This is a genomic window from Pseudomonas sp. NFACC24-1, from assembly GCF_900115235.1.
Lineage (GTDB): Bacteria > Pseudomonadota > Gammaproteobacteria > Pseudomonadales > Pseudomonadaceae > Aquipseudomonas > Aquipseudomonas fluorescens_AA.
Map to the genome: position 1 here is coordinate 1 of NZ_FOVS01000025.1, position 54,183 is coordinate 54,183.

Annotated in this window: 60 protein-coding genes and 1 pseudogene (1 of these 61 only partly in view); 43 read left to right on the forward strand and 18 right to left on the reverse strand. The window is 60.9% G+C overall.

The genetic code is table 11. From position 1 onward, the window contains the following. The 31 genes and pseudogenes from BM317_RS21235 to bfr form a co-directional block, all read left to right on the forward strand. Positions 1 to 378, forward strand: a pseudogene (locus BM317_RS21235) (elongation factor Tu); the annotation flags it as partial. Positions 379 to 532: 154 nt separating this feature from the next. Then, positions 533 to 844, forward strand: a complete 312-nt coding sequence (rpsJ, locus tag BM317_RS21240; protein ID WP_003186070.1) for a 30S ribosomal protein S10 — start codon at positions 533 to 535, stop codon at positions 842 to 844. A gap of 80 nt (positions 845 to 924) precedes the next feature. Next, positions 925 to 1,560: a 50S ribosomal protein L3 gene (gene rplC, locus BM317_RS21245; RefSeq protein WP_003186059.1), complete on the forward strand. Its 636-nt coding sequence runs from the start codon at positions 925 to 927 to the stop codon at positions 1,558 to 1,560. Positions 1,561 to 1,572: 12 nt separating this feature from the next. Further along, on the forward strand, positions 1,573 to 2,175 hold the full coding sequence (gene rplD, locus BM317_RS21250) for a 50S ribosomal protein L4 (protein WP_003186057.1): 603 nt from the start codon (positions 1,573 to 1,575) through the stop codon (positions 2,173 to 2,175). Next, positions 2,172 to 2,471, forward strand: a complete 300-nt coding sequence (gene rplW / locus BM317_RS21255; RefSeq protein ID WP_002555488.1) for a 50S ribosomal protein L23 — start codon at positions 2,172 to 2,174, stop codon at positions 2,469 to 2,471. Before rplD ends, rplW begins: the two co-directional genes overlap by 4 nt. A 14-nt stretch (positions 2,472 to 2,485) precedes the next feature. Next, complete coding sequence (gene rplB / locus BM317_RS21260; RefSeq protein ID WP_003186055.1) at positions 2,486 to 3,310, forward strand: 50S ribosomal protein L2; 825 nt, start codon at positions 2,486 to 2,488, stop codon at positions 3,308 to 3,310. Between the two features lie 16 nt (positions 3,311 to 3,326). After that, positions 3,327 to 3,602: a 30S ribosomal protein S19 gene (gene rpsS / locus BM317_RS21265; protein ID WP_002555486.1), complete on the forward strand. Its 276-nt coding sequence runs from the start codon at positions 3,327 to 3,329 to the stop codon at positions 3,600 to 3,602. 11 nt (positions 3,603 to 3,613) lie between these two features. Beyond that, positions 3,614 to 3,946 (forward strand): 50S ribosomal protein L22, encoded by a 333-nt coding sequence (gene rplV, locus BM317_RS21270; RefSeq protein WP_003103908.1) that lies wholly within the window; start codon positions 3,614 to 3,616, stop codon positions 3,944 to 3,946. Positions 3,947 to 3,959: 13 nt separating this feature from the next. Further along, positions 3,960 to 4,646: a 30S ribosomal protein S3 gene (gene rpsC / locus BM317_RS21275; protein WP_003176422.1), complete on the forward strand. Its 687-nt coding sequence runs from the start codon at positions 3,960 to 3,962 to the stop codon at positions 4,644 to 4,646. A gap of 12 nt (positions 4,647 to 4,658) precedes the next feature. After that, positions 4,659 to 5,072: a 50S ribosomal protein L16 gene (gene rplP, locus BM317_RS21280; RefSeq protein WP_025215754.1), complete on the forward strand. Its 414-nt coding sequence runs from the start codon at positions 4,659 to 4,661 to the stop codon at positions 5,070 to 5,072. After that, positions 5,072 to 5,263, forward strand: a complete 192-nt coding sequence (gene rpmC / locus BM317_RS21285) for a 50S ribosomal protein L29 (protein WP_002555481.1) — start codon at positions 5,072 to 5,074, stop codon at positions 5,261 to 5,263. Before rplP ends, rpmC begins: the two co-directional genes overlap by 1 nt. Positions 5,264 to 5,265: 2 nt before the next feature. Continuing rightward, positions 5,266 to 5,532: a 30S ribosomal protein S17 gene (gene rpsQ / locus BM317_RS21290; protein WP_003194644.1), complete on the forward strand. Its 267-nt coding sequence runs from the start codon at positions 5,266 to 5,268 to the stop codon at positions 5,530 to 5,532. 23 nt (positions 5,533 to 5,555) lie between these two features. Continuing rightward, positions 5,556 to 5,924: a 50S ribosomal protein L14 gene (gene rplN / locus BM317_RS21295; RefSeq protein WP_002555479.1), complete on the forward strand. Its 369-nt coding sequence runs from the start codon at positions 5,556 to 5,558 to the stop codon at positions 5,922 to 5,924. 11 nt (positions 5,925 to 5,935) lie between these two features. Next, complete coding sequence (rplX, locus tag BM317_RS21300) at positions 5,936 to 6,250, forward strand: 50S ribosomal protein L24 (RefSeq protein WP_003186046.1); 315 nt, start codon at positions 5,936 to 5,938, stop codon at positions 6,248 to 6,250. A 20-nt stretch (positions 6,251 to 6,270) separates the two neighbouring features. Further along, positions 6,271 to 6,810 carry a 50S ribosomal protein L5 gene (gene rplE / locus BM317_RS21305; protein WP_003186044.1) on the forward strand — a complete coding sequence of 180 codons (540 nt, stop codon included), beginning with the start codon at positions 6,271 to 6,273 and terminating at the stop codon, positions 6,808 to 6,810. A gap of 13 nt (positions 6,811 to 6,823) precedes the next feature. Then, the gene (rpsN, locus tag BM317_RS21310; protein WP_003186042.1) at positions 6,824 to 7,129 is read left to right on the forward strand and encodes a 30S ribosomal protein S14; all 306 of its coding nucleotides are present in this window, start codon (positions 6,824 to 6,826) and stop codon (positions 7,127 to 7,129) included. Between the two features lie 210 nt (positions 7,130 to 7,339). Further along, positions 7,340 to 7,732, forward strand: a complete 393-nt coding sequence (rpsH, locus tag BM317_RS21315; protein WP_017848802.1) for a 30S ribosomal protein S8 — start codon at positions 7,340 to 7,342, stop codon at positions 7,730 to 7,732. 12 nt (positions 7,733 to 7,744) lie between these two features. Beyond that, on the forward strand, positions 7,745 to 8,278 hold the full coding sequence (rplF, locus tag BM317_RS21320) for a 50S ribosomal protein L6 (RefSeq protein ID WP_003186039.1): 534 nt from the start codon (positions 7,745 to 7,747) through the stop codon (positions 8,276 to 8,278). Between the two features lie 10 nt (positions 8,279 to 8,288). Further along, on the forward strand, positions 8,289 to 8,639 hold the full coding sequence (rplR, locus tag BM317_RS21325) for a 50S ribosomal protein L18 (RefSeq protein ID WP_003186037.1): 351 nt from the start codon (positions 8,289 to 8,291) through the stop codon (positions 8,637 to 8,639). Positions 8,640 to 8,642: 3 nt separating this feature from the next. Then, entirely contained in the window at positions 8,643 to 9,143 is a 501-nt protein-coding gene (rpsE, locus tag BM317_RS21330) for a 30S ribosomal protein S5 (protein ID WP_003186035.1), read from the forward strand. Between the two features lie 2 nt (positions 9,144 to 9,145). After that, complete coding sequence (gene rpmD, locus BM317_RS21335; RefSeq protein ID WP_003176408.1) at positions 9,146 to 9,322, forward strand: 50S ribosomal protein L30; 177 nt, start codon at positions 9,146 to 9,148, stop codon at positions 9,320 to 9,322. Between the two features lie 3 nt (positions 9,323 to 9,325). Continuing rightward, positions 9,326 to 9,763: a 50S ribosomal protein L15 gene (gene rplO, locus BM317_RS21340; protein WP_003186032.1), complete on the forward strand. Its 438-nt coding sequence runs from the start codon at positions 9,326 to 9,328 to the stop codon at positions 9,761 to 9,763. Next, positions 9,764 to 11,092, forward strand: coding sequence for a preprotein translocase subunit SecY (gene secY / locus BM317_RS21345; RefSeq protein WP_003186029.1), 1,329 nt, complete (start codon positions 9,764 to 9,766; stop codon positions 11,090 to 11,092). Positions 11,093 to 11,122: 30 nt separating this feature from the next. After that, the gene (rpmJ, locus tag BM317_RS21350) at positions 11,123 to 11,239 is read left to right on the forward strand and encodes a 50S ribosomal protein L36 (protein ID WP_002555468.1); all 117 of its coding nucleotides are present in this window, start codon (positions 11,123 to 11,125) and stop codon (positions 11,237 to 11,239) included. A 130-nt stretch (positions 11,240 to 11,369) separates the two neighbouring features. After that, entirely contained in the window at positions 11,370 to 11,726 is a 357-nt protein-coding gene (gene rpsM, locus BM317_RS21355) for a 30S ribosomal protein S13 (protein WP_003186020.1), read from the forward strand. Positions 11,727 to 11,756: 30 nt separating this feature from the next. Continuing rightward, entirely contained in the window at positions 11,757 to 12,146 is a 390-nt protein-coding gene (rpsK, locus tag BM317_RS21360; protein WP_002555466.1) for a 30S ribosomal protein S11, read from the forward strand. A gap of 18 nt (positions 12,147 to 12,164) precedes the next feature. Continuing rightward, complete coding sequence (gene rpsD / locus BM317_RS21365; RefSeq protein ID WP_003176404.1) at positions 12,165 to 12,785, forward strand: 30S ribosomal protein S4; 621 nt, start codon at positions 12,165 to 12,167, stop codon at positions 12,783 to 12,785. A gap of 22 nt (positions 12,786 to 12,807) precedes the next feature. Continuing rightward, a complete protein-coding gene (rpoA, locus tag BM317_RS21370; RefSeq protein WP_003186012.1) occupies positions 12,808 to 13,809 on the forward strand; it encodes a DNA-directed RNA polymerase subunit alpha in 1,002 nt (333 codons plus the stop codon). Between the two features lie 42 nt (positions 13,810 to 13,851). Beyond that, on the forward strand, positions 13,852 to 14,238 hold the full coding sequence (rplQ, locus tag BM317_RS21375) for a 50S ribosomal protein L17 (protein ID WP_003186009.1): 387 nt from the start codon (positions 13,852 to 13,854) through the stop codon (positions 14,236 to 14,238). 223 nt (positions 14,239 to 14,461) lie between these two features. Beyond that, a complete protein-coding gene (locus tag BM317_RS21380; protein ID WP_092476086.1) occupies positions 14,462 to 15,910 on the forward strand; it encodes a catalase in 1,449 nt (482 codons plus the stop codon). A gap of 157 nt (positions 15,911 to 16,067) precedes the next feature. Continuing rightward, on the forward strand, positions 16,068 to 16,532 hold the full coding sequence (gene bfr, locus BM317_RS21385) for a bacterioferritin (protein WP_092172726.1): 465 nt from the start codon (positions 16,068 to 16,070) through the stop codon (positions 16,530 to 16,532). A 114-nt stretch (positions 16,533 to 16,646) separates the two neighbouring features. On the opposite strand, the gene uvrA is transcribed toward bfr, so the two are convergent. Next, the gene (gene uvrA / locus BM317_RS21390) at positions 16,647 to 19,481 is read right to left on the reverse strand and encodes an excinuclease ABC subunit UvrA (RefSeq protein WP_092476089.1); all 2,835 of its coding nucleotides are present in this window, start codon (positions 19,479 to 19,481) and stop codon (positions 16,647 to 16,649) included. A gap of 179 nt (positions 19,482 to 19,660) precedes the next feature. Here uvrA and BM317_RS21395 point away from each other — a divergent pair, with 179 nt between their 5' ends. Both BM317_RS21395 and BM317_RS21400 read left to right on the forward strand, forming a co-directional pair. After that, on the forward strand, positions 19,661 to 21,058 hold the full coding sequence (locus BM317_RS21395) for an MFS transporter (RefSeq protein WP_053125859.1): 1,398 nt from the start codon (positions 19,661 to 19,663) through the stop codon (positions 21,056 to 21,058). 9 nt (positions 21,059 to 21,067) lie between these two features. Further along, on the forward strand, positions 21,068 to 21,583 hold the full coding sequence (locus BM317_RS21400; protein ID WP_024778338.1) for a single-stranded DNA-binding protein: 516 nt from the start codon (positions 21,068 to 21,070) through the stop codon (positions 21,581 to 21,583). Between the two features lie 124 nt (positions 21,584 to 21,707). Here the strand turns inward: BM317_RS21400 and BM317_RS30765 are convergent, their stop codons facing one another. From BM317_RS30765 to BM317_RS21415, 3 genes are all read right to left on the reverse strand, one after another. Then, positions 21,708 to 22,007 carry a hypothetical protein gene (locus BM317_RS30765; protein ID WP_170866274.1) on the reverse strand — a complete coding sequence of 100 codons (300 nt, stop codon included), beginning with the start codon at positions 22,005 to 22,007 and terminating at the stop codon, positions 21,708 to 21,710. 453 nt (positions 22,008 to 22,460) lie between these two features. Then, a complete protein-coding gene (locus BM317_RS21410; RefSeq protein ID WP_092476091.1) occupies positions 22,461 to 23,315 on the reverse strand; it encodes a hypothetical protein in 855 nt (284 codons plus the stop codon). 170 nt (positions 23,316 to 23,485) lie between these two features. After that, positions 23,486 to 25,411, reverse strand: a complete 1,926-nt coding sequence (locus tag BM317_RS21415; protein WP_092172732.1) for an MAC/perforin domain-containing protein — start codon at positions 25,409 to 25,411, stop codon at positions 23,486 to 23,488. A 211-nt stretch (positions 25,412 to 25,622) separates the two neighbouring features. On the opposite strand from BM317_RS21415, the gene BM317_RS21420 reads away from it, so the two are divergent. Then, the gene (locus BM317_RS21420; protein WP_092476094.1) at positions 25,623 to 28,922 is read left to right on the forward strand and encodes an ATP-binding protein; all 3,300 of its coding nucleotides are present in this window, start codon (positions 25,623 to 25,625) and stop codon (positions 28,920 to 28,922) included. Positions 28,923 to 29,003: 81 nt separating this feature from the next. On the opposite strand, the gene BM317_RS21425 is transcribed toward BM317_RS21420, so the two are convergent. Next, positions 29,004 to 29,558: a cysteine hydrolase family protein gene (locus BM317_RS21425; protein WP_092172738.1), complete on the reverse strand. Its 555-nt coding sequence runs from the start codon at positions 29,556 to 29,558 to the stop codon at positions 29,004 to 29,006. A gap of 98 nt (positions 29,559 to 29,656) precedes the next feature. Between BM317_RS21425 and BM317_RS21430 the strand changes: the two genes are divergently transcribed. From BM317_RS21430 to BM317_RS21440, 3 genes are all read left to right on the forward strand, one after another. After that, the gene (locus tag BM317_RS21430) at positions 29,657 to 30,655 is read left to right on the forward strand and encodes a GlxA family transcriptional regulator (protein WP_092172741.1); all 999 of its coding nucleotides are present in this window, start codon (positions 29,657 to 29,659) and stop codon (positions 30,653 to 30,655) included. 332 nt (positions 30,656 to 30,987) lie between these two features. Continuing rightward, positions 30,988 to 32,091 carry a DUF3182 family protein gene (locus BM317_RS21435; protein WP_092172744.1) on the forward strand — a complete coding sequence of 368 codons (1,104 nt, stop codon included), beginning with the start codon at positions 30,988 to 30,990 and terminating at the stop codon, positions 32,089 to 32,091. Next, positions 32,081 to 32,839 (forward strand): alpha/beta hydrolase family protein, encoded by a 759-nt coding sequence (locus tag BM317_RS21440; protein ID WP_092172747.1) that lies wholly within the window; start codon positions 32,081 to 32,083, stop codon positions 32,837 to 32,839. Before BM317_RS21435 ends, BM317_RS21440 begins: the two co-directional genes overlap by 11 nt. A 153-nt stretch (positions 32,840 to 32,992) precedes the next feature. Here BM317_RS21440 and BM317_RS21445 read toward each other — a convergent pair whose 3' ends face one another. The 4 genes from BM317_RS21445 to BM317_RS21460 are packed head-to-tail and all read right to left on the reverse strand — an operon-like array spanning position 32,993 to position 37,011. Then, entirely contained in the window at positions 32,993 to 33,997 is a 1,005-nt protein-coding gene (locus BM317_RS21445; RefSeq protein ID WP_092476097.1) for a lysylphosphatidylglycerol synthase domain-containing protein, read from the reverse strand. Next, complete coding sequence (gene clsB, locus BM317_RS21450; RefSeq protein WP_092172753.1) at positions 33,984 to 35,282, reverse strand: cardiolipin synthase ClsB; 1,299 nt, start codon at positions 35,280 to 35,282, stop codon at positions 33,984 to 33,986. The genes BM317_RS21445 and clsB overlap by 14 nt, the downstream gene beginning before the upstream one ends. After that, complete coding sequence (locus tag BM317_RS21455; RefSeq protein ID WP_092172756.1) at positions 35,279 to 36,088, reverse strand: endonuclease/exonuclease/phosphatase family protein; 810 nt, start codon at positions 36,086 to 36,088, stop codon at positions 35,279 to 35,281. The genes clsB and BM317_RS21455 overlap by 4 nt, the downstream gene beginning before the upstream one ends. Further along, positions 36,085 to 37,011: a DUF72 domain-containing protein gene (locus BM317_RS21460; protein WP_092476100.1), complete on the reverse strand. Its 927-nt coding sequence runs from the start codon at positions 37,009 to 37,011 to the stop codon at positions 36,085 to 36,087. Before BM317_RS21460 ends, BM317_RS21455 begins: the two co-directional genes overlap by 4 nt. 325 nt (positions 37,012 to 37,336) lie before the next feature. Here BM317_RS21460 and BM317_RS21465 point away from each other — a divergent pair, with 325 nt between their 5' ends. Continuing rightward, positions 37,337 to 39,427: a mechanosensitive ion channel family protein gene (locus BM317_RS21465; protein WP_092172762.1), complete on the forward strand. Its 2,091-nt coding sequence runs from the start codon at positions 37,337 to 37,339 to the stop codon at positions 39,425 to 39,427. A 118-nt stretch (positions 39,428 to 39,545) separates the two neighbouring features. Here BM317_RS21465 and BM317_RS21470 read toward each other — a convergent pair whose 3' ends face one another. Beyond that, complete coding sequence (locus BM317_RS21470; protein ID WP_092476103.1) at positions 39,546 to 43,859, reverse strand: DEAD/DEAH box helicase; 4,314 nt, start codon at positions 43,857 to 43,859, stop codon at positions 39,546 to 39,548. A gap of 340 nt (positions 43,860 to 44,199) precedes the next feature. Here BM317_RS21470 and BM317_RS21475 point away from each other — a divergent pair, with 340 nt between their 5' ends. Together BM317_RS21475 and BM317_RS21480 are read left to right on the forward strand one after the other, a co-directional pair. Further along, positions 44,200 to 45,084, forward strand: a complete 885-nt coding sequence (locus BM317_RS21475) for a sugar nucleotide-binding protein (RefSeq protein ID WP_060740408.1) — start codon at positions 44,200 to 44,202, stop codon at positions 45,082 to 45,084. After that, a complete protein-coding gene (locus BM317_RS21480; protein ID WP_092476106.1) occupies positions 45,077 to 46,006 on the forward strand; it encodes an NAD-dependent epimerase/dehydratase family protein in 930 nt (309 codons plus the stop codon). Before BM317_RS21475 ends, BM317_RS21480 begins: the two co-directional genes overlap by 8 nt. Before the next feature lie 215 nt (positions 46,007 to 46,221). Here BM317_RS21480 and BM317_RS21485 read toward each other — a convergent pair whose 3' ends face one another. The 5 genes from BM317_RS21485 to BM317_RS21505 form a co-directional block, all read right to left on the reverse strand. Then, the gene (locus BM317_RS21485; protein WP_092172768.1) at positions 46,222 to 46,920 is read right to left on the reverse strand and encodes an OmpW/AlkL family protein; all 699 of its coding nucleotides are present in this window, start codon (positions 46,918 to 46,920) and stop codon (positions 46,222 to 46,224) included. A 248-nt stretch (positions 46,921 to 47,168) separates the two neighbouring features. Further along, entirely contained in the window at positions 47,169 to 47,687 is a 519-nt protein-coding gene (locus BM317_RS21490) for a DUF3299 domain-containing protein (RefSeq protein WP_025215734.1), read from the reverse strand. An 11-nt stretch (positions 47,688 to 47,698) separates the two neighbouring features. Next, complete coding sequence (locus BM317_RS21495; protein WP_092476109.1) at positions 47,699 to 48,964, reverse strand: ABC transporter permease; 1,266 nt, start codon at positions 48,962 to 48,964, stop codon at positions 47,699 to 47,701. 1 nt (position 48,965) lies between these two features. After that, positions 48,966 to 49,676, reverse strand: coding sequence for an ABC transporter ATP-binding protein (locus tag BM317_RS21500; protein ID WP_060740412.1), 711 nt, complete (start codon positions 49,674 to 49,676; stop codon positions 48,966 to 48,968). A 199-nt stretch (positions 49,677 to 49,875) separates the two neighbouring features. Then, a complete protein-coding gene (locus BM317_RS21505; protein ID WP_092476112.1) occupies positions 49,876 to 50,463 on the reverse strand; it encodes a DUF2796 domain-containing protein in 588 nt (195 codons plus the stop codon). Positions 50,464 to 50,583: 120 nt separating this feature from the next. On the opposite strand from BM317_RS21505, the gene BM317_RS21510 reads away from it, so the two are divergent. Beyond that, the gene (locus BM317_RS21510; RefSeq protein WP_092172780.1) at positions 50,584 to 50,931 is read left to right on the forward strand and encodes a hypothetical protein; all 348 of its coding nucleotides are present in this window, start codon (positions 50,584 to 50,586) and stop codon (positions 50,929 to 50,931) included. Here the strand turns inward: BM317_RS21510 and trxA are convergent. The 3 genes from trxA to BM317_RS21525 form a co-directional block, all read right to left on the reverse strand. Continuing rightward, positions 50,928 to 51,800, reverse strand: a complete 873-nt coding sequence (gene trxA, locus BM317_RS21515) for a thioredoxin (protein WP_092172783.1) — start codon at positions 51,798 to 51,800, stop codon at positions 50,928 to 50,930. The two genes, BM317_RS21510 and trxA, sit on opposite strands and share 4 nt — an antisense overlap. 197 nt (positions 51,801 to 51,997) lie before the next feature. Further along, positions 51,998 to 52,657, reverse strand: coding sequence for a class I SAM-dependent methyltransferase (locus tag BM317_RS21520; protein ID WP_092172786.1), 660 nt, complete (start codon positions 52,655 to 52,657; stop codon positions 51,998 to 52,000). Beyond that, on the reverse strand, positions 52,654 to 53,118 hold the full coding sequence (locus BM317_RS21525; protein ID WP_092476115.1) for a YbaY family lipoprotein: 465 nt from the start codon (positions 53,116 to 53,118) through the stop codon (positions 52,654 to 52,656). The genes BM317_RS21520 and BM317_RS21525 overlap by 4 nt, the downstream gene beginning before the upstream one ends. Before the next feature lie 127 nt (positions 53,119 to 53,245). Here BM317_RS21525 and nrdR point away from each other — a divergent pair, with 127 nt between their 5' ends. Then, entirely contained in the window at positions 53,246 to 53,710 is a 465-nt protein-coding gene (gene nrdR, locus BM317_RS21530; RefSeq protein WP_013694316.1) for a transcriptional regulator NrdR, read from the forward strand. After that, on the forward strand, positions 53,707 to 54,183 hold the start of the coding sequence (gene ribD / locus BM317_RS21535; protein ID WP_092476118.1) for a bifunctional diaminohydroxyphosphoribosylaminopyrimidine deaminase/5-amino-6-(5-phosphoribosylamino)uracil reductase RibD. Its footprint extends 657 nt past the window's final position; 477 of the gene's 1,134 nt are visible here — the first part of the coding sequence; its start codon is at positions 53,707 to 53,709; the stop codon falls past the right edge of the window. Before nrdR ends, ribD begins: the two co-directional genes overlap by 4 nt.

The window sequence follows — 54,183 nt, forward strand, 5'->3', positions numbered from 1 at the left end:
CGTGCTGGCGAGAACTGCGGCGTACTGCTGCGCGGCACCAAGCGTGACGACGTTGAGCGTGGCCAGGTTCTGGTCAAGCCAGGCACCGTCAAGCCGCACACCAAGTTCACCGCAGAAGTTTACGTTCTGAGCAAGGAAGAAGGCGGTCGTCACACTCCGTTCTTCAAAGGCTACCGTCCACAGTTCTACTTCCGTACAACTGACGTGACTGGTAACTGCGAGCTGCCAGAAGGCGTTGAAATGGTAATGCCAGGTGACAACATTCAGATGACTGTTACCCTGATCAAGACCATCGCGATGGAAGACGGCCTGCGTTTCGCTATCCGTGAAGGCGGTCGTACCGTCGGCGCCGGCGTCGTAGCCAAAGTCATCGAGTAAGTCTCTTTTAGAGTCAGCTTGATGAGTTGAAAGCCCCCGCTTAGCGGGGGCTTTTTTATTGGGTTGACACCTATCAGGGGCGTCTATAGAATTGCGCCTCCTTTTAACGGGCGTATTGCGCCCGGTGGGAATAGCAGCCGGAGTCTGAAATCCAATGCAAAATCAGCAAATCCGTATCAGGTTGAAGGCTTTTGACCATCGCCTGATCGACCAATCCACCCAGGAAATCGTGGAAACCGCGAAACGTACTGGTGCTCAAGTGCGTGGTCCAATTCCACTGCCTACCCGTAAAGAGCGGTTCACCGTTCTGGTCTCCCCGCACGTCAACAAAGACGCGCGTGACCAGTACGAGATCCGTACTCATAAGCGCGTTCTGGACATCGTCCAGCCAACGGATAAAACCGTTGATGCTCTTATGAAGCTCGATCTTGCGGCCGGTGTGGAAGTGCAGATCAGCCTCGGCTAAGACTCGGTCTTAGTCGTGTAACGCTCTGAAATGGGCGGCCATAGCGGGTGAAAGCCCCGTACACTCATGAGGTTTACAACATGACTATTGGTGTAGTCGGTCGTAAATGCGGTATGACCCGTATTTTCACCGAAGAAGGTGTCTCCATTCCGGTCACGGTCATTGAGATCGAGCCGAATCGCGTCACCCAGTTCAAAACTGAAGAGACCGATGGCTATCGTGCAGTGCAAGTCACTGTCGGCGAGCGTCGTGCTTCGCGTGTAACAGCAGCTCAGGCTGGCCACTTCGCCAAGGCGAACGTTGCCGCTGGTCGTACCGTAATGGAATTCCGCCTTGAAGAAGGCGAGTACCAGGCCGGCGATCTGATCAACGCTGAAATCTTCGCCGCTGGTCAACTGGTTGATGTAACCGGTCAGTCCAAGGGTAAAGGCTTCCAGGGTACGATCAAGCGTTGGAACTTCCGCGGGCAAGATAACACCCACGGTAACTCCGTATCCCACCGCGTTCCAGGCTCTATCGGCCAGTGCCAGACTCCTGGTCGTGTATTCAAGGGCAAAAAAATGTCCGGTCATATGGGCGCTGAGCGCGTGACCGTGCAGTCCCTCGAAGTAGTGCGCGTGGACGCTGAACGCAATCTGTTGTTGGTCAAGGGCGCTGTTCCTGGCGCTACTGGCGGCAACTTGGTTGTACGTCCAGCAGCCAAGGCTCGCGGTTAAGGGGAAGCTGACATGCAATTAAATGTAAATGACGCTCAAGCGATCGAAGTTTCCGAACTGACATTTGGCGGCGAATTCAACGAGACGCTGGTTCACCAAGCAGTCGTGGCCTACATGGCCGGCGGCCGTCAAGGTAGCAAGCAGCAAAAGACCCGTTCCGACGTTTCCGGTGGCGGCAAGCGCCCATGGCGTCAGAAAGGTACTGGCCGTGCTCGTGCCGGTACTATCCGTAGCCCAATCTGGCGTGGCGGCGGTACCACTTTCGCAGCTCGTCCTCAGGATCACTCCCAGAAGCTGAACAAGAAGATGTATCGCGCAGCAATGCGTTCCATCCTTGCTGAGCTGGTGCGTACTGATCGTCTGGTCGTGGTTCAGGACTTCGCTGTTGAAGCACCGAAAACCAAAGATCTGCTGAACAAGCTGAACGGCATGGGCCTGACTGACGTCCTGATCGTGTCTGACGCTGTTGATCAGAACCTGTACCTGGCTGCTCGCAACCTGCCACACGTCGACGTTCGTGACGTGCAGGGTTCCGATCCGGTCAGTCTGATCGCATACGACAAGGTGTTGATCACCGTGTCGGCCGTGAAGAAATTCGAGGAGCTGCTGGGATGAACCAGGAACGCGTATTTAAAGTTCTGCTTGGCCCGCACGTTTCCGAGAAGGCTACGGTTCTGGCAGACAAGAAAGGCCAGTTCGTTTTCAAGGTTGCTACCGACGCAACCAAGCTGGAAATCAAGAAGGCCGTCGAAAGCCTGTTCAGCGTGAAAGTAGAGCGCGTGACTACCCTGAATGTTCTGGGTAAAAGCAAGCGCACTGCTCGCGGTCTGGGCAAGCGTAATGACTGGAAGAAGGCAGTTATCTCCCTTCAGCCAGGCCAAGATCTCGATTTCAGCAGCAGTGCTGAGTAAGGAAGGGGTGCATCATGGCAATCGTTAAATGCAAACCGACTTCCCCTGGCCGCCGTTTTGTGGTCAAGGTGGTCAACCAGGAGCTGCATAAAGGCGCTCCTCACGCACCGCTGCTCGAGAAAAAATCGAAGTCTGGTGGTCGTAACAACAATGGCCGTATTACCACTCGTCACATCGGTGGTGGTCATAAGCAGCATTATCGTCTGGTCGACTTCCGTCGCAACGACAAGGATGGCATCGCTGCCACCGTCGAGCGTATCGAATACGATCCAAACCGTACTGCTCACATCGCTCTGCTGCTGTACGCAGATGGCGAGCGTCGCTACATCATCGCCCCTAAAGGCGTGAGTGCTGGCGACCAGCTGATCGCAGGTGCCCTGGCACCGATCAAGCCGGGCAACGCTCTGCAACTGCGTAACATTCCAGTTGGTAGCACCGTACACGGCATCGAATTGAAGCCAGGTAAAGGCGCACAGATCGCTCGTTCCGCTGGTGCTTCGGCTCAGCTGATCGCTCGTGAAGGTGTCTACGTGACCCTGCGTCTGCGTTCTGGTGAGATGCGTAAAGTACTGGCTGAATGCCGTGCGACCCTGGGCGAAGTCTCGAACTCCGAGCACAGCCTGCGTTCGTTGGGTAAAGCTGGTGCCAAGCGCTGGCGTGGCGTTCGCCCAACCGTTCGTGGTGTTGCCATGAACCCGGTTGACCACCCACATGGTGGTGGTGAAGGTCGTACCTCTGGTGGTCGTCATCCGGTATCGCCATGGGGCTTCCCGACTAAGGGCGCGAAGACTCGTGGTAATAAGCGTACCGACAAAATGATCGTCCGTCGTCGCAAGTAAATAGAGGGATACGACAGTGCCACGTTCTCTGAAAAAAGGTCCTTTTATTGATCTTCACCTACTGAAGAAGATCGAAGTGGCGGCGGAAAAGAACGATCGCAAACCAGTTAAGACCTGGTCGCGTCGTTCGATGATCCTGCCACAAATGGTCGGTCTGACCATCGCAGTACACAACGGTCGCCAACACGTCCCAGTTCTCGTGAACGAAGACATGGTCGGCCACAAACTGGGCGAGTTCGCCGGTACCCGCACATACCGTGGGCACGTGGCTGACAAGAAAGCCAAGCGTTAAGGGGTAAGGAAATGGAAGTAGCCGCTAAGTTGTCGGGCGCTCGAATCTCCGCCCAGAAAGCCCGCTTGGTCGCCGACCAGATCCGCGGGAAGAAGGTGGGCGAAGCGCTCAACCTGTTGGCTTTCAGCAGTAAGAAAGCCGCCGAGATCATGAAGAAAGTGCTGGAGTCGGCCGTAGCCAACGCCGAGCATAACGAAGGCGCAGACGTTGATGACCTGAAGGTCAGCACCGTTTTCGTCAACGAAGGGCGTTCGCTGAAGCGCATCATGCCACGTGCCAAAGGCCGTGCTGATCGCATCGTCAAGCGGTCTTGCCATATCACTGTCAAGGTTGCTGACAAGTAACGGAGTCGAAGAGATGGGTCAGAAAGTACATCCCATTGGCATTCGCCTGGGAATCGTCAAGGAGCACACCTCCGTCTGGTACGCAGACGGTCGGACTTATGCGGACTACTTGTTCGCTGATCTGAAGGTGCGTGAGTATCTCCAAGACAAACTAAAAAGCGCGTCCGTAAGCCGTATCGATATCCATCGTCCGGCGCAGACTGCACGTATCACCATCCACACCGCTCGTCCAGGTATCGTTATCGGGAAGAAAGGTGAAGATGTTGAGAAACTGCGTCAGGACCTGACCAAGCAAATGGGTGTGCCTGTGCACATCAATATCGAAGAGATCCGCAAGCCGGAGCTCGACGGTATGCTGGTTGCGCAGAGCGTAGCTCAGCAGCTGGAGCGTCGCGTAATGTTCCGTCGCGCTATGAAGCGCGCTGTACAGAACGCCATGCGCATTGGTGCCAAAGGCATCAAAATCCAAGTGAGCGGTCGTCTCGGCGGTGCTGAAATCGCACGTACTGAATGGTATCGCGAAGGTCGTGTGCCACTGCACACCCTGCGTGCCGACATCGACTATGCCAACTACGAAGCTCACACCACCTACGGTGTGATCGGTGTAAAGGTTTGGATCTTCAAAGGCGAAGTAATTGGTGGTCGCCAAGAAGAGCTGAAGCCACAAGCACCAGCGCCTCGTAAAAAAGCTGCTAAGTAAGGGGTACGCCAAATGTTGCAACCAAAGCGTACGAAGTTCCGCAAGCAAATGACCGGTCACAACCGTGGCCTGGCATTGCGCGGTAGCAAAGTCAGCTTCGGCGAGTTCGCGCTGAAGTCTGTTGCTCGTGGTCGTCTCACCGCTCGTCAGATCGAGTCAGCGCGTCGTGCTCTGACCCGTCACGTAAAACGTGGTGGCAAGATCTGGATCCGTGTATTCCCGGACAAGCCTATTTCCAAGAAGCCACTCGAAGTTCGGATGGGTAAAGGTAAGGGTAACGTCGAATACTGGGTTGCCCAGATTCAGCCAGGCAAAGTCCTGTATGAAATCGAGGGTGTAACTGAAGAGCTGGCGCGTGAGGCTTTTGCCCTGGCTGCTGCAAAGCTGCCGCTCGCCACCGCCTTTGTTAAACGGACGGTGATGTGATGAAAGCGAATGAACTTCGTGAAAAATCAGCACAGCAGCTGAACGAGCAACTGCTCGGCCTGCTGCGCGACCAGTTCAATCTGCGTATGCAGAAAGCAACTGGCCAGTTGGGGCAGTCTCATCTGCTCTCGCAAGTTAAGCGTGATATCGCTCGCGTGAAAACTGTGCTCAACCAGCAGGCAGGTAAGTAATCATGGCTGAAGCCGAAAAAACTGTCCGTACGCTGACTGGCCGTGTTGTCAGCGACAAGATGGACAAAACCATCACCGTTCTGATCGAGCGTCGCGTTAAGCACCCGATCTACGGTAAATACGTTAAGCGTTCGACTAAGCTGCACGCGCACGACGAAACCAATCAGTGCCACATCGGCGACAAAGTCACTATTCGTGAAACTCGTCCGATGGCCAAGACCAAGTCTTGGGCGCTGGTTGATGTTCTCGAACGCGCTGTGGAAGTCTAAGGGCTAGGGGTCGGAGAAATTATATGATTCAGACTCAATCCATGCTCGATGTGGCCGATAACAGCGGCGCTCGCCGTGTTATGTGCATCAAGGTGCTGGGTGGCTCCCATCGTCGTTACGCTGGTATCGGTGACATCATCAAAGTTACCGTCAAGGAAGCAATTCCTCGCGGTAAGGTGAAAAAAGGCCAAGTGATGACTGCTGTCGTAGTCCGCACTCGCCATGGCGTTCGTCGTGCTGACGGCTCCATCATCCGCTTTGATGGCAACGCTGCTGTTCTGTTGAACAACAAGCAAGAGCCGATCGGCACCCGTATCTTTGGGCCAGTGACCCGTGAACTTCGTACTGAGAAGTTCATGAAGATCGTCTCGCTCGCCCCAGAAGTGCTGTAAGGAGATCCGACATGCAAAAGATTCGTCGTGACGACGAGATCATCGTGATCGCCGGCAAAGACAAAGGTAAGCGCGGTAAGGTGCTGAAGGTTCTTGCTGACAACCGTCTGGTTGTTGGTGGTCTGAACCTGGTCAAGCGTCATACCAAGCCTAACCCGATGTCGGGCGTACAGGGCGGTATCGTCGAGAAAGAAGCGCCACTGCACGCTTCCAACGTCGCCATCTTCAACGGCGAAACCAACAAGGCTGACCGCGTTGGTTTCAAAGTAGAAGACGGTAAGAAAATTCGTGTCTTCAAGTCGACCCAAAAAGCGGTTGATGCTTGAACACTGCTAGGTAGAAGACCATGGCACGACTAAAAGAGATTTACCGGAAGGAAATCGCACCGAAACTTAAGGAAGAACTTAAGCTTTCGAACGTGATGGAAGTTCCGCGCGTTACCAAAATCACCCTGAACATGGGTCTGGGCGAAGCGATCGGCGACAAAAAAGTCATCGAGCACGCTGTTGCTGACCTGGAAAAGATCACCGGTCAGAAAGTCGTCGTGACTTACGCTCGGAAATCCATCGCTGGCTTTAAAGTCCGTGAAGGTTGGCCGATCGGCGTCAAAGTGACCCTGCGCCGTGAGCGTATGTACGAGTTCCTGGATCGTCTGCTGTCGATCTCCCTGCCTCGGGTTCGCGACTTCCGCGGCCTGAATGCCAAGTCCTTCGATGGTCGTGGCAACTACAGCATGGGCGTTAAAGAGCAGATCATTTTCCCGGAAATCGATTACGACAAGATCGACGCTCTCCGCGGTCTGGACATTACCCTGACCACCACTGCTCGGACGGATGACGAAGGTCGCGCACTGCTGCGCGCTTTCAAATTCCCGTTCCGCAACTGATTGGAGTAGGAAAATGGCCAAGAAGAGCATGAAAAACCGTGAGCTGAAGCGTCAGCTCACCGTTGCCAAGTACGCCACCAAGCGTGCAGCGCTGAAAGCTATCATCGTTGATCTGAACGCAAGTCCAGAAGCACGTTGGGAAGCTACCGTAGCCCTGCAGAAGCAGCCACGTGACGCAAGCGCCTCGCGCATGCGTAACCGCTGCCGCCTGACTGGTCGTCCGCACGGCGTATACCGCAAGTTCGGCCTCGGCCGTAACATGTTGCGTCAAGCTGCAATGCGTGGTGACGTTCCAGGTCTGGTTAAAGCCAGCTGGTAAGCACTGTCAAAGTCGCGGCGTTCGGGTTCGCAAGATCCTGACCGTCGGTGACCTTGAACTTGAATCAAGCCCCTATTGGGGCTTGATTCATTTGTGGGGTATGTCTAGAATACCCGGCTCGCCTGAGCCCGTGTTTTTATTGCGCGGATGTGCTCGGCGACACGTACTAGCCGAAAGGCTAATTTTTTGTGTATTAGGAGCGTCTAGCCCATGAGTATGCAGGACCCGTTAGCGGACATGCTAACTCGTATCCGTAATGCCCAGATGGCTGAAAAGTCCGTCGTAAGCATGCCATCTTCTACGTTGAAGGTAGCTGTTGCCAAAGTCCTGAAGGACGAAGGTTACATTGCGGGTTATCAGATCAGCAGCGAAATCAAGCCTCTGCTGTCCATCGAGCTGAAGTACTTCGAAGGCCGTCCGGTCATCGAGGAAGTGAAGCGCGTTAGCCGTCCTGGCCTGCGTCAGTACAAGTCCGTCGAGGATCTGCCAAAAGTTCGTGGCGGCCTGGGCGTGTCTATCGTCTCCACCAACAAGGGTGTGATGACGGATCGTGCTGCGCGCGCTGCCGGTGTCGGCGGCGAAGTTCTTTGCACTGTGTTCTAAGGGGGGATAAGCATGTCACGCGTCGCTAAGAACCCCGTTAAGCTGCCAGCCGGTGTCGAAGTCAAATTCGCAGGCCAACAGCTTTCGGTGAAGGGTGCCAAGGGCACTCTGCAACTGAACATCCATTCGTCCGTTGAGATCGTTGAAGAAGCTGGTGAGCTGCGTTTCGCTGCTCGCAATGGCGATCAACAGACTCGCGCAATGGCTGGTACCACTCGTGCGTTGGTAAACAACATGGTCCAAGGCGTAAGCCAAGGCTTCGAGCGCAAGCTCCAGCTGGTCGGTGTTGGTTACAAAGCGCAAGCAAAAGGCACAGTGCTGAACCTGGCTCTTGGCTTCTCGCACCCAGTGGATTATGAACTGCCGGAAGGCATCACCGCTGAGACTCCTAGCCAGACCGATATCCTGATCAAGGGCATCGACAAGCAGCTGGTAGGTCAAGTGGCCGCCGAGATCCGCGACTTCCGTCCACCAGAGCCGTACAAAGGCAAAGGTGTGCGCTACGCGGACGAAGTCGTCCGTCGTAAAGAAGCCAAGAAGAAGTAGGGCATAGCAAATGACCGACAAAAAAGTTACTCGACTGCGTCGCGCTCGCAAAGCACGCCTGAAAATGCACGAACTCGAAGTCGTGCGTCTCTGCGTGTTCCGCTCGTCGCAGCACATCTACGCCCAGGTCATTTCGGCCGACGGCAACAAAGTCCTGGCAAGTGCCTCGACTTTGGATAAAGAACTGCGTGATGGCGCCACTGGCAACATCGACGCGGCCACTAAGGTTGGCCAGCTGGTCGCTACGCGTGCTAAAGCCGCTGGCGTCTCGCAGGTGGCTTTCGACCGCTCTGGCTTCAAGTACCACGGCCGCGTCAAGGCGCTGGCTGATGCTGCTCGTGAAGCTGGGCTGGAGTTCTAAGTTATGTCAAATAACGACCAAAAGCGCGACGAAGGCTACATCGAGAAGCTGGTTCAAGTTAACCGCGTAGCCAAAACCGTTAAAGGCGGCCGTATCTTCACTTTCACTGCGTTGACCGTAGTGGGTGATGGTAAAGGCCGTGTTGGCTTCGGCCGTGGCAAGTCGCGTGAAGTGCCTGCTGCGATCCAGAAGGCAATGGAAGCTGCTCGCCGCAACATGATCCAGGTTGATCTGAACGGCACCACCCTGCAGTACGCAATGAAGTCCGCCCACGGCGCTTCGAAGGTGTACATGCAGCCTGCTTCTGAAGGTACCGGTATCATCGCTGGCGGCGCTATGCGTGCTGTCCTCGAAGTTGCTGGCGTTCAGAACGTTCTGGCCAAGTGCTACGGCTCGACTAACCCGGTAAACGTGGTTCACGCCACTTTCAAGGGTTTGAAAGCAATGCAGTCTCCTGAATCCATTGCCGCCAAGCGTGGCAAAAGCGTCAAGGAGATCTTCTGATCATGGCTACCGTAAAAGTAACGCTGATCAAAAGCATGACCGGCCGCATCCCTAACCACAAACTGTGCGTTAAGGGTCTGGGTCTGCGTCGCATCGGTCACACTGTAGAAGTCCAGGATACTCCCGAGAATCGCGGGATGATCAACAAGGCTTACTACATGCTGCGTGTCGAGGGTTAATCGATGAAACTCAATGATCTGAGTCCAGCGCCGGGTTCCCGTCGCGAAAAGCATCGTCCGGGCCGTGGTATCGGTAGTGGTTTGGGCAAGACCGGTGGCCGTGGCCACAAAGGTCAGACCTCCCGCTCCGGTGGCACCATTGCTCCAGGCTTTGAAGGCGGTCAACAGCCGCTGCATCGTCGCCTGCCGAAGTTCGGTTTCGTTTCCCTGAAAGCCATGGATCGCGCAGAAGTGCGTCTGTCCGAGCTGGCCAAAGTGGACGGCGACATCGTCACCGTGCAGTCCCTGAAGGATGCCAACGTGATCAACCAGAACGTACAGCGTGTGAAAATCATGCTGTCGGGCGAAGTTGCTCGTGCTGTCACCATCGGAAAGGGAATCGGCGCCACCAAAGGTGCGCGTGCGGCTATCGAAGCAGCTGGCGGCAAGTTCGAGGAATAAATGGCTAAGCAAGGTGCTCTCTCTGCGCTCGGCAAAGGCGGTATGTCTGAACTCTGGGCTCGTCTGCGTTTTCTGTTCCTGGCGATTATCGTCTACCGAATAGGCGCACACATCCCGGTTCCAGGTATCAACCCGGACCGACTCGCGGACCTGTTTCGACAGAATGAGGGGACCATTCTTAGCTTGTTCAACATGTTTTCCGGTGGCGCGCTGGAGCGGATGAGCATCTTTGCACTGGGGATCATGCCGTACATTTCGGCATCGATCATCATGCAACTGATGAGCGCCGTCAGCCCGCAGCTGGAGCAGTTGAAGAAGGAAGGTGAAGCTGGCCGTCGCAAGATCAGCCAGTACACCCGCTACGGCACTGTCGTCCTCGCTCTCGTTCAGGCCATTGGCATGTCCATTGGCCTGGCGGGGCAGGGCGTTTCGTTCACTGCTGACTTCAGCTTTCATTTCGTTGCGGTAACCACGTTTGTGGCGGGCGCGATGTTCATGATGTGGCTGGGTGAGCAGATTACTGAGCGTGGTGTTGGCAACGGTATCTCGATGTTGATCTTCGCAGGTATCGTCGCCGGTCTTCCGAGAGCGATCGGGCAGTCTTTCGAGTCTGCGCGTCAGGGTGATATCAACATTTTCGCCCTGGTTGCCATCGGTCTGCTGGCAGTAGCGATTATCGGTTTCGTGGTGTTCATCGAGCGTGGTCAGCGGCGTATTGCCGTTCACTACGCCAAGCGTCAGCAGGGCCGCAAGGTGTTTGCTGCGCAGACCAGCCACTTGCCGTTGAAGGTGAACATGGCCGGCGTCATTCCGGCTATTTTCGCGAGCAGCATCCTGCTGTTCCCGGCTTCGTTGGGTGCCTGGTTCGGCCAGTCTGAAGGTATGGGCTGGTTGCAGGACATCTCGCAGTCGATCGCTCCTGGTCAGCCGTTGAATATTCTGCTGTTTAGTGCAGGGATTATTTTCTTCTGCTTCTTCTATACGGCGTTGATGTTCAATCCGAAAGACGTAGCGGAAAACCTGAAGAAGTCCGGTGCCTTTATTCCGGGCATCCGTCCAGGTGAGCAGTCTGCGCGCTACATTGATGGCGTTCTGACTCGCTTGACCATGTTCGGTGCTCTTTACATGACGGCCGTCTGTCTGTTGCCCCAGTTCCTGGTGGTTGCGGCAAACGTACCGTTCTACCTTGGCGGGACCTCGTTGCTGATCGTGGTCGTGGTTGTGATGGACTTCATGTCCCAAGTACAATCGCACCTCGTTTCGCACCAGTACGAATCCCTGATGAAGAAAGCCAACCTGAAGGGCTACGGCAGCGGCATGTTGCGCTGAGTAGCGTCCATAAGGTTCGAGGAGTTGGTGATGAAAGTTCGTGCATCGGTGAAAAAGCTGTGCCGCAACTGCAAGATTATTCGCCGCGAAGGTGTTGTTCGGGTAATTTGCAGCGCGGAACCGCGTCACAAACAGCGCCAAGGCTGAGTGTGATTGTGCTTTAAGCCCGGCAGCTAGTGCGCTGCCGGGTTGATTATTTGTTATTACAGCGATATTATCTCGCGCCCTATTTCTTGGCTTCCGGGGCGTAGGTAGCTGTCAATTGGAGTCCCACTGAATGGCCCGTATTGCAGGCGTCAACATTCCAGATAACAAGCATACTGTTATCTCGCTGACCTACATCTATGGTGTTGGTCGCACTACTGCACAGAAAATTTGTGCAGTGACTGGGGTCAACCCAGCGGCAAAGATCAAAGATCTGAGCGACGAGCAGATTGAACAGCTGCGTGGCGAAGTGGCGAAGTTCACCACTGAAGGTGACCTGCGTCGCGAAATCAACATGAAAATCAAGCGCTTGATGGACCTCGGTTGCTATCGCGGTCTGCGTCATCGTCGTGGTCTGCCAGTACGCGGTCAGCGTACCAAGACCAACGCGCGTACCCGTAAAGGTCCGCGTAAGCCGATCCGCAAGTAATCGCCCCAGCGAATCGACAGGAATTTAATCATGGCAAAACCTGCTGCTCGTCCTCGTAAAAAAGTTAAAAAGACAGTGGTTGATGGCATCGCCCACATCCATGCTTCTTTTAACAACACCATCGTGACCATTACCGACCGTCAAGGTAACGCTCTTTCCTGGGCTACCTCCGGTGGTTCGGGTTTCCGCGGTTCCCGCAAGTCCACCCCGTTCGCTGCTCAAGTAGCTGCTGAGCGTGCTGGTCAAGCTGCGCTGGAATACGGCCTGAAAAACCTCGACGTCAACGTCAAGGGTCCAGGTCCAGGTCGTGAATCCGCAGTCCGCGCTTTGAACGGCTGTGGCTACAAGATCGCCAGCATCACCGACGTGACGCCAATCCCGCACAACGGGTGCCGTCCGCCGAAGAAGCGCCGCGTGTAATCCAGGAGATTGTAAAGAATGGCTCGTTACATTGGTCCAAAATGCAAACTCGCTCGTCGCGAAGGCACCGATCTTTTTCTGAAGAGCGGCGTGCGCGCGATCGAATCGAAGTGCAACATTGAAGCAGCACCTGGTATCCACGGCCAACGCCGCGGTCGCCAGTCCGATTACGGCACCCAACTGCGTGAAAAGCAGAAGGTCCGTCGTATCTACGGCGTTCTCGAGCGTCAATTCAGCGGCTACTACAAAGAAGCAGCTGGCAAGAAAGGCGCAACCGGCGAAAACCTGTTGCAACTGCTCGAATGCCGTCTGGACAACGTTGTATACCGTATGGGCTTCGGTTCTACTCGTGCCGAATCCCGTCAGCTGGTATCGCACAAGTCGATCAGCGTTAACGGTCAGACCGTAAACGTTCCGTCCTACCAGGTTCGTGCTGGTGACGTGGTTGCTGTTCGCGAGAAAGCAAAGAACCAACTTCGCATTGTCCAAGCTCTCGATCTGTGTGCCCAACGTGGCCGCGTAGAATGGGTAGAAGTAGACACTGAGAAGAAGTCGGGCGTTTTCAAGAACGTTCCTGCTCGCAGTGATCTGTCCGCCGACATCAACGAAAGCCTGATTGTCGAGCTCTACTCCAAGTAAGGGCTAGAAAATAGGTGCATCCATGCAGATTTCGGTAAATGAGTTCCTGACACCCCGCCATATTGATGTGCAGGTTGTCAGTCCAACCCGCGCCAAGATCACACTCGAGCCTCTCGAGCGTGGTTTCGGCCACACCCTGGGCAACGCGCTGCGCCGCATCCTGTTGTCCTCAATGCCCGGCTGTGCAGTAGTCGAGGCCGAGATTGACGGTGTGCTCCACGAGTACAGCGCCATCGAAGGTGTACAGGAAGACGTAATTGAAATCCTGTTGAACCTGAAAGGTCTGGCTATCAAGCTGCACGGTCGTGACGAAGTTACGCTGACCTTGTCGAAGAAGGGTTCGGGGGTGGTTACCGCTGCCGATATTCAGCTGGATCATGATGTCGAGATCGTTAACCCCGATCACGTAATCGCTAACCTGGCGTCTAACGGCGCCCTGAACATGAAGCTCACCGTAGCTCGTGGTCGTGGTTATGAACCGGCAGACTCGCGTCAGAGCGATGAAGACGAAAGCCGCAGCATCGGTCGCTTGCAGCTTGACTCTTCGTTCAGCCCAGTTCGCCGTATCGCATACGTGGTGGAAAACGCCCGTGTCGAACAGCGTACCAACCTGGACAAGCTGGTTATTGATCTGGAAACCAACGGTACCCTGGATCCTGAAGAGGCTATCCGCCGTGCTGCAACCATCCTGCAACAGCAGTTGGCTGCGTTCGTCGACCTCAAGGGTGACAGTGAGCCAGTGGTTGTCGAGCAGGAAGACGAGATCGATCCGATCCTGCTTCGCCCGGTTGACGATCTGGAACTGACTGTACGTTCGGCTAACTGCCTTAAGGCGGAAAACATCTACTACATCGGCGACCTGATTCAGCGTACCGAAGTAGAGCTGTTGAAGACTCCGAACCTTGGCAAGAAATCCTTGACTGAAATCAAGGACGTTCTGGCCTCCCGCGGTCTGTCCCTCGGCATGCGCCTCGACAACTGGCCGCCTGCAAGTCTTAAGAAGGACGACAAGGCGACTGCCTGATCGTCGTAATCACCGAACGTTGTGTTTGGTAAGGAATGAACCATGCGTCATCGTAAAAGTGGTCGTCATCTGAGCCGCACCAGCTCGCACCGCAAGGCCATGTTCCAAAACATGGCGGTGTCGCTGTTCGAGCACGAGCTGATCAAAACTACACTGCCGAAAGCCAAAGAACTGCGTCGCGTTGCTGAGCCGCTGATCACTCTGGCCAAGACAGATAGCCTGGCTAACCGCCGTCTGGCTTTCGACCGTACTCGTTCGAAAGCTATCGTTGGTAAGCTCTTCAACGACCTGGGCAAGCGTTACGCTACCCGTGAGGGTGGCTACCTGCGCATCCTCAAGTGCGGTTTCCGCGCTGGCGACAATGCGCCTATGGCGTACGTCGAGTTGGTTGATCGTGCTACCAGCGGTGAAGCTGTATCCGCTGAGTAAGTCGGCAACAAACGAAAAACCGGGCCTTGTGCCCGGTTTTTTGTTGCCTGCTGAAAAGTGCCAGGACCGTTTCGCCTGGTTGGGCTATCGGCAAGTCTTCAGCATTAGATAATGACTATCGATGTCCATGATTTAATGAATTTGGATACTGTCACTAACATGATCAATACTCCTTTCCAGCCGATTAGCCGGCAGTTTGAAGACCGACCTAGGAAGATTGAGCATGAGCCAGATCAAAACGCTTACGACCGCCAGCGGCGCTCCTGTCGCCGATAACCAGAACTCTCGTTCCGCCGGCCCGCGCGGCCCGCTGCTGCTCGACGATTTTCACCTGATCGAAAAGCTCGCTCACTTCAACCGCGAGAACATTCCCGAGCGTCGCGTGCACGCCAAAGGGTCGGGGGCCTACGGTACCTTTACCGTCACCCAGGACATCACCCAGTACACCAGCGCCAAGTTGTTCGAGTCGATCGGCAAGCAGACGCCCACCTTCCTGCGATTCTCCACTGTGGGTGGCGAGCGTGGTTCCGCCGACACTGAACGCGATCCGCGGGGTTTCGCCCTGAAGTTCTACACCGAGGAAGGCAACTGGGACATCGTTGGCAACAACACGCCGGTCTTCTTTATCCGTGATCCGTTGAAATTTCCGGATTTTATCCACACCCAAAAGCGTCTGCCGCAAAGCAACCTGAAAAGTGCCCAGGCGATGTGGGATTTCTGGTCGCATTCGCCTGAGGCGCTGCACCAGGTCACCATCCTGTTTTCCGACCGCGGCATTCCGGATGGCTACCGCCACATGCACGGCTTCGGCAGCCACACCTACAGCCTGATCAACGCACAGGGTGAGCGGCACTGGGTGAAGTGGCACTACAAGACCCTGCAAGGCATCAAGAACCTCGCGCCGGCAGAAGCCGCACGCCTGGCGGGTACCGACCCGGATTATGCCCAACGCGACTTGTTCGAGGCCATTGAGCGCGGTGACTTCCCGAAATGGCGCGTCTGCATCCAGATCATGAGCGAGGCCCAGGCTGCGGCCCATTACGAGAATCCGTTCGACGTGACCAAGACCTGGTCGCAGAAAGAGTTTCCATTGATCGAAGTGGGTGTGCTCGAACTCAACCGCAACCCGCTGAATTACTTCGCTGAAGTCGAGCAGGCGGCGTTTGGCCCGAGCAACATGGTGCCAGGGGTTGGTCTCTCGCCGGATCGCATGCTGCAGGGCCGGGTCTTCGCCTACGCCGATGCGCACCGCTACCGTGTGGGCACCAATCACCAGCAATTGCCGGTGAATGCGCCACGTAGCCCGGTCAACACCTACCAGCGCGACGGTGCCATGGCGTTTGGCAGCAACGGCGGGGCGGCACCGAACTACGAGCCGAACAGCTATGTGGAGGCACCGAAGCAGGCGCCGCGTTATGCGGAGCCGGCACTGGCCCTCAGTGGCGCGGCGGGTCGTTACGATCATCGCGAAGATACGGACTACTACAGCCACGCCGGTGCGTTGTTCCGTTTGATGAGCGACGAGCAGAAAGCGTTGCTGATCAACAATATCGCCGGCGCGATGACCGGTGTATCGGCGGATGTCGTTGATCGTCAGCTCCAGCATTTCTTCAGGGCGGACGCCGCTTATGGAGAAGGTATCGCAAAGGCGTTGGGCGTACAGCTTAACTAAGTCTAAACGAGAAGCAGAACCGCCCTCATTTGGGCGGTTTTTGCGTTATTTAGCCCGGTTTTCTCGGATTTTCTTCGCTTTTATTGCGATGAGCGAGTGACCTCTCCGTCAGGTTGGTTCAAACTAGAGCCTTCAATGCTTGTGGAGATACAGGGCGATGCAAGGTCACCCAGATGTAATCGATTACCTCAACACGTTGCTGACCGGCGAGCTGGCGGCCCGTGATCAATATTTCATCCATTCGCGGATGTACGAGGACTGGGGTTTCACCGAGCTCTACGAACGTATCAACCATGAGATGGAAGAAGAGACCCAGCACGCCGATGCGCTGATGCGCCGGATCCTGATGCTCGAAGGCACGCCGCGGATGCGTCCGGATGACTTGGATGTCGGGACCACCGTGCCCGATATGTTGGCCGCTGACCTGCGCCTGGAATACAAAGTCCGCGCCGCGCTGTGCAAAGGCATCGAGCTTTGCGAGCAACACAACGACTACGTGACCCGAGAGATCCTGCGGATCCAGCTTAACGACACCGAAGAAGACCATACCTACTGGCTCGAGAAGCAGTTGGGTCTGATCAAGTTGATTGGCCTGGAAAACTACCTGCAATCACAGTTCTGATTGCTGGGAAAGGGAACGCAGAGCGTCCCAAGCGGCATTCCCACGCAGAGCGTGGGAACGATCAAGCCCCTGCCATCGATGAGATGACAGGGGCTTTTTCGTGCCCGGGTGAAATCAGTCCCGATCACGCTCCAGCAACGGCTTGAGGTAGTAACCGGTGTAGGACTGCTTCATTTCGGCCACTTGTTCGGGCGTGCCCACGGCAATGATCTGGCCGCCCTTGGAGCCGCCTTCCGGCCCCAGGTCCACCAGCCAGTCAGCCGTCTTGATCACGTCCAGGTTGTGTTCGATCACCACCACGGTGTTGCCGTGATCGCGAAGGCGATGCAGCACGTCGAGCAATTGCTGGATATCGGCGAAGTGCAGACCGGTGGTCGGCTCGTCGAGGATATACAGGGTCTTGCCGGTGTCGCGCTTGGACAGCTCGCGAGACAACTTGACCCGTTGGGCTTCACCGCCGGACAGCGTCGTTGCCGACTGCCCCAGCTTGATGTACGACAGGCCGACATCCATCAGCGTCTGGAGCTTGCGCGCCAGGGCCGGCACCGCATCGAAGAACACCCGGGCCTCTTCGATGGTCATCTCCAGGGTTTCGTGGATGTTCTTGCCCTTGTATTTGATCTCCAGGGTTTCGCGGTTGTAGCGCTTGCTCTTGCACACATCGCACGGCACGTAGATGTCGGGCAGGAAGTGCATTTCCACCTTGATCAGGCCATCGCCCTGGCAGGCCTCGCAGCGCCCGCCCTTGACGTTGAACGAGAAGCGCCCCGGGCCGTAGCCTCGGGAGCGGGACTCCGGCACGCCGGCGAACAGCTCGCGGATCGGCGTGAACAACCCGGTGTAGGTCGCCGGGTTGGAGCGCGGTGTGCGGCCGATCGGGCTCTGGTCGATGTCGACCACCTTGTCCAGGTGCTCCAGGCCCTTGATGCTGTCGTGGACGGCCGCTTCCAGGGTGGTGGCGCCGTTCAGGGCCGTGGCGCTGAGGGGGAACAGGGTGTTGTTGATCAGCGTCGATTTGCCGGAGCCGGACACGCCGGTCACGCAGGTTAGCAAGCCGATCGGGATTTCCAGGTCGACGTTGCGCAAGTTGTTGCCACGGGCGCCCTTGAGGGTCAGGGACAACTTCTTGTTGCGCGGCGTACGTTTGGCCGGAACCTTGATCTTCACCCGGCCCGACAGGTACTTGCCCGTCAGCGAGTCAGGGTGCGCCATGACTTCTGCAGCCGTGCCTTGGGCAACGATATGCCCGCCATGGACCCCTGCGCCCGGGCCGATGTCCACCACGTAGTCCGCCAGGCGGATGGCGTCCTCGTCGTGCTCGACCACGATCACCGTGTTGCCGATGTCCCGCAGGTGTTTCAGGGTCCCGAGCAACCGGTCGTTATCCCGCTGGTGCAGGCCGATGGACGGCTCGTCGAGGATGTACATCACCCCCACCAGGCCGGCGCCGATCTGGCTGGCGAGGCGGATACGCTGGGCTTCGCCGCCGGACAAGGTGTCTGCGCTGCGATCGAGGGTCAGGTAGTCCAGGCCGACGTTCACCAGAAACTGCAGGCGTTCGCGGATTTCCTTGAGGATCTTGTCGGCGATTTCGCCACGACGACCGGTGAGCTTCAAGCCGCCGAAGTAATCGGTGGCGTCGCCAATCGGCAGGTTGGTCACCGCCGGCAGCGTCTTCTCGCCGACCCACACATGCCGCGCTTCGCGACGCAGACGGGTGCCACGGCAATCGGGGCAGGGCTGGGTGCTGAGGAACTTGGCCAGTTCTTCGCGCACGCTGGCCGACTCGGTCTCGCGGTAGCGTCGTTCCAGGTTCGGCACGATGCCTTCGAACGGGTGGGAACGCTTGACGATGTCGCCACGGTCGTTGAGGTATTTGAAGTCGACATTCTGCGAGCCGCTGCCGTGCAGGATGAATTTCTGCTGGTCGGCGGGCAACTCGTTGAACGGCTTGTCCAGGCTGAATTTGTAGTGGGCCGCCAGCGAGCCGAGCATCTGGAAGTAATAGACGTTGCGCCTGTCCCAGCCGCGAATCGCCCCTTCGGCCAGGGTCAGCTCGCCGTTGACCAGGCGTTTGGTGTCGAAGAACTGCTTGACCCCCAGGCCGTCGCACGTCGGGCAGGCGCCCGCCGGGTTGTTGAAGGAGAACAGCTTGGGTTCCAGCTCGCTGATGGCATGGCCGCAGATCGGGCAGGCGAAGCGTGCGGAGAAAATGATCTCCTCGCCGGGCTCGTCGTCCATCGGTGCGACCAGGGCGATGCCGTCGGCCAGTTTCAGCGCGGTCTCGAAGGACTCGGCCAACCGCTGCTGCAAGTCGGCACGGACCTTGAAACGATCGACCACCACATCGATCGAGTGCTTCTTCTGTTTATCCAGCTTCGGCAGTTCGTCCAGTTCGCACAGCTTGCCGTTGACCCGGGCCCGCACGAAGCCTTGGGCGCGCAGTTCTTCGAACACCATCAGGTGTTCGCCCTTGCGCTCGCGAACCACCGGGGCCAGCAGCATCAGCTTGCTGCCTTCGGGCTGGGCCAGCACCAGGTCGACCATCTGGCTGACGGTCTGGGCTTCCAGGGGAATGTCGTGGTCGGGGCAGCGGGGAATGCCGACCCGCGCATACAGCAAGCGCAGGTAGTCGTAGATCTCGGTGATGGTGCCGACCGTCGACCGGGGGTTATGGGAGGTCGACTTCTGTTCGATGGAAATGGCCGGCGACAGGCCTTCGATGGTGTCGACGTCGGGTTTTTCCATCATCGACAGGAACTGCCGGGCATAGGCCGACAGCGATTCGACATAGCGTCGCTGGCCTTCGGCGTACAACGTGTCGAAGGCCAGGGATGATTTGCCGGATCCGGACAGGCCGGTGATGACGATCAGCTTGTCCCGTGGCAGGGTCAGGTCGATATTCTTCAGGTTGTGGGTACGGGCCCCACGAATCAGGATCTTGTCCAAAGTGGCCTCGCTCGGCGGGCGTCGAAAACGTAGGAGTATACGGGCAAATACTGGATGGATGCACACTATTGAAGGCGCGATTGCAGCCATACATGAAGACTGCGCGGCAAACGGTCGCCATATACCCTCTCAATCGATGGGACTGGTAGAATCGCCGCCGGTTCACATGAGGTTTTTCCATGCAAGATCCCCACAGCGAACGCATGAGTCGTGGCGAGACACGCGCAGCAAGCGGTCTGGCCCTGGTGTTCGCCTTCCGTATGCTGGGCATGTTCATGGTGTTGCCGGTGCTGGCGACCTATGGCATGGACCTGGCAGGCGCCACCCCGGCCCTCATCGGCCTGGCGATTGGCGCTTATGGCCTGACCCAGGCGATCTTCCAGATCCCGTTCGGGATCATTTCCGACCGCATCGGCCGGCGTCCGGTTATCTACCTGGGGCTGATCGTCTTCGCCCTCGGCAGCGTGCTGGCGGCCAATGCCGACTCGATCTGGGGCGTGATCGCCGGACGCATCCTGCAGGGGGCCGGGGCCATTTCCGCGGCCGTCATGGCGCTGCTGTCGGACCTGACCCGCGAACAGCATCGGACCAAGGCCATGGCCATGATCGGCATGACCATCGGTCTGTCGTTCGCCGTGGCCATGGTGGTCGGTCCCTTGCTGACCCGGGCCTTTGGCTTGTCGGGCCTGTTCCTGGCGACCGGTGCCATGGCCCTGGTGGGGATCCTGATCGTGGCGTTCATGGTGCCGCGCGCCACCGGGCCGTTGCAGCACCGGGAATCCGGGGTGGCGCGCCAGGCATTGATCCCGACGCTCAAGCACCCGGACCTGCTGCGCCTGGACCTGGGCATTTTCGTGCTCCACGCCATGCTGATGTCCAGCTTCGTGGCTTTGCCGCTGGCCCTGGTCGAGAAGGCCGGCCTGCCCAAGGAACAGCACTGGTGGGTCTACCTGACCGCGTTGCTGATCTCGTTCTTCGCCATGATCCCGTTCATCATCTATGGCGAAAAACGACGCAAAATGAAACGAGTTTTGCTCGGTGCCGTCGTGACGCTGATGCTCACTGAGCTATTCTTCTGGCAGTTCGGCGATAGCTTGCGGGCCCTGGTGATCGGTACGGTGGTGTTCTTCACCGCGTTCAATCTGCTGGAAGCCTCGCTGCCGTCGCTGATCAGCAAGGTTTCGCCGGCGGGCGGCAAGGGCACGGCGATGGGGGTCTACTCCACCAGCCAGTTCCTGGGTTCGGCGTTGGGCGGGATCCTCGGCGGCTGGCTGTTCCAGCATGGCGGTTTGTCGGTTGTGTTCCTGGGATGCGCCGCGCTGGCTGCACTTTGGTTAGCCTTTGCTGTTACCATGCGCGAACCTCCCTATGTGACGAGCCTGCGCTTGCCCTTATCGCCCGAGGCGATTCGTGAGGCTGGCCTGACCGAGCGTCTGAAGGCCGTCGTTGGAGTAACCGATGCAGTGGTGGTCGCCGACGAGGCGGCCGTGTATATCAAACTCGACACCGAATTATTGGATCGCGCGACGCTCGAGCGCCTGGTGAACAACCCGGCCCCGACCACGTGCGAAGCCTAGGAGAACGTTATGGCCCGTGGGGTTAACAAAGTCATATTGGTCGGTACTTGCGGCCAGGATCCCGAAGTTCGCTACCTGCCGAACGGCAACGCCGTGACCAACCTGAGTCTGGCGACCAGCGAACAGTGGACCGACAAGCAAACCGGCCAGAAGGTCGAGAAGACCGAATGGCACCGCGTGTCGATGTTCGGCAAGGTGGCCGAGATCGCCGGCGAATACCTGCGCAAGGGTTCGCAGGTGTACATCGAAGGCAAGCTTCAGACCCGCGAGTGGGAAAAAGACGGCATCAAGCGCTACACCACCGAAATCGTGGTGGACATGCAAGGCACCATGCAATTGCTGGGTGGCCGTCCACAGGGCGACCAGCAACAAGGTGGCAACAACTACCAGCAGTCGGCCCCACGTCAGCAGGCACCTCGTCCACAGTCGGCGCCACAGCCGCAACGTGAGCGTCCGGCCCCACAACAGGCCGCGCCGCAACCGGCTCCGGATTTCGACAGCTTCGATGACGATATTCCGTTCTGATCCTTGCCTGAGAGCCTTACGCAGGTAGGTCACGAAAGCCCCAAGCGCTCAGCACTTGGGGCTTTTTATTTGTCTGGCGCAAACCGATTCGTGACTTTGGGGACACGGGTAAGCCTAGCCTCGCTCACAGATCCAGATCCAATACCTCCTGCATCCTCTCGCCAATCGACTGACTCAACCACGCGGCATGAAACGCCATGTCCTGATCCGTCAGATCCACCCCTACCCGAAGTGCGATGGCTTTGCCATTGCCCCCGGCGAAGCCCACCACAAAGTGACAGATGTTGGCGGAAGCGGTCGTTTTGTAAGGCTTGATGTAATGGATGTCGCTGTACGGCACGTATTCTTCGGTGGTTTGCCGGGCAGGGCGGCGTTGGGTGAAGGTGAGGCGTTGCTGGCGTTCGTCGAAGCAGAAACCGAGCACCCTAGGCAGTTGAGCAGGCAGACGGCCGCGAATGCGCTGATTAACATGAGCGCTATGAACAGAGGATCCTCGATCACTCTTGTGTGGATGGGCGACAGGTTTTGTCCGACATGAAACAGCTCCGTCGATAGCACTGCCAGCCCGTAGACCGGCAAGGCCAGCAGTATCACCACGGCATACACCATCGTGCCCAGGTATCCCGGCCTGGATACGTCGCTTGAGCAATCCCACGTGGGCGGGTGCAGTAGCGCTGTTGCAGTGGTCGGGAACGGGGATTCGACCAGGCGCGGCGGGCGTTTGCGTTTCATACGGCTGGCTCTTGGGAAAATGCCCGGCCATTCTTATCGTTATTCTTCAAGTACGCCTAGTAAAAAACGGTTCGCCCAAGGTTGGGTTCTTCCTGGCCCCCGCCAATCCAGGTTTTTTCTGTCTGACTTGCCGTGCTATCAACCCTCACGGCCGATAGTCCGTCGGTAACTCATGCCGCGTCGGCGCTTTTTCTTCGTGATAGTGCGGTTTGCCCTGGGGAGAGCTCATCAAGGTCGAGTTGGCCAGGATTGTCTCCGTCAGCAAACAGTCTTCACCTTCTCCGAACCAGCAGGCCAGCGCCGAGTTTCGATTGCCATGCAGGTCCACGACGGCCGGCCAGTTTTCGACGCCGTGGGCGTCACTGGGGGCGATGTCGGGGTAGTGCTTGGGCGGCAGGACCAGCGCATCGCCGGGCCGCAGCCACAGGTCGGCCAAATGGATTTCCCTCGACGCAGGCCGCCAGCGGGCGACGCTGATCACCAGCGGCAAGCGGCCATAACGGGAGAAGAACGCGTGGGGGAAGTTGTGGTATTCGAGGTCGGTCGGGTTGTAGGTCAGCAGCTCGCGCTGGCGCGCCGGGCCCAGGTAGGGCGACTGGTGGCCGGCCCATTTGCCGTAGGTGTATTGGCCCAGGATCAGTTGGTCGTACTCGAAACGCAGGCATTCGCCGTTGCCGAGCAGGGTCATGCCAAAGGCCTGCGCCGTTTCCTTGGTTGCCCAGATCGGTGCGTAGTGCACTTCGCTGGCGTGGAAGTCGAACGTCTTGATCCAATAGGAACCGCTGTTCGTTGCAACCTCACGGTCCCGCCAACTGATGCCCGAGTAGCGAGTACCCAGGGACAGGGCCGGGTTCTCGGGGCTGAGCTGGATCAGGTGGCCGCGCTCCTGGACACTCGGTCGTGCCAGGCCATGGTCGTTGAACAGGTAGGGGAACCGGCTGGGATCGAGGGCCGTTTCCACGCCATCGCCGATAAAGGGAACACTGTTGAAGACTTGCATCGTATGGGGACCACGCACGCAAGAAGGCTAGAGAAAGGGCGCTCAATCGCCCGACGAACCTGTGGGAGCGAGCTTGCTCGCGATGGCGGCGGCACATTCAACATTGAAGCAAGCTGAACCAGCGCTATCGCGAGCAAGCTCGCTCCCACAGGGGATGTCACTATTGGGTGTCAACTGTACGGACGATGCTGTTCACGCAACCAGTCCATGCCGTGAGGTAGGCGCCAAGGCCGGACGGCGGCGCGTTTTTCAATCTGGGTCAGGCACAGGGCGTCCATCCAGTAGTAGACCATCAACAGGTGAAATACCTCATCGCCGCGGCGGTCCCAGATGACGTCGTCCTGCTGGCGACCCGGTTCGATGGGCTTGAGCCGGCAGTCGCCCTGGTCGTGCATGCCCTGCAGGCAGGTTCCCGTCTCGTAGTTGATCAGCAGCACCGGGTGGTTGATTTCCGGATAAGGTTTTTCCAGCTCGGGCATGTACCAGTATTGCCCTGGATTGTGCCTGTCCGGCGTCTGCATGGCGATACGGGTCCGGTTTTGCGGGTCGACCGCCAGGGCCGGTTTGGCGTCGGTATTGTTGCGCACGATGTACAGCGCGGTGCGAGGGTCTTCCTCGGTCGTTGCGGTTTTTACCAACTTGACCTTGCCGAACGAGTCGTGGGAAAACCGAGCCTTGATCTTCACCGTTGGGTTGAGGTCCTTGCCTGCCTGGCCAAAACCGGCAATGAGTCCATCGACACCGGGCACCTCGAAGTCATTTCCCGCCAGTACATAGGTCAGGCCGGACAACGGGTTGGGCTGCATGTGCTTGGTCAGCGTGTCCCAGCGCATCAGCGACACTTCGCTGGCGCCGTTGGACAGCAGGGCCTCACGCATGGCATACGTCGGGTAGTAGCGCGCGTCGCGTGGCCAGCGCTCAGTGGCCATCAGCAATTTTTGCCCGTTTTTTTGTCTCAGCAGCAGGGCCAGCGCATCCCAGAACTGTTCAAATTCCGTGGTCGATGCATTCGCGGCGGGTGGGTAGTGGAAGCTTTCGCTGGTTTCCTTGCTTTTGTTGTCGACGAACACCATTCGCAAGGCAGGGCGGGTTGTTTCGGCCTTGGAGCTGGCTTGCCGCCCGGAGCGGCCGAGGACAACCACCGAGTCTTGCCAAGTGGCTTCGATTTCCGCCTTGTAGCTGGTGTACCACTGGTAGGCCTGCTCCAGTGCCGTACGGGTCTCGCCTTCCTTGACGAAGCGATAGACCGGCGCGATTGCCAATTCCACGACGGTCGGGTCGTCGGGCAGCGACTCGCGCCATTTGCCGAACTCCGCATTGCAATTGTTCGGGTCCACTGAGTTGAAAGCGATGGCGTGCGTGCCACCCCGGGTGGTCAGGTTGGCGTTGCGATGGGCGATGTTTTTCTTGACCGTTTCCGAGACCGAGGTGGTCGCGCTGCCGCTGACAAAGGTGCCGTATTCGGCCTTGACCATGGCATCGAGGGTGTTGGTCTTGCTGAGGAAACTCTTGAGTGCGGTCATCGCATAGTTCAGCGAGCCACCGACAGTCACTTCGCTGACGATATCGGCACCAAAGTCGACCAGGAAATTAAAGAATGGCGCCGGATTGCTCGGGTCGAAGGCCTTGGGCAACTCATCGATGCGCTTCTTGAACGCTTCCGTCGCATTGGCGGGGCTGACCTCGAGGGTCAGTTTCCATAACCGCACCGTGTGACTGTAGAGCGCGGCTTCGCGCTCTTCGAGCGTCTTGATGTCGCTGCCGAAGGTGGCTTTGAAACCGGCGGAAAAGGCGCCGTATTTGCCGGAGGCTTCGACACTCGTCTGGGTATGTCTTTCGAACTCATCGCGGGAGGCAAACGTCTCGGTGGAGAAGTTGTCGTTGGCCACGACCGTGGACATGGTGACGTTTTTCCCCACGTTGTAAGACGTTTTCCGGTACGGCACCGCACGTTTGCCCGACTCGGTATCGCCGACCTTCAGGCACTCCTTGCTGTCGCCGGCCCAATCGAGCCGGTTCAGTCCGCGCCCCAGTAATTGCGAGCCGCCGATATCCCGCACGTCATCGCCTGCGTTGCCCTTCAGTCCATCGCTCATCGCCTTTCTCCCATCGCTCAGGTTGTATCAACTGGGTGTCAATTGATGGGAGTGAGTATCGGGAGGGCGGTGATAGGCGGACAGTCCAGAGCGGTGTCAGTCCGGTATCAGTTTGGTATCAGGCCAAATGCCATCTTTTCATTAACCCGGGCGAGGCGCAGGAGTACACTCGATCGGCTGCCGTTGTCCCAGGGTAGAAAGGGCTATCGACATGGACTCCCGACCAAACACCTTTGCTGCCCTGCCCAAGCGTGATGCCTCGATATCCGACGGCCGTGTCCTGCTGGACGCCGTGTCGTTGAAAGGCCTGCGCAAACAGCATGGCCTGAGCCAGGAAACCCTGGCCGAGGCCTGCCTGAACCGGCATTTGTGCGTCTCGATCGCCTCCATCAAGCGGGCCGAAACCGGCAAGCCGGTGCTTTACCGCACGGCTCGGCACTTGGCGACGGCCTTCGGGGTCGATGTGAGTGAGCTGCTGAGCACTCCCGCCTCAGTGGCTTTGGCGCACATCCAACAGACGATGAGTGCGGTGCACCAGACGGCCTTTGCGCAACAGGCGCTGAAACAGGTCGATGACAGCGTCATCCGCTACGTGCTGGAGCTGTCCTTTCGGATCGATGGGCTGCCCGCGATGACGTTCATGGAAGAAGTCGAGCGCCTGGTACGTCAGTTCGGTGGCGTTCCACTGGGGATGACGCAGGATGTGGTGATCGCCCAGTTCGGTTCGCCACAGGCCTATCGCAGCGATAGCGAGCGGGGCCTGCTCTGCGCGCTGGCCCTGAGTCGGGAGCAATTCGTTACGTCCGGGCATGCCCTGTTACTGCGGCTTGTGCGCCTGAGTGCCGACACCATGGAGCCTGCGGTCGAGCCTGTCTTGCTCGCGCAAAAGCCGCTGTTGGAGCGTCATGGGCACGCGCCGGTGTATGTTGCGCAAAACCTGCTGGAACAGCTCGCTGCACGGTTTGAGTTTTCGTCCAGCGACGATGAGTTTCAGGCCTATCGCAAATGCCTGCGCCCGCGCAGCCTCGACGAAAACGCGCCGCGCCCGTTGGTGGGGCGGGCCATCGAGCTCTTGCAGTTCAAGGCGGTGATCGAGGCCACCCAGGAATGCCAGGACGGGCACATCGTCTATGTGCGCGGCATGGCGGGCATCGGCAAGACCCGCCTGGTCAGCGAGTTTTTCGAAATGGCCCGGCAGCGGGGCTTTGCCTGCCATCGCGGCGATGTGCTGGATTTCGGCATGGACAACAGCCTTTGGCCCCTGGGGCAACTGCTGGCCAGCCTGCTCAACCTGGGGGGCGCGGCGTCTGTCAGCGCCTCGCTGTTGGACGCCGCTTTGTCCCGCCTGAAAGTGGCCGCCGAACATCGCATGTTCTTGCAAGTGCTGACGGGGGTGTCGTCTGCCGAGCCTCCGGCCCTGTATGCCGCGATGAGCAACCAGGCCCGTACCCAGGGGCTGTTCCAGGCCTTGCTCGACGTGTTGCTGCGCAGCGCGGTGCAACGGCCCTTGCTGATTTGCGTCGAAGACCTGCACTGGGGCGATGCCAGGCTGTTTATGCTGCTGGGCAGGCTGCTCGATGCCACTGACGAAGCGCCGGTGGTCTGGCTGCTGACGTCCCGTCCCGAAGGCGATCCGCTGGAAAGCGAAATCCGTACGCATTCCTCCAGCCCCATGAGTCTGCTCGACATCGCGCCGATCCGGGCGCGGGAGGCCACGGTCCTGGCGGAGCAGTTCACTGAGGTCGATCCGCGCTACCGGGCCGAATGTGTCGCCCGTGCCCAGGGCAACCCGCTGTATCTGACACAACTGCTGTCGAGCCAGCAAGGGGTTTTCCCTGACAGCCTGCGGCATCTGGTCCAGACCCGCTTTGACAAATTGGCCCCCGAGCAACGTCGCGCCCTGCACTACGCCGCGGTGCTGGGCAATCGCTTCGAGCTGACGCTGTGGCGCGAAGCACTGGGGCAGCCCGGATATCTGCCGACTGCGGATATGCGCCAAGGGCTGTTGCGGGAGGTCGAGCCAGGCAGCTATCTGTTTGTCCACGACCTGGTCATGCACTGCCTCTACGATTCAATGCCCACGTTGCTGCGCGAGCAGTTGCACGGTGAGGTGGCGAATCTCTATCGCGCGCGCGACCGGGTGCTTTATGCCCAGCATTTGCTGCGGGCCAACGATTCGGCGGCGTTCGACGCACTGTTGGTGGCCATGGGCGAAAAACGGCTGGCCTGCCAGTACGACAGTGTCCTTGCGCTGGCGCGGCAATGCTCGGCGTTTGCCGAACGTGCGCAGGGCAATTTCCCCTTCGCGTTGCTGTGCGGCCAGGCGTGTTCGGGCCTGGGCAAGACCGTGGAGGCCCGGGTGCATTTCCAGCGCGCCTTGGCATTGGCCGAGCGGCCGCAGGATCGGATCGAGGCCGCGTTGGGGCTGGCGGCAGTCCTCAATACCCTCGATTGCCTGGACGAGGAGGAGCGCCTGATCGAAGACATGCTGCCCATCGCCCGATCCATGCAGGCCTATGCGGCGCTTGCCCGGTTGAATCACTTGCGCGGGAATATCTATTTCCCACGGGGTGACTACGCCGAGTGTCGCCGCCTTCACGAAGAAGCTTTGTCTTCTGCTCGCATTGGCCGGGACCTGGAAACCGAGGCCAAGGCCTTGAGTGGCATTGGCGACTCCTACTACGCACAAGGGCGCATGCAGACTGCCTACGAGGTCTTCGATCAATGCGTACGCCTGTGCGAGCGCAATGGGTGGACACACGTGGAGGCGGCCAATCGCAGTGCCCGTGGATCGGCGCAGTTGTACCTGGGTCAGCCAGAGCCCGCCTTGCGTGACGCCATGGAGGCCATCGAATGCAGCGCCCGGCTGGGCAATCATCGAGCGCAGGTTTTCTCGCGGCTCACTGCGGCCTGGGTGCTGGTGGCGGGGGGCCAGGATGCCTTGGCGGAACAAGAGCTGAGCAGTGCCCTGGCGCTGGCACGCAGCCTTGGCGCCAGCCGTTTCGAAGCGATCCTGCTGGAAGGGTTGGCGCGGGTGGCGTTGCGCCAGGGCGAGCGCGGGCTGGCGCAGACCTTGATCATGGAGGCGGCGAGCCTGGTGGAGCGTTTCGAGCTGCAGCGCTATATCGGGCCTTGGGTCTACGGCAGCCTGGCAATGATCAGCGACGATGGACCGTTCAGCCAGCAGGCCTTGGCGAAGGGCGAAGCCCAGCTCACCCAAGCCTGCCTGGCCCACAACGCCTTGCGCTTTCGCGTGGCTGCCGCTGAAACCTGCCTGTTGGCGGGCAATACCGAAAAGGCTATCTGGCATGGGCAACAGATGGCGGCATTGCCCGAGTCGGCGTCGTGCGCCTGGATCAACCATCATGTGCGGTTGATCGATGTGGCGGGGCAGTGGCTGCGCAACGCCGATCAAGCCAGCGGCGAGAAGCTGAAGGGGATGGCGCGCGAAGCGCAGCAGATGGGGTTCGTGGCGACGATGCCGCGGTTGTTGCTCGTGCTGGAGACTTGATCGCCTCCAGACACGCCGTTGATGCCTGAGACAAAACCGCACTTGGGTGATTAAGCGCGGTTTTTTAGCTGTGCCGTGGGTTTATTGATGGTCAGCCAGGAATTGCTCGGTACTCACCACGCTCGCGTAGGCAAACCCCAGCGCTGCCATGAACGCCGCATGCACCTGGGCAGCCGGCACGACGACGCCGTTGAATTCCAGGTCGAGGGTCGCGCAGGCGTCGTGAATCACCGTGACGCCGTAGCCCAGGTCCGCCGCCGCCCGCACCACGCCATCGACGCACATGTGGCTCATGCTGCCGACCACCACCAATTGTTCGATGCCCTGCTGGTCGAGGAGTGCTTGAAGTTCGGTTTCGCGAAACGAATTGACGAAGTGCTTGAGGACCACCGGTTCATCGGCGCGGTTGAGCACCTTGGGGTGCAACTGTGCGCCTTCGGAGCCTGGGGTGAAGAAGGGCGCGTCGGCGGAGGTGAATTCGTGGCGGATGTGCACCACGCTGTCGCCGGCCTGGCGAAAGGCTTCGATCAACCGTGCGGCGTTATCGGCGGCGGCATGGGCACCGACCAACGGCCATTTTCCCTGGGGGAAGTAGTCGTTCTGGATATCGACTACGATGAGCGCTTGCTTGGACATGAGGGCTTCCTTGATCAGGTGGGGTAGGGCGCCAGTATTGGCCTTTACCGCCGGTTCGAGGATTGGCCGCAACGACAATAAGCGAGGGAAAACTGACAATGGCGCAGCAAAGGGCAGTCGCCGAGCTTGGCGTGCTCATCTACCCCGGCGCGCAAATGGCGGCGGTGCATGGCTTGACCGATCTGTTCGCCGTGGCCCAGCGGATCGCGGCCGAGCACGCCAGTGCACCATTGCCACGGTTGCGGGTCAGTCACTGGCAGACCGACGACGGCGAGACGCCGCGGCGGGTGTTCGACAGCGAAACCGGCCCGGCAGGCCATTTGGTGGCGCTGCTGATCCCGCCGTCCCTCGCCGGCTTCGATGACGACCTGGCCTCGCCGACGCTGATGGATTGGCTGCGTGCGCAGCATGCGGGCGGCACCGTGTTGGGCGGTGTGTGTGTTGGCTCGATCCTGTTGGCCGAAAGCGGCCTGCTCGATGGGCGCAGCGCCACCACCCATTGGACCTCGGCCAAGGATTTCGCCGCCCGTTACCCGAAGATCAAGCTCAACGCCGACAAACCGATTGTCGACGACGGCGACCTGATCACCACCGCCGGGCTGATGGCTTGGTCGGAACTGGGCCTGCGCCTGGTGGACCGCCTGCTCGGGCCCAGCATCGCCACACGCACCGCGCAATTTCTGGTGATCGAACACAGCGACAGCGCGAGCCAGTGCGGCAGTAACTTCGCCCCCATCCTCGGCCATGGCGATGCGGCGATTCTCAAGGTCCAGCATTGGTTGCAAAGCAACGGCGCGGTGGAAGTTTCCCTCGGTGCGATGGCCGAACGGGCCGGGCTGGAAGAACGCACCTTCCTGCGCCGGTTCCGTGCCGCCACCGGGCTCAAGCCCACCGAATACTGCCAGCACCTGCGGGTCGGCAAGGCCCGGGAAATGTTGGAGTTCACCAATGGCACCATCGACCACATTGCCTGGACCGTCGGCTACCAGGACCCCAGTGCCTTTCGCGCGACGTTCAAGAAAATCACCGGGTTGGCGCCGAGCGATTATCGGGCGCGGTTTGGGGTGAGCCCGGTGGGTGTTTCAAGGCCGCAGTAATGCTTTTTGTGGCTAGGGGATTTATCCCCGTTGGGCTGCGAAGCAGCCCTGGCATTTTGCGGTGTGTCAGGCGTGTGGGTATTGATTGCGTTTGGGGCTGTTGCGCAGCCCAGCGGGGATAAATCCCCTCGCCATAGGGTGGCGTTTAGCTTGAGGCATCGTGCAATTTGCGGGATGCCAAGCGAGTGTCGTGCAGAATGAAACAGGCCCGTTGCTATCAACTGCACACAAGGCGCCCGCTTGGCTGACCCATCCTTGCCGATGACATCATTGGCCTGATCTCTGCACCTATCCTTACCTAAAGCCATCGAGCGCAGGAGGAAGGGCATCGCATGACATCAGTCAATCGCAACAAACGGGTCGTGGCCTATTCGGTCAATCCACAAGCGCCGCGCCATGAAGTCGAGACCAACCGTGCCCTGGCCCAGTGGCTGGCGCAGATACTGGGTTGGGAGTACGGCGACAGCCATGACTCCCAGGCCGGTCAGGATCTTTATCTGTTGCCCACGCAAACCCTGATCGGCCCCGAAACCTTGATGCGCCTGGGGGTGAAGGGGCCGGAGGATGTGTGGGGTGGGTATGTCGAGCATGATTTTATCTGCACCAAGGCGATTACCCACGGTCTGTTGAATAAGGACGCGGTGGCGCCCAAAGGCTGGTCGCCGCTGTTTGCCAAGCTCACCCGGGGCGCGGTGCTGGACGGCGTGACGGTCTTTTCGCTCAAGGACGCCCGCCCGGCCGCCGAACATTTGCTCTACACCGGGCCGATCCGCATCAAGCCGATCCATGCCTGTGCCGGACGTGGTCAACGGTTGATCAAGAGCCTGGCGCAGTTCGATGAAATCGCCGCCGGGCCCGACGCCCAGGCGCTGTTTGGTGAAGGCGTGGTGCTGGAACAGCACCTCAACGAGGTCAAGACCCAGAGCGTCGGCCAGAGCTTCATCGACGGCCAGATGCTGAGCTATTGCGGCGTGCAACACCTGACCCACGACAGCGAAGGGCTGGAGGTGTACGGCGGGTCGGACCTGCTGGTGGTGCAGGGCGGCTACATCGAGTTGCTCAGGCTCGAACTGCCCGACGACGTGCGCGAGGCGGTGCGGCTGGCGCAAGTGTTCGATGACGCCGCCAACCAGGCCTACCCGAGCTTTTTCGCGTCGCGGCGCAATTACGACATTGCCCAGGGCCTGGATGCCGCCGGCCAGCCCCGTGGCGGCGTGTTGGAACAGTCGTGGCGCATGGGCGGGGCCAGCAGCGCCGAACTGGCGGCGTTGCAGGTGTTCGTCGAAACGCCTGAGACCAACGCGGTGCGGGTGTCTTCGGTGGAAACCTACCTCGACCAACCGCTGCCAGCCGGGGCCAGGGAGGTTTATCGCGGCGAGGCCCACAACAGCGACTTTCTTCTCAAATACGTAACGGTTCAATCCTATGACGGCTAGAAGTGAAACCATTCAAATCGAAATCGACAATGAACGCATGGACGGAACATTCCTGAGCCCCAAATCGAAGGTCCCCGGTGTGTTGTTCGTACACGGCTGGGGTGGCAGCCAGGAGCGTGACCTGGAACGGGCCAAAGGTATCGCCGGCCTCGGTTGCGTGTGCCTGACCTTCGACTTGCGCGGGCACACCGGCGGGGCGGGCATTCCGTTGTCCCGAGTGACCCGCGAGGACAACCTGCGTGACCTGTTGGCGGCATACGACCGCTTGCTCGCCCACCCCGCCTTGGATACCTCGGCGATTGCCGTGGTGGGCACCAGCTATGGCGGTTACCTGGCCTCGATCCTGACGTCGCTGCGCCCGGTGCGCTGGCTGGCCCTGCGGGTGCCGGCGTTGTACCGCGACGAGCAATGGCACACGCCCAAGCGCGACCTGGACAAGACTGACCTGCTGGATTACCGCAGCACCCTGGTGCACGCCAGCACCAATCGCGCGCTGCATGCGTGCTCGCAGTTCACCGGCGATGTGTTGCTGGTGGAGTCCGAGACCGATGCCTATGTGCCCCATGCCACCATCATGAGCTACCGGGCGGCGTGCCAGCAGACCCATTCGCTGACCCACCGCATCATCGATGGCGCCGACCATGCCTTGAGCGACCCTGTGTCACAACAGGCCTACACCTCGATCCTGGTGGACTGGATCACGGAAATGGTGGTGGGAGAGCGGTTGAGCATCATCCAGGAACGCTGATCTGGATTTTGTTTCGTCTGCGCGGGCCTCTTCGCGAGCAAGCCCGCTCCCACATTGATCGATTGTGAATACAGACTCATGGCACGACACAACCTCTGTGGGAGCGGGCTTGCCCGCGAAGAGGCCAGTCCAGGCAACTTATCAATCTGAGACTCAGCGCTTGACCCCAGGCTTGACCCGCAACGCCTTGGCCTTCGCCTCGATCACCAGGTACATCACCACGGTAATCAGCAACGGCAGGATGAAATAGATCGCCCGGTAAGCGATCAGCCCCGCCAGCAGGCTGCCCCGCGACACCTCATGTTGCAGCAGGGCAACGAACACCGCCTCCAACACCCCGAGCCCCGCCGGAATGTGAGTGATGACCCCGGCAATGCTGCTGATCAGCAACACCCCGAGCACCATCGGGTAATCCAGCTTGCTGGGCAACAAGGTGAAAATCACCGCCGCCATCAACGACCAGTTCAGCGCGCCCAACGCCAGTTGCAGCACCGCCATGCGCAGCGACGGCAGGTTGATTTCCATGCCGCGCACGGTCCAGGCCCGCCGCTTGGAAAACCGGCAGGCCGCCAGGTATCCGGCACTCGCCAGCAACAACAGCACGCCCACGCCTTGCAACGCATCGCTGCTGAGTTTCCAGCCCGGCGGCATGGTCACCAGGCCGCTGCTGAACACCACCCCGGCCAGGGTCATGTAGCCGAACCAGTTGGTGGCCAGGCTCAGGCCGAGGATCTTGGCGATGTTCCCGCTGCTGACGCCCAGCCGCGAATACAGGCGATAGCGCATGGCGATACCACCTACCCAGGCGCTGAGGTTGAGATTGAAGGCATAACTGATCACCCCCACCGGCAAAATCTGCCGCCAACCGAGTTTCTGGCGGATGTAGGTGCGTCCGATCAGATCGAAGCAGGCATAGGTGATGAAGCTGGTGATGGTCAGCGCAGCGGCGATGATCAAGGTGCGCACCTTGAAATCGGCCAGGGTGGCGAACACCTCGGACCAATCGATGCGCCGGGCCAGGGCGGTGAAGAGCACGATCAACAGCAGGAAAAACGCCAGGGTCAGCGGTCTTTTCCACCGGCTCCAGCGGGTTTTGGGTTTGGCCTGTTCCGGCGCATGGGCGTCTCTCGGCGCGGTGTGCGCTTCAGAGTGGTTCATGGGGTTCGCTCCGGACCGCCGTCGGCGGTGAAAAAGGTTTCAGACGCGGTTTATGGGCCGGCAGCCAGCCGGCCCAGGCCGGGAAATGGCGCAAAAAGTGGAACACCATGAAGCCGATGGTCATGCGCCACAGCAGGCCCCGCGGCGCATGGTTTTCGGGCATGACCGTGCAGTGTTCGCGGCTCAGGTAGTCGAGGCGCTCGAACAGCTCGCGGTTGAACGTCCGGTCGCGGATCAGCACGTTGGCTTCCAGGTTCAGCGACAGGCTCAGCGGGTCGAGATTGCTTGAACCCACCGTGCTCCAGTCTTCATCCACCAAGGCGACTTTGCCGTGCAACGGCCGCTCGCAGTATTCGTAGATCACCACGCCGGCCTTGAGCAGGTAGCTGTAGAGCATCCGCGCCGCGAGCTTGGCGATCATCATGTCCGGTTGCCCTTGCAGGATCAGCCGCACCTCCACGCCGCGCCGGGCAGCGTTGCGGATCTCGCGCAGCAACCGGTAGCCGGGGAAGAAATAGGCGTTGGCGATCACCACCCGCCGCTGGGCACTGCGCAGCACTTGCAGGTAGACCTCTTCGATGTCGGTCTGATGCTCGTGGTTATCCCGGTAGACCAGGCGCACCTGGCCGTCATGGTCGCTGAAGGCCAGTTCGTTGCGACGGCTGCGGCGGCGTTGCCACCAGTATTTGGCCCGGGCCGGCCGACCGCTCTGCAATAGCGCGAAGTGATGGATATCCACCACCGCCGGGCCTTTGACCTCCACGGAGTAATCCTGCTTGGCCTCGGGGCCGAAATCCCCCAGGTGGTCGGCGGAAAAGTTGATCCCGCCGATGAACGCAATCACCCCGTCCACCACCACGATCTTGCGGTGCAGGCGGCGGAACCAGTTGGTGCGGATCCCCAAGTGCCGGGGGGCCGGGTCGAACATCTGCAAGCGCACCCCGGCGTCGCTCAACGAGGCCAGGAAAGCGGTAGTCAACTCACCGCAGCCGAAGCCATCGAGGCTGACGGTGATGCGCACGCCACGCTGGGCGGCTTCCACCAGCAGGTCCCGCAGTTCGTAGCCGACCTTGTCCTCGAACAGAATGAAGGTCTCAAGCAGGATTTCTGTTTCGGCCCGGCGAATGGCCTCGAAGACCCTGGGGAAGTACGCCTCGCCGTTTTCCAGCAGCGTGACGCGATTGTTGCCGTGCCAGCCGTATTCGATATCGGCCAGCGCCGGGTTGCGTTCGGTGGGCGTCGTGTCAACCTGTTCCACCGTCGCCTTATCCATCGTCGCGCTCATAATTCGATCTCCACCGACAGCGGTGCATGGTCGGAAAGGTGCGACCAGGGTCGTACGTTCAACACCTTGGGATGATGGGCCTTGAGGTTGCGCACGTAGATGCGGTCCAGGCGCAGGATCGGCAGGCGCGCCGGAAAGCTGCGGGCCGGCTTGCCCCACTGCTCGGCGAACACTTCCCGCAGGCCGCAGGGTTCGAGCAGTTCACTGGCTTTGCCGCGCCAATCGTTGAAGTCGCCGGCAACGATCACCGGTGCATCGGCCGGCAGTTCGCTCAAGCGTTGGCGAAGCAGCTTGAGTTGCTCGACACGATGACCCTCGCGCAGTCCCAAGTGGACGCAGATGGCATGCACATCCGGCCCATCGCCCGGCAGGCGCAGCACGCTGTGGAGCATGCCGCGGTTTTCATGGCCGCTGATGGACACGTCCAGGTTGTCGTGGCGGATGATCTGGAATTTCGACAACAACGCATTGCCATGGTCGCCTGCCGGGTACACCGCGTTGCGGCCATAGGCGAACTGTGGCCAGAGGGTGTCGGCGAGGAATTCGTATTGCGGCATGCTCGGCCAGTTGCTGTAGCGCTGGGGATGGTGTTCGTGGGTGCCGTGGACTTCCTGCAGGAACACCACGTCGGCGGACACACTGCGCACCGCTTCGCGCAGTTCGGGCAGGATGAAGCGCCGGTTCAGGGCGGTGAAGCCCTTGTGGGTGTTGACGGTCAGCACGGTGAAACGGCTGACCCGGTCGAGATCCTGAGCCCCTTGCTGGGTCGGCTCGCAGGTCGCTTCGCTGGTTTGCGGACGGTTCATGGCAACACCCCTTCGGCCGGTCGCTGGCCGGGCGCGGTGGCGAGGCCCTTGTCCAGGTGGAAACGTTCCAGCAAATGGCGTGCGTCGTAGGGCGCGCGGACTTTGATGTCGTTGTCGAAATAGCAGAACACTTCCCGGCTCTTGCGTGCCTGGGGTTTCTTGTCCGGGTCGATCAGGTGCGCGTCGCTCGGCTGCTTGCCGTGGCTCCAGGCCTCGATCCGGTCGCCCCAGCGCTTCAACGCCTCGTCGGTGTAGCCGCTGGCGTACAGCTCCTCGGCGCCGTGCAGGCGCAGGTAGACGAAATCGCTGGTGACGTCTTCACGATAGGGCCATTTGCCGGCCGTGTCGGCGATCACCAGGGCCACGTTGTAGCGCTTGAGCAACGTGATGAAGTGCGGATCGATAAAACTCTCATGACGGATTTCCACGGCGTGGCGCAGCGGCCGCTTTTTATCGGTCTCGGTGCTGGCGTGGCCGTCCAGGCGCGGCTCATGCTCCCGGGCCAGGGCTGCGGCGCCTTCGGTGTCGTGGGGCAATTGCTTGAGGAAGTCTTCGAACAGCTCGGGGTCGAACTTGAAGCTGGGTGGAAACTGCCAGAGGATTGCCCCCAATTTCTCCTTGAGCTCCAGCACGCCGGAGGCGAAGAAGTTGGCCAAAGGCTTGTGGATGTCCCGCAGGCGCTTGATGTGGGTGATGAAGCGCGGGGCCTTGACGCTGAACACGAAGCCGGGCGGTGTCTCGGCATACCACTGGGCATACCGTTCGGGGCGTTGCAGGGCGTAGAACGATCCATTGATTTCGATACTGTTGACCGCTCGCGAGGCAAATTGCAGTTCCCGTTTCTGGGTCAGCCCCTTGGGGTAGAAATCTCCCCGCCAAGGCGTGTAGCGCCAGCCGGAAATGCCAATGTGGATCGCCGTCATGTATCCCTCCCGTGCCAATGACCTCGTACCGCCTGTGTCTTTTGATGACTGTTGCGCGGCCCGGAAAGTTTCGATGGGCTTACCGGCGGCGGAGCAGACGTTGAAATACTGTGGCGAGGGGATTTATCCCCGCTGGACTGCGAAGCAGTCCCAGAAACCGTCAGCTCGGTGGGTCAGATTCACCTGATGTGCTTGTTGGGGGCTGCTGCGCAGCCCAGCGGGGATAAATCCCCTCGCCACAGGGAGAGTATTGGCCTTGCGAGCGAACTTGCCGGCCCAATATTGATCAGTTCCTTACCGATCCCGTGTGAAGGAGCCTCGCGTTTTGTCTCGATTGAGCACTGTATTGCTGCTGTTCTTGCTGGCGCTGACCGGCACCAGCGCCTACGGGACCGCCGCTGTCCCAGGCACCACCACGCCCGATGAACCGCCCGCCGAACCTGCGCCGCTGGTGCAGGGCGGTTTATTGGGGGCCATCAGTTCGAGCATCGACGACGTCCAGGACAAACTCGATCTCAATCAAAGCCTGGTGGATGCCTGGCGCCTGCGGGCGGACCGGGCGGCGGACGAGGTGGACCGGCTGGTGGACCAGACATCCCGTTCGTCCTGGCGCGTGGCGGGGGATTTCCTGTTGTTGTCCAGTGTCTGGCTCGGCGCGTTTGCGCTGATCTGGTCCGCGGCGCGGCTGCTGTTGCGGCATCTGGGCCACCGGCGCTGGTTGCGCACCCGCCGGCGCCTGCGTGACCTGCTCGGTTACCTGTTGCCGTACACCGCTGCGGCATTGATCTGTCTGCCGCTGACCCTCTATGTCAGCCACTTTCTGCAAGTCTCGGTCGGACGCGCCCTGGCGCTGTGCTTCGCCTACGCCACCAGCAGCGGTATTTTCTCCACCTCGGTGCTGCTATGCGTGATCGTGATGTTCAACGCCGGCCACAAACGCCGGGCGGTGGCGATGATCCGGCGTTTCAGCCCCCGACCGTTGTTTCTGATCGGCTTTCTCGCCGCCCTCAGCGATGCCTTGACCAGCCCGCAGATCGCCCGGCAACTGGGCGGCAACATCACCAGCAGCGTCGCGGTGTTCACCGGATTGTCGGCGTCGATGATCTTTGGCTGGCTGGTGATCCGCATGCGCCGCCCGGTGGCGCACCTGATCCGCAACCGCCCGTTGGCCCAGCGCTTGAAACAACCGGCCTTGCAGGAGTCGCTGCGGATTTTTTCCGGGCTCTGGTATTGGCCGATCCTGTTGATGGTGCTGGTGTCGGCGGTGAGCCTGATCGGTGTCGGCGAGGACAACCAGAAAGCCCTGCGTTGCGCGCTGTTCACCACCATCCTGCTGATTGCCACGGTGTTTCTCAGCACGGTGCTCCAGCATGTCTTCAAGTCGCCCAAGGCCGAGGCCATCCAGCACAACAGCGCCTACAAGGGGCGGCTGTTGAGCCTGTTGCACGCTTTGTTGCGGATCGTCATGGCGGTGGCATTCATTGAAGTCCTTGGGCGGATCTGGGGCATTTCCCTGTTCGAGTTCGCCTCGCGCAACGCCATAGGCCGGGCGATCAGCGATTCCTTGAGCCGCATCGGCCTGATCTTCCTGATGACCTGGCTCACGTGGGTGGTGCTCGACACGGCGATCCAGGAAGCCTTGAAGCCGCCGCTGAACAAGCGCGGGGCCCGCCAGCCCAGCACCCGGGTCAAGACCATCCTGCCGCTGTTGCGCAACGCGGCGAAAATCATCCTGGTGGTGATTTGCGCAATCACCACCATGGCCAACCTGGGCATCAACGTCGCACCGTTGCTGGCGGGTGCCGGAGTGGTGGGGCTGGCGATCGGTTTCGGTTCGCAGCAACTGGTGCAGGACGTGATCACCGGGCTGTTCATCATCATTGAAGACACGCTGTCCATCGGCGACTGGGTGGTGCTCAGCTCGGGCCACGCCGGCACGGTCGAAGGCCTGACCATCCGCACCCTGCGCCTGCGCGACGGCAAGGGTTTCGTGCACTCGGTGCCGTTCGGCCAGATCAAGGCGGTGACCAACCAATCCCGGCAATTCGCCTTTGCGTTTTTCTCCGTGCAATTCACTTACGACACCGATGTCGACCAGGCCATCGAGCTGATTCGCGAAGCCGGGCGTTCGATCGCCGAAGACCCGTTCCTCAAGTTCAACCTGCAAGGGCCGCTGGATGTGTTCGGCGTGGACAAGATGGACCTCAACGGCGTGGTGCTCACGGCGCAGTTCCGCACCGTGTCGGGTGGGCAATATGCGGTGAGCCGAGCGTTCAACCAGCAGTTGAAGAAGCTTGTGGATAACCACCCGGCGGTGCATTTTGCGCAGACTTATCCACAGCAGGTGATGTTGCCGCGGCGGTTGGTGGAGGAGCCGAGGGAAGAGAGCGAGTTGCCCAATCAGCCCCAACAGTGATCGTTCCCACGCTCTGCGTGGTAACGCCGCTACGGACGCTCCGCGTTCGGCTTCTTGGGGACGCGGAGCGTCCCTGGCTGCATTCCCACGCAGAGCGTGGGAACGATCATGTGTCTGGCTAAAGGTGTTGAATCAGCTTAGTGCGAATTTCAGCCATCCCTTGAGCATCCAACTCCATCCAAAGATGCTGCTTGCCGGCAATCTGCGCCGCCACCGGCAACCCGTCCCGATACACCAGCCGGTTACTCGCCAGCGCCGGCACTTTCGCCCCCGGCAGCAAGGTGCCGGCCAGGTTCAGCGGGTCGACCCCGCACACCGCCACCAAGCTGCCATCGGTGGGGCGGCGGCGGGTTTCGCGCAGCAACGCAATCGCTTCGGGCAGGGCGAACTGTTCGCCCGCCAGGCCGCTGACAAACCGCCCGCCGCGAATCTCGCCCCGCGCTTCCAGGCGATGGAAAGTGCGCAATAGCTCGCGCCAACTCGGCAGCCACTCGGCCTCCCGCTCCAGCAAGCGCCAGAACACCACGCCGTAACGACGCAGCAGGGTCATGGCGATGTGTTCCAGGGTCTCCGGCGCAGTGGGCGCCGGGCGGTTGCCTTCCACGGGGGCGGGTTGGCTGCGGCGCAACAAGGCCCAGCGCCCGGCGTCATCCATGCCGCCGACAAACGCGCCGCGCCCGCGCCGACTGCTGCGGGCCTGGCGTTTGCTGGCGGGGGTGATCAGCGCGCGCAGGCCGGCGAAGCTGTCGGCGTTCACCAACCCGGCGCCCACCAGTTCCTGCAAGGCGATTTCCAGTTCGCTGCGCAGCAGGTGGGCTTCGTGCAGCAGTTCGTCAAAAAACAGTGCGCCGTGCTCGCTGAGGGCTTGATGGACTTTCTGCGTCTTGGGCGACAGTTCGCTGACCGGGGTTTGCTCGGCCAGGCTGCTCCACAGCGCCACCTGGCTGCGCGGCAGCAACACCACCGGCGTGCTGCGCAGGGCGCTGGCCGAGAGCTTCTGACGAGCACTCAAGCGCGTCCACACCAGCTTGCCACTGCGACACAACTCATCGAGCCAACTCGGCGAATAGTCCTTGATCCGCGCCGGCAGTAAATCGCTGTCCCAGGCCGAGGCAGCAGCCGGGTAGCCTTCGAACTGGCTGATGATCGATGGCAGCACGGCGCTGCCCCGGCCTTGGGTGGCGGGTGACAGGTGCTGCCAGTCGAACAGGAAGCGCATGAAGTCCTGCAGCATCACCGGCTCGATTTCCCGGCGCAGGCGCTTGACCGTGTAGCGATGGATCCGCGCCAACAAATGCCGCTCGCACCATTCCTCCTGGCCGGTGCCCGGCGTGAAGCGGCCACGCAGCACGTAACCCTGCTGCTCGAGCAGCGCCAGGGCCTGGGTGACCTGCGGTGTCGATAATCCCAGCGGATAGGCGATGGCTTTCAACGGCAGCGGGCCAAAGGCGCTGAGCCGGGCGCGGAGTAGCTCCACCACGGCTTCGTCGCCATCCCAGGCTTCATCGAAACCGGCCAGGGGCGTCAGCGATGGCTGCCATCGGGCCTGTGGATAAACCGCTTGCAGGCAGGTCAGCCGCTCCAACGCCACCCACAGGCCGCGTTCGGCGCTGATCTGCACATGGCTGGCGCGACCGCCAGCGGCCAACGCCTGCAACCAATTCGGCCACGACGCGTGGGCGTTGGCCTCGCTGTCGGCGATACAGGCCAGGCTCATCAATGCTTCGTGCATTTCATCGAGATTAGTGGGGTTCGGCCAGGCTTCGTCCCGGACCGACTGGATGGCCTCGGCGTCCAGCGCGCCCAGGTCGTCGGTGGATTGCGGATCGCTCCAGCGCCGGTTGATCACCGCCTGGGTCCGCCGTTCTTCCAGCGGCGCGTCGTCGAGAAAGGTGTAGGGACGGGCGCTGAGGATTTCTGCCGCCAGCGGCGAGGGCGCCGGCAGGTCGCGGCTGATCAGGCGAATCTGGCCCGCTTCCATGCGCCGCAACAGCGTCAGCCAACCTTCGCTGTCCATGGCCTCGTGCAGGCAATCGTCGAGGGTCTGTTCCACCAGCGGGTGATCGGGGATCTCCCGCTCGCCGGCGAGGTTTTCCAGGCAGGCGATCTGGTCCGGAAACACGCTGGCGATCAGGTCTTCGCTTTTCATCCGCTGGATCTGCGGGGCGACTTTGCGCCCGCCGGTGTAGCGCGGCAGGGCCAGGGCCACGCCAGCGTTCCAGCGCCAGCGCACGCCGAACAGCGGTGCATCCAGCACCGCCTGGACCAGGATCTGTTCGGCGCTGTGACTGTTCAGGTAGCGCCAGACTTCGTCCAGTTCGAAGCTGTGGCTGGTGGACAGCGAGAGCACGATGGCGTCTTCACTGGCGGCGGCCTGCAATTCGAAGTTGAAGGTGCGGCAGAAGCGCTTGCGCAAGGCCAGGCCCCAAGCGCGGTTGATACGGCTGCCGAAGGGCGTGTGGATGATCAGTTGGGTGCCGCCGGACTCGTCGAAAAACCGCTCCATCAGCAGCGTGTCCTGGGACGGCAGGGCGCCGAAGGCCAGGCGCGCCGGGGCCAGGTAGTCGACCAATTGTTCGGCGCTGGCGAGGTTCAGGCGTAACGTGCCGGTCAGCCAGTCGAGGGCCGGTTGCAGGTTGCCCGGCGTGGCGCCGAGCAGGTGATCAAGCCGGGCTTGCAGGCGCGCCACGGCCAAAGACAATTCGTCGCTGCGCCCCGGGGCCTCGCCGAGCCAGAACGGAATGGTCGGCGGTTGGCCCTGGGCGTCCTCGACCCGCACGCGACCGGTCTCGACGCGAATGATGCGGTAAGACGTATTGCCCAGTTGGAACACATCGCCGGCAATGCTCTCCACCGCGAAGTCTTCGTTGACGCTGCCGATGTTCAGGCCCTGGGGTTCGAGCAGCACGCTGTAGTCGGCGTTGTCCGGGATGGTGCCGCCGCTGGTCACCGCCGTCAGTTTACTGCCCCGGCGCCCGCGCAGGGTCCGGGTCACGGCGTCGCGGTGCAGGTAGGCGCTGCGCACGCCCTGGCGGCCATTGAGGCCTTCGGCGAGCATCTGCAGCAGCGCCTGGTAATGCCCTTCGTCCAGCTCGGCGTAGGGCGAGGCGCGGCGGAAGGTCTCCAACAGCGCCTGTTCCGGCCATTCCTGGCAACTGACTTCGGCGACGATCTGCTGGGCCAGCACATCCAGCGGCGCCTTGGGGATGTGCAGGATGTCGAGTTCGCCACGGCGCACGCAATCGAGCAGGGCGGCGCATTCGATCAAGTCGTCGCGGGTGGTGGCGAACAGACGGCCCTTGGGCGTGCCGCCGACCTGGTGGCCAGAACGTCCAACTCTTTGCAGGAACGCCGAGATCGAACGGGGCGAGGCAATCTGGCAGACCAGGTCGACATCGCCGATATCGATGCCCAGCTCCAGGGAGGCGGTGGCGATCAGTACCTGCAGTTCACCGCGCTTGAGGCGTTGTTCGGCGTCGAGGCGAAACTCCTTCGCCAGACTGCCGTGGTGGGCGGCCACGGCGTCCTTGCCCAGGCGTTCGCTCAGATGACGACTGAGGCGTTCGGCCAGGCGCCGTGTGTTGACGAACACCAGGGTGGTGCGATGCGCCCGGGCCAGCTCGGCGAGGCGGTTGTAGACCAGCTCCCACACGTCATTGGCCATCACCGCCGACAGCGGCACCGGGGGCACCTCGATGTCCAGGTCCCGGGGACGGGCGTGGCCGATGTCGACGATTTCACAGGCGCGGCCTTCACCGACGAGAAACCGTGACACCGCTTCGATGGGCTTTTGCGTGGCCGACAGGCCGATGCGCATCAGGGGTTCGGCGCACAGGGCTTGCAGGCGCTCCAGGCTCAAGGCCAGGTGGCTGCCGCGCTTGCTGGCGGCGATGGCGTGGATTTCATCGACGATCACCGTGCGGGTGCTGGCGAGCATCTGCCGGCCGGAATCGGAGCCGAGCAGCACGTAGAGCGATTCGGGCGTGGTGACCAGGATGTGCGGCGCGGTCTTGCGCATCGCCGAGCGGTCTTTTTGCGGCGTATCGCCGGTGCGTACCGCGGTGGTGATCGGCAAGGGTGGCAAGCCCATTCGTTGCAACTGCTCGGTGATGCCGGCCAGGGGATTCTGCAGGTTGATCTGGATATCGTTGCTCAGGGCCTTGAGCGGCGAGACGTAGACCACCAGGGTCTGGTCCGGCAGGCCGCCTTGTTCCAGGCCGCGGTGCACCAGGTCATCGAGCACCGCGAGAAATGCGGTCAAGGTCTTGCCCGAGCCGGTGGGCGCCGCGACCAGCACCGAGCGACGCTGGCCGATCAACGGCCACGCCCGGGCCTGGGCGGCCGTGACCGCCGGGAAGGTCTGGCTGAACCAGGCGCGAACGGCGGGGTGAAAGCCTGCCATGGCGTGGTCGGCTGCAAGGGGCAGATTCATAGGGTCAGTTTATGCGGGCGAGGTGGGGAGGACGCAAGTACTGATACTGTGCCTGTGGCGAGGGGATTTATCCCCGCTGGGCTGCGAAGCAGCCCCAAACAAGCAAATGGGATAGATCTGACCCACCCAGGTGGCAATTAAAGGGGCTGCTGCGCAGCCCAGCGGGGATAAATCCCCTCGCCACAAGTCAGCGACCAGCCTTGTAAGACACTCAAACCTGGCGATCCACACTTTACGGATGACGGTTGCGCACTAAACCCGCAAAATGCAACGATTCCGGCAACGCCTGCGGGCGTTGTCGATCCAATTTTTGTGCCAATAGAGTGGGCCTGCTGACTTTATGCGAATGCGCCTTATGTTACTGGGCGGCGGAAATGCCCTTGGGCAGGCGCTGATTCGCCTCGGTGCAGAAGAAGACATCGGTTTTCTTGCCCCCCGCCCGCCCGAAGACGGCTGGGATGCCGCGAGCCTGACGCAACTGCTCGACGACACCCGCCCGGACGCCTTGATCAACCTGGCGTACTACTTCGACTGGTTCCAGGCCGAGGCCGTCAGCGAGCAGCGCCTGGCCAGCCAGGAGCGCGCTGTCGAGCGTCTGGCCGGGCTGTGCCAGCATCACAACATCATCTTGCTGCAACCGTCGAGCTATCGGGTGTTCGACGGTTCCCGTGCCACCGCCTACAGCGAGAAAGACGAGCCCGTGCCCCTGGGCGTGCGCGGCCAGGCGCTGTGGCGGATCGAGCAAAGCGTGCGCGCCACCTGCCCGCAGCATGTGTTGCTGCGTTTCGGCTGGCTGCTGGACGACAGCGCCGATGGCACCCTCGGCCGTTTCCTGGCCCGGGCCGAGCAGCCCGAAGAGCTGTTGCTGGCTGACGACCGCCGGGGTAATCCGACGCCCGTGGACGATGCCGCGCGGGTGATCATTTCGGTGCTCAAGCAACTCGACTGCGCGGCGCCGCTGTGGGGCACCTATCATTACGCCGGGCATGAGGCGACCACGCCGCTGGCACTGGGCCAGGCGATCCTCACCGAAGCCCGCGCCCTGCATCCGCTGGCCATCGAGTCGCCCACGCCCCAGGCCCATGCCGCACGGCCGGACGCCGCGGAAGAACCGCAGCACGCGGTGCTGGCCTGCAAGAAAATTCTGCACACTTTCGGGATCAAGCCCCGCGCCTGGCGCGCCGCACTCCCGGGCTTACTGGATAGGTTTTATCGCCATGGCTGAAGGCCCTGTTTTAATCACCGGCGGCGCGGGTTTCATTGGTTCGCACCTGACCGACGCCTTGCTCGCCAAGGGGCATGCGGTGCGCATCCTCGATGACCTGTCCACCGGCAAGCGCAGCAACCTGCCCCTGGATAACCCGGCGGTCGAACTGATCGAAGGCGACGTCGCCGATGCCGCGCTGGTGGCCCGGGCCATGGCCGGTTGCAGCGCCGTGGCGCACCTGGCGGCGGTGGCCTCGGTGCAAGCCTCGGTGGACGACCCCGTGCGCACCCACCAGAGCAATTTCATCGGCACCCTGAATGTCTGCGAAGCCATGCGCCAGAGCGGGGTGAAGCGGGTGTTGTTCGCGTCCAGCGCTGCGGTCTACGGCAACAACGGCGAAGGCGAGTCCATCGACGAAGAAACCCCCAAGGCCCCGCTCACGCCCTATGCCTCGGACAAGCTGGCCAGCGAGTTCTACTTCGATTTCTATCGCCGCCAGCACGCGCTGGAGCCGGTGGTGTTCCGCTTCTTCAACATCTACGGGCCGCGCCAGGATCCGTCCTCCCCGTATTCCGGGGTCATCAGCATCTTCAGCGAACGGGCACAGAAAGGCCTGCCGATCACCGTATTCGGCGACGGCGAGCAGACCCGGGACTTTGTCTATGTCGAAGACTTGGTGGACTTGCTGGTGCAGGCCATCGAGAAGCCCGAGGTGGAAGTGGGCGCGGTGAACGTCGGCTGGAACCAGGCCACGACCCTCAAGCAGATGCTCCAGGCCCTGGCCGCCGTGGTGGGTGATCTGCCACCGATCAGCTACGGCCCGGCGCGCTCCGGCGACATTCGCCATTCCCGGGCTGACAACCATCGGTTGTTGGAGCGCTTCAGCTTTCCCCCGCAAACACCGATGAGTGTGGGGTTGGCGCGGTTGCTGGGACGCTGAATGAAAAAAGGCGCCTTTCGAGGCGCCTTTTTTGTCATGGCATACACTGTTGTGGCGAGGGGATTTATCCCCGTTGGACTGCGCAGCAGTCCCAAATAAACACATGGGGTGAACCTGACGCACCGCGGTGGCGATTACAGGGGCTGCTGCGCAGCCCAACGGGGATAAATCCCCTCGCCACAGGGTGTGTTGTCAGCTTTTCATTGCGTTGCCATTTAGAATTTGTAACCCAACCCCACCATGTAGATCCATGGATCCACATCGACATTCACCTTGGCCCGAGTCCCGCCGGCCACTGCGTTGTTGTCGACATACGCGGTGGTGTCGATGTCGATGTAGCGGATCTGGCCGTTGATCATCACGTTGTCGGTCAGCATGTAGTCAGCGCCCACTTGCCAAGCCATGCCCCAGCTGTTTTTCGCCCGGAAGTTGCTGAAACCATTGGCGCTGGCTTCGCTGCCGACGTGTTCGTCGTAGATCCAGGTGTAGTTGATACCGGCGCCGACATAAGGCTGGAACGCCGACTTGGCGTCGAGCGGGTAGTAGACCAGGCTCAGTGTAGGCGGCAGGTGCTTGAGGGTGCCGAGCTTGCCATTGGCCGCGCCGAGGGCGGTGCCTTTGATTTTCACGTCGTGCTCGAACGGCGAGGCCGCCAGCAGTTCGATACCCCAATTGTTGGTCAGCATGTAGGCGAAGTTCAGGCCCAGTTGCGTGTCGCTGCTCATGGTGGCCTTGCCGCCCAGGTCGGCACCGGCCAGCGGGCCACGGTCGACCTTGACGCTGGAGCTGTCGGCCTCTGGATTGACGGTGATAGCGCCGGCGCGAACGATGATGTCACCGGCCGTATGGGCCTGGGCGAGCGGGGCTGCGAGCGCGAGGGCAACGAGGGAAGCGCTGAGCAAGGACTTGTGCATGGGGGCTCCAGAGGACATTTCAAAATTGATGTCCCATGGTACGGAGCCGCCTGGTCCGGTCTTTTGACACAGCTCAATGAGTCTTGATCGATTAATTGACTCAGCTCAATGAAATGATGATGAGCAAGCCTTGACGGCCCCATCGCGAGCAAGCTCGCTCCCACACAGGTCGCATAGGCACTGAGATCTCCTGTGGGAGCGAGCTTGCTCGCGATAGCTATCTGACGGACTGCCCATCACCACCCGATTCACTCCGGCAGCTCATACACATAAATCTTCTGCGCCTCCATCTGATACCCGGCGTCGGCCAGTTCACTGGTGGATGGCTTGACCTGCATAGGCCCTTCGACCCAGTACGGTTGGTACAACTCGTCGAGCTTCACGCCGACCTCGCTTTTCACATGCACGATCTGGTTCGACGGCGGTGGCGGCACGTGGATGCAGGCGCCGAAATACGGCACCAGCAGGAAGTCCGTGGTGCGGCCTTCCTCACTGACTTCCAGCGGCACGATGTAGCCCGGCAAGCGAATCTGCTGGCCATCGAGGGCCTTGACCACCGGCGCGTTGGGCAAATCCTGCTTGGCGGCTGGAGCGGACTCGGCGGCCAGGGCGTCGCTCATCTTCGACAGGTCGTGCAGCGGCGTCATGTTCGGCACTTCCGGCGGGGCGTCCGGCGGGATCATTTCCGACCAGGCCAGGTCCCTCGGCTCCGCCGCCCACAGCGGCAGGGCGACCATCATCAACAGCGCTAGCAGGGCGCGGGGCATCTTCAAGGTCCTCATAGACGGATCGACAGGCCGTCGGCCAACGATTGGCGATAGGCGCGCCAGGCCGGCACGCTGCCCATCAGCAGGGCGGCGACCAGGATGCCAGCCAGCAGCGTCCATTCATATTCGCTCGGCCAGCCCAGGGGCAAGTACAAACCGTAGGCCGACTGCACGTAGCCCTGGGCGGCGGCGATGCCGATGTACAGCAACGCCAGCCCGGCGGTGACCCCGGCCAGCGCCAGGGCAAAGGCTTCAAGTACCAGCAGCGTCGCGATATGCCACGGCCGCGCACCCACCGAGCGCAGGATCGCCATTTCCCGGCGGCGCTCGTTGAGGCTGGTGAGGATCGCCGTGAGCATGCCGATCAACCCGGTCAGGACCACGAACAGCGAAATCACGAACAAGGCCTTTTCCGCCGTGCCCATCAGGCTCCACAACTCCTGCAGTGCTACGCCGGGGAGGATGGCCAGCAGCGGTTCGCCACGGAACTCATTGATCTCGCGTTGCAAGGCAAAGGTCGAAATCTTGCTGTTGAGGCCGAGCATGAACGCGGTGATCGCCTGGGGAGTGAGGTCCATGTTGCGGGCCTGATCGGCACTGATGCGCCCATTGCCCTGGGCCGGCACGCCGTTCTTCCAGTCGATGTGGATCGCCTCCATGCCGCCGAGGCTGATGTGCAGCGTGCGGTCCACCGGGGTGCCGGTGCGCTTGAGAATCCCGACCACGGTGAAGGGCTTGTCGTCGTGCTTGACCAGGCTGATCGCCGCCACGCCGTGGGCCAGCACCAGCTTGTCGCCGAGCTTGTAGTGCAGTGCCTCGGCCACTTCGGCACCGAGTACCACTTCGAACGGATCGGTGGCGAAGGCCCGGCCATCGGCCAGTTCCAGGTGTTGCTGGCGGCCGTACTGGTAATGCTCGAAGTAGGCCTCGGTGGTGCCCATCACCCGGTAGCCGCGATGAGAATCGCCCAGGGACATGGGGATCGCCCACTTCACTTTCGGGTTTTTGGCGAACTGTTCGAAGCTGTCCCAGCGGATGTTGTTGGTGGCGTTGCCGATGCGAAACACCGAATACAGCAGCAGGTTCACCGAGCCGGAGCGGGCGCCGACGATCAGGTCGGTGCCGCTGATAGTGCTGGCGAAACTGGCTCGCGCTTCGGTGCGCACTCGCTCCACCGCCAGTAGCAGACAGACCGAGAGGGCGATGGCAAACGCGGTGAGGATCGCGGTGAAGCGGCGGTTCGCCAGGCTGGCCATGGCTAGACGGAACAAATACATCTCAGACCTCGAGTGGCGTGGCGGCGCGATTGAGATCGGCCAGCGAGAGGTGGCGGTCGAACAGCGGCGCCAGGCTCTGGTCATGGCTGACGAACAACAGGCTCGACCCGGCCTCGCGGCATTCGGCGAACAACAGCCGCAGGAAGTTTTCCCGGGCGTCGTAGTCCAGGGCTGAAGTCGGTTCGTCGGCGATCACCAGTTCCGGTTGGCCGATCAAGGCCCGGGCGGCGGCGACCCGTTGTTGCTGGCCGATGGACAGCGAGTCGGCGCGACGCTCCAACAGGTTCGGGTCGGTCAAGCCCAGGTGGGCCAGCAGCGTGGCAGCCGCTTGATCGACACTGCCATGGCGCTGGGTGGCCCGCTGCGCGCGCAGTTTCGAGAAGTGGCAGGGCAGTTCGACGTTCTCCCGTACCGAGAGAAACGGCAGCAGGTTGAACTGCTGGAAGATGTAGCCGGTATGGTCCACGCGAAAGCGGTCGCGGCGGCCGGCGGCCAGTTCGCTGAGTTCCTGGCCGAGCAGGCGGATGCTGCCGCGATCCGGTGTCTGCACCCCGCCCAGCAGCCCCAGCAGCGTGGTCTTGCCGCTGCCGCTCGGGCCCTTGAGGAACAAGGTTTCACCCGCTTCCAGGCGAAACGCCGGGATATCCAGCAAGGGCGGATGCCCGGGCCAACTGAAGCCCAGGTCGGAGAGTTCGATGAGTGCTTGGGTCATGTTTGCCGATTTCACAGATTGAATACCTGTGGGAGCGGGCTTGCTCGCGAAAGCGGTACATCCTTCGACATCCAATGTTGAATGTTCCATCGCCTTCGCGAGCAAGCCCGCTCCCACATGGATGTGTGGCGAACCCTGATTTTGCATCCACAGCAGATCAGCTATAGGAGCAGGCTCCCACATCGGGTTTTGCGGTGAATCAGAATTTCAGGGTTGGCGCCTTGGCCGTCACTTCCACGCCTTGTTGGCCACTCGGGCTGATCAGTTGTACCTGAATTTTCTGGGTGGCCGGGAAGGTTTTGAACAGTGTCGCCAGGTCCAGGTTCTGCAATGCTCCAGCGGCGGCGCAGGTGAACTGGTAGTGGGCATGGATCTCACTGTGCTCGTGATGTTCGTCGCCATCGGCGTCTTCGTCATGGTCTTCGTGGTCCGGTTCATCGCCGAACAACGGGCTTTCCAGTTCCTGTTGGGCCACGGTGCACTTGGCGGCGGCCGGCAGGTTGAACAGCGACAGTGGCTTGTCCAACTGCGCCCGTACCGCGGCGACCTTGGCCTTGTCGGCATCGCTGGTGGCGGCGTGTTCGAAGCCCACCAGGTTCATCGCCGGGCTTTCCAGTTCCAGCTCCAGGGTTTGGCCATCCAGTGCCGCGTTCAGTCGGGCAACACCGTGTTCATGGGCACCGAGGCTGCCATGTTCGTGATCATGGTCGTGGTCATGCTCCACCGCCGCATGAGCGACAGCCAATGGCAGCAGGGCGAACGGCAAAGCGAGAAGCAGACGACGCATGACGAGTCTCCGAAAAGGTTATGTAATCTTATAACGAAAGTGCGGAGAGTTTGACCGTCTGCTTGGCGTCGCGCAAGGGCCATGGGAGCATGCGTACATGAAATATTCAGGAGCACGGTGATGTTGCGGATACGCGGAACTGTCGGCGAATGGCCGGTGGACTTGACGATCGAAATGGATGAGGGCGACTGGGCGCAGCTCGGCGCGCAGTTGCAAGTGGCCAAGTCCGAGGGCACGGCGGCCCCGGCGGCCAAACCGACGAACCAGGACGATGCCCAATGGCAGATCGCCAAGGAACTGCTGCGCAAGGCCGGCCAACTGAGCGGTCCGGACCTGCTGGAACAGCTCGAAGGCCTGACCGGCAGCGCCTCGGCGGGCAAGCGCCTGTTGGTGCGCCTGCGCCACTGCGCTGAGGTCAAGGTGCTGAGCGGCGGCGATACGCCGCTCTATAGCTGGAGTGGGGCTTAATACAACGCCGCGAACAGCTTGCGACGATAGGTCGTCACCAGCGGATGATCGTTGCCCAGCAGTTCGAACACTTGCAGCAAGGTCTTGTGGGGCAGGCCTTCGCTGTAGCCGCGGTTACGCACGAACAGCTTGAGCAGCGCATCGAGGGCCGCTTCGTACTGTTGGCGCGCCAGTTGCTGGATCGCCAGTTGGTACACCGCTTCATCGTCTTGCGGGTCTTTCGCCAGGCGCGCCTTGAGATCGGCGGCGTCCGGCAGGTGCTTGGCCAGGCCGAGGAACTGGATCTGCGCCTTGGCACCGGCGAGGGCGGCCTTGTGCTCATCGCTTTTCACCGCGTCGAGCACCGTCTGCGCTTCGTCCAGCTCGCCGCGCTCGGTCAGGCAGCGGGCATACAGGATCAGCGCCTTGGCGTTGGTGTTGTCTTCACCCAGCAACACGGTGAGCACGGCTTCGGCGTCGGCGAAACGACCGTCGTCGAACAGCGCCTGGGCCTGTTCGAACGGGTCGGCGGCGGCCGGCGGTGGCATCTGCACATGGGGTTCGAGCATCGTGCGTACCGCCGATTCCGGCTGGGCACCGGCAAAGCCGTCAACGGGCTGACCGTCCTTGAACAACACCACCGTCGGCAGGCTGCGAATGCCGAAGCGGGCCACAATGTCCTGCTCGATGTCGCAGTTGACCTTGGCCAGCAGCAATTCGCCTTGATAGCTCTCGGCAATGGTTTGCAGCATTGGCATCAGAGCCTTGCACGGCGCACACCACTCGGCCCAGAAATCCACCAGCACCGGTTTGTGGAAAGAGTTCGCGATCACCGATTGGTCGAAATCGGCCGTGGTGGCGTCGAAGATGTAGGGCGTTTCCTGGGTCATTGGGAATCTCGTAGAACGCTTGAATGGGGCAACTATACGGCTTGGTGGGGGGTGGCTGAAAGCGGGGTGGCCTTTCGCCCTGTGGTGCCTGAAAGGACGCCTTCGCGGGCAAGCCCGCTCCCACAGTTGATTTCCAGTGGATACAACATTCGCGTTCACTCTAGATCCCTGTGGGAGCGAGCTTGCTCGCGATGCTTTTAGGGCCAGCGCCGCGCGTGGTACAGGCTCACATGGCGAAACTCTTCCGGCTCGGCCAGGTCCGGCAGGGTCATGGCCTGGAGCATTTCGATGCGCCGGTACAGCGGATGCTGGAAATCCCGCACCCGGGAATCGGCCACCAACGCCTCGCGACCACGGCTGAGGAACTGGTCGAGCAGCGGCAGGTTGGCCCGGTCGTAGAGCACGTCGGCGACCAGGATCAGGTCGAAACGATCAGCCTCGGCGAAAAAGTCCGTCGAATAACCCAACTCCACGTCATTGAGCGCGGCATTGGCCTGGCAGGCGGCAATCGCCAGTGGATCGAGGTCGCAAGCCACCACTTCCAGCGCCCCGGCCTTGACCGCTGCGATGCCCGCCACGCCGGAACCGGCACCAAAATCCAGCACCCGCTTGCCTTCGACCCACTGCGGCTGCTCGGCGAGGTAGTGGGCCATCGCCAAGCCGCTGGCCCAGCAGAAACTCCAATAGGGCGGTTCGTGGAGAATGCGCCGGGTTTCTTCCGGGCTGAAGGCGCGGTCCATGTTGTCGCCGTCGATCAACCACAATCTCAAGTCAGCGCCGGGTAGCGGGCAAGCCACCAGGCGCGCGTCGCCAAGCAATTCACTCAACGCCCGCTGCAGGTCTTGCGGTGCACTCATGGCGCTTTGACGAATTGCAGGGTGCCCAATGCCTGGGTGGTCGGTTGGCTGATGCGTTGCTCCGGCAAGTGCAGGATCAGTTGCCCGGACTGGCTGGCACGGCCACGCAGTTCCACGCGGGCGCCCACCGGGAAGGCTTCCGGGTTGAAACGCAAGCGGAAGGGCAGGGCCTGGTTGGTGCCGATCAGGCTGGAACTGGCAAGCAGTTGTTGTGGACGGTCCTTGTCGTCGATCACCAGCAGCGCCAGTTCCACTTCGGCTCCGGCCGGCACGCCTTGCAGGGTGCCGCTCAACTCGCGCTGGTACGCCGGCAGCGGTCCCAGCTCGGTGGCCTGCCGGGCCTTTTCCTGGGCCTGTTTCGGCGCGGGGGCCGGAACGGGAGCGGCGGGCTTGGGGGCATCGCTGCTGCACGCCATCAGCAGGCTGAAAAAACTGAGCAGAACGAGCGATCGTAGCGGCATGTGTGGCTCCAGCAAGGTGAATTCCATGGATCTGACGGTAGGCCCGTCTGTATACCGTAAACCCTATGGCTTGTCTTGCCAGTGGGATGCGCTACCATGGCCCTCCCTTTTTTTGTTGCCTGCCACCATGCACTGTCCCTTCTGCGGTGCCAACGACACCAAGGTCATCGACTCGCGACTGGTCGCCGAGGGCGAACAAGTCCGCCGCCGCCGCGAATGCCTGGCTTGCGGCGAGCGTTTCACGACGTTCGAGACCGCTGAACTGGTGTTGCCGCGCCTGATCAAAACCGACGGCAGCCGCCAGCCGTTCGACGAAGAAAAACTGCGCGCCGGCATGCAGCGCGCCCTGGAAAAACGCCCGGTGAGCGTCGAGCGCCTGGAAGCGGCGCTGGTGCACATCAAGCACAAGCTGCGGGCCACCGGCGAGCGCGAGGTCAAATCCCTCGTGGTCGGCGAACTGGTGATGGCCGAGCTGCAGAAGCTCGACGAAGTCGCCTACATCCGTTTCGCCTCGGTATACCGGCGCTTCCAGGACCTGAACGAGTTCCGTGAAGAAATCGACCGCCTGGCCCGCGAACCGGTGAAAGAATGACCGTCCCGGCGCAGCAGGCCGTCCTCGACGCCCACTACATGGCTCGTGCCCTGGAGTTGGCGCGGCGCGGTCACTACACCACCCACCCCAACCCCCGGGTCGGTTGCGTGATCGTGCGTGACGGGCAGATTGTCGGCGAAGGCTGGCACATCCGCGCTGGCGAGCCCCATGCCGAAGTCCATGCCCTGCGGGCCGCCGGTGACAACGCCCGGGGCGCCACGGCCTACGTGACCCTCGAGCCTTGCAGTCATCATGGGCGTACCCCGCCTTGTGCCGATGCGCTGGTCAATGCCGGCGTGGCGCGGGTGGTGGCAGCGATGCAGGACCCTAACCCGGCAGTCGCCGGGCGTGGCCTGCAACGCCTGGCCCAGGCCGGCATCGCCACCGAAAGCGGCGTGCTGGAAGGTGAGGCGCGCAAGCTCAATGAAGGTTTTCTCAAACGCATGGAACAGGGCCTGCCGTTCGTGCGGGTC

What these genes read in the sequence shown, in the direction of transcription:
- secY (WP_003186029.1), top strand. Translation starts at nt 9,764, where the DNA reads ATGGCTAAGCAAGGTGCTCTCTCTGCGCTCGGCAAAGGCGGTATGTCT.
- BM317_RS21445 (WP_092476097.1), bottom strand. Translation starts at nt 33,997, where the DNA reads ATGAACCACTCTGAAGCGCACACCGCGCCGAGAGACGCCCATGCGCCG.
- BM317_RS21400 (WP_024778338.1), top strand. Translation starts at nt 21,068, where the DNA reads ATGGCCCGTGGGGTTAACAAAGTCATATTGGTCGGTACTTGCGGCCAG.
- BM317_RS21440 (WP_092172747.1), top strand. Translation starts at nt 32,081, where the DNA reads ATGACGGCTAGAAGTGAAACCATTCAAATCGAAATCGACAATGAACGC.
- rpsJ (WP_003186070.1), top strand. Translation starts at nt 533, where the DNA reads ATGCAAAATCAGCAAATCCGTATCAGGTTGAAGGCTTTTGACCATCGC.
- BM317_RS21430 (WP_092172741.1), top strand. Translation starts at nt 29,657, where the DNA reads ATGGCGCAGCAAAGGGCAGTCGCCGAGCTTGGCGTGCTCATCTACCCC.
- rpmD (WP_003176408.1), top strand. Translation starts at nt 9,146, where the DNA reads ATGGCTACCGTAAAAGTAACGCTGATCAAAAGCATGACCGGCCGCATC.
- BM317_RS21435 (WP_092172744.1), top strand. Translation starts at nt 30,988, where the DNA reads ATGACATCAGTCAATCGCAACAAACGGGTCGTGGCCTATTCGGTCAAT.
- BM317_RS21475 (WP_060740408.1), top strand. Translation starts at nt 44,200, where the DNA reads ATGCGAATGCGCCTTATGTTACTGGGCGGCGGAAATGCCCTTGGGCAG.
- clsB (WP_092172753.1), bottom strand. Translation starts at nt 35,282, where the DNA reads ATGAGCGCGACGATGGATAAGGCGACGGTGGAACAGGTTGACACGACG.
- BM317_RS21525 (WP_092476115.1), bottom strand. Translation starts at nt 53,118, where the DNA reads ATGCCGCTACGATCGCTCGTTCTGCTCAGTTTTTTCAGCCTGCTGATG.
- rpsC (WP_003176422.1), top strand. Translation starts at nt 3,960, where the DNA reads ATGGGTCAGAAAGTACATCCCATTGGCATTCGCCTGGGAATCGTCAAG.
- rpsK (WP_002555466.1), top strand. Translation starts at nt 11,757, where the DNA reads ATGGCAAAACCTGCTGCTCGTCCTCGTAAAAAAGTTAAAAAGACAGTG.
- nrdR (WP_013694316.1), top strand. Translation starts at nt 53,246, where the DNA reads ATGCACTGTCCCTTCTGCGGTGCCAACGACACCAAGGTCATCGACTCG.
- rplW (WP_002555488.1), top strand. Translation starts at nt 2,172, where the DNA reads ATGAACCAGGAACGCGTATTTAAAGTTCTGCTTGGCCCGCACGTTTCC.
- BM317_RS21500 (WP_060740412.1), bottom strand. Translation starts at nt 49,676, where the DNA reads ATGACCCAAGCACTCATCGAACTCTCCGACCTGGGCTTCAGTTGGCCC.
- BM317_RS21380 (WP_092476086.1), top strand. Translation starts at nt 14,462, where the DNA reads ATGAGCCAGATCAAAACGCTTACGACCGCCAGCGGCGCTCCTGTCGCC.
- BM317_RS21485 (WP_092172768.1), bottom strand. Translation starts at nt 46,920, where the DNA reads ATGCACAAGTCCTTGCTCAGCGCTTCCCTCGTTGCCCTCGCGCTCGCA.
- rpmJ (WP_002555468.1), top strand. Translation starts at nt 11,123, where the DNA reads ATGAAAGTTCGTGCATCGGTGAAAAAGCTGTGCCGCAACTGCAAGATT.
- rpsQ (WP_003194644.1), top strand. Translation starts at nt 5,266, where the DNA reads ATGGCTGAAGCCGAAAAAACTGTCCGTACGCTGACTGGCCGTGTTGTC.
- BM317_RS21470 (WP_092476103.1), bottom strand. Translation starts at nt 43,859, where the DNA reads ATGAATCTGCCCCTTGCAGCCGACCACGCCATGGCAGGCTTTCACCCC.
- BM317_RS21505 (WP_092476112.1), bottom strand. Translation starts at nt 50,463, where the DNA reads ATGCGTCGTCTGCTTCTCGCTTTGCCGTTCGCCCTGCTGCCATTGGCT.
- rplB (WP_003186055.1), top strand. Translation starts at nt 2,486, where the DNA reads ATGGCAATCGTTAAATGCAAACCGACTTCCCCTGGCCGCCGTTTTGTG.
- rpsD (WP_003176404.1), top strand. Translation starts at nt 12,165, where the DNA reads ATGGCTCGTTACATTGGTCCAAAATGCAAACTCGCTCGTCGCGAAGGC.
- BM317_RS21455 (WP_092172756.1), bottom strand. Translation starts at nt 36,088, where the DNA reads ATGAACCGTCCGCAAACCAGCGAAGCGACCTGCGAGCCGACCCAGCAA.
- BM317_RS21415 (WP_092172732.1), bottom strand. Translation starts at nt 25,411, where the DNA reads ATGAGCGATGGACTGAAGGGCAACGCAGGCGATGACGTGCGGGATATC.
- bfr (WP_092172726.1), top strand. Translation starts at nt 16,068, where the DNA reads ATGCAAGGTCACCCAGATGTAATCGATTACCTCAACACGTTGCTGACC.
- rplX (WP_003186046.1), top strand. Translation starts at nt 5,936, where the DNA reads ATGCAAAAGATTCGTCGTGACGACGAGATCATCGTGATCGCCGGCAAA.
- BM317_RS21490 (WP_025215734.1), bottom strand. Translation starts at nt 47,687, where the DNA reads ATGCCCCGCGCCCTGCTAGCGCTGTTGATGATGGTCGCCCTGCCGCTG.
- rplC (WP_003186059.1), top strand. Translation starts at nt 925, where the DNA reads ATGACTATTGGTGTAGTCGGTCGTAAATGCGGTATGACCCGTATTTTC.
- rpsM (WP_003186020.1), top strand. Translation starts at nt 11,370, where the DNA reads ATGGCCCGTATTGCAGGCGTCAACATTCCAGATAACAAGCATACTGTT.
- rplQ (WP_003186009.1), top strand. Translation starts at nt 13,852, where the DNA reads ATGCGTCATCGTAAAAGTGGTCGTCATCTGAGCCGCACCAGCTCGCAC.
- rpmC (WP_002555481.1), top strand. Translation starts at nt 5,072, where the DNA reads ATGAAAGCGAATGAACTTCGTGAAAAATCAGCACAGCAGCTGAACGAG.
- BM317_RS21410 (WP_092476091.1), bottom strand. Translation starts at nt 23,315, where the DNA reads ATGCAAGTCTTCAACAGTGTTCCCTTTATCGGCGATGGCGTGGAAACG.
- rpoA (WP_003186012.1), top strand. Translation starts at nt 12,808, where the DNA reads ATGCAGATTTCGGTAAATGAGTTCCTGACACCCCGCCATATTGATGTG.
- BM317_RS21495 (WP_092476109.1), bottom strand. Translation starts at nt 48,964, where the DNA reads ATGTATTTGTTCCGTCTAGCCATGGCCAGCCTGGCGAACCGCCGCTTC.
- rplV (WP_003103908.1), top strand. Translation starts at nt 3,614, where the DNA reads ATGGAAGTAGCCGCTAAGTTGTCGGGCGCTCGAATCTCCGCCCAGAAA.
- rpsN (WP_003186042.1), top strand. Translation starts at nt 6,824, where the DNA reads ATGGCCAAGAAGAGCATGAAAAACCGTGAGCTGAAGCGTCAGCTCACC.
- rplN (WP_002555479.1), top strand. Translation starts at nt 5,556, where the DNA reads ATGATTCAGACTCAATCCATGCTCGATGTGGCCGATAACAGCGGCGCT.
- rplD (WP_003186057.1), top strand. Translation starts at nt 1,573, where the DNA reads ATGCAATTAAATGTAAATGACGCTCAAGCGATCGAAGTTTCCGAACTG.
- BM317_RS21520 (WP_092172786.1), bottom strand. Translation starts at nt 52,657, where the DNA reads ATGAGTGCACCGCAAGACCTGCAGCGGGCGTTGAGTGAATTGCTTGGC.
- rplE (WP_003186044.1), top strand. Translation starts at nt 6,271, where the DNA reads ATGGCACGACTAAAAGAGATTTACCGGAAGGAAATCGCACCGAAACTT.
- trxA (WP_092172783.1), bottom strand. Translation starts at nt 51,800, where the DNA reads ATGACCCAGGAAACGCCCTACATCTTCGACGCCACCACGGCCGATTTC.
- BM317_RS21395 (WP_053125859.1), top strand. Translation starts at nt 19,661, where the DNA reads ATGCAAGATCCCCACAGCGAACGCATGAGTCGTGGCGAGACACGCGCA.
- rplO (WP_003186032.1), top strand. Translation starts at nt 9,326, where the DNA reads ATGAAACTCAATGATCTGAGTCCAGCGCCGGGTTCCCGTCGCGAAAAG.
- rplR (WP_003186037.1), top strand. Translation starts at nt 8,289, where the DNA reads ATGACCGACAAAAAAGTTACTCGACTGCGTCGCGCTCGCAAAGCACGC.
- rpsH (WP_017848802.1), top strand. Translation starts at nt 7,340, where the DNA reads ATGAGTATGCAGGACCCGTTAGCGGACATGCTAACTCGTATCCGTAAT.
- rplP (WP_025215754.1), top strand. Translation starts at nt 4,659, where the DNA reads ATGTTGCAACCAAAGCGTACGAAGTTCCGCAAGCAAATGACCGGTCAC.
- BM317_RS21420 (WP_092476094.1), top strand. Translation starts at nt 25,623, where the DNA reads ATGGACTCCCGACCAAACACCTTTGCTGCCCTGCCCAAGCGTGATGCC.
- BM317_RS21425 (WP_092172738.1), bottom strand. Translation starts at nt 29,558, where the DNA reads ATGTCCAAGCAAGCGCTCATCGTAGTCGATATCCAGAACGACTACTTC.
- BM317_RS21480 (WP_092476106.1), top strand. Translation starts at nt 45,077, where the DNA reads ATGGCTGAAGGCCCTGTTTTAATCACCGGCGGCGCGGGTTTCATTGGT.
- rpsE (WP_003186035.1), top strand. Translation starts at nt 8,643, where the DNA reads ATGTCAAATAACGACCAAAAGCGCGACGAAGGCTACATCGAGAAGCTG.
- BM317_RS21460 (WP_092476100.1), bottom strand. Translation starts at nt 37,011, where the DNA reads ATGACGGCGATCCACATTGGCATTTCCGGCTGGCGCTACACGCCTTGG.
- BM317_RS21510 (WP_092172780.1), top strand. Translation starts at nt 50,584, where the DNA reads ATGTTGCGGATACGCGGAACTGTCGGCGAATGGCCGGTGGACTTGACG.
- rplF (WP_003186039.1), top strand. Translation starts at nt 7,745, where the DNA reads ATGTCACGCGTCGCTAAGAACCCCGTTAAGCTGCCAGCCGGTGTCGAA.